Source organism: Cryobacterium sp. Y62, assembly GCF_002929785.1.
Taxonomy (GTDB): Bacteria; Actinomycetota; Actinomycetes; order Actinomycetales; family Microbacteriaceae; genus Cryobacterium.
In genome coordinates this window covers 112,350-152,972 of sequence record NZ_PJJK01000115.1, presented here as the reverse complement: position 1 = coordinate 152,972, position 40,623 = coordinate 112,350, and the positions used below count along the sequence as shown (strand labels likewise).

The following is a 40,623-nucleotide window of genomic DNA, read 5'->3' as shown; positions in this document are numbered from 1 at the left end:
TATTCGCCATGCTGCGAGACGGCACCCTCTACGAAACTGAACACCAACTCGCTGCTTGACAAAAACATAGGGGCACCCCCCGTCGAAGTTTGTTGCCCTTTAGCTCAGCCGTACTCTCGGTCGATCGCCGGGTATGCGCACAGGCCATCACCATTCCGGCGATGGTGGCGCGGTCGATCGTTGCGACCGGGTGACTGCGACGACTGACCCACCCGTTGAGCATCAGCAGCGGGAGCAACTGCGCTTCGTTCTTGACCGGCATTGGTAATGGTTTGGCCAAACCCGTGGTCCTGAAGACTCAACCGACGCTCAAGGCATCGCCGCAAACGAACGCATGACGCGCAGCGACCCCCGCCATGCGCTTCGCTCGGGTTGGCGGAGTCTTGGCTTGCCGGCAATGGCAACCCGAGTAGTTAGTCTGACTAACCAGCATGACAATATAATCATGCAACCCAATCCCTGGCTACCCGATTGGATGCGCGCCGCCCTCGGCGTGCTCTGCACGCTCGCGCCCGGCTCGATCTACGGTACGCGATCGCCACCGCCCGGGAGTTTCTCGCCGATGCCGGCACCAGTGCCGCGGAATGCTTCGGCAGTCCCAAACTGCTACGCCGCCGAGCTCAACCTGCCGACCATTCCGCAACGCACCGTGAATGGTGGGGACTGCGGGAGGGTCTCGGACTGCTCGGACTCCTCGGGTTCATGGTTTCAGCTCTGCCTCTCGTGCAGGGTGAGCCGGTCAGCGTCGACCTGCCCACACTTTCGATGTTCGCGGTCGTGATCATCGGCGCGATGCTGATTCCGACTTTTTTGTCCTCCCTTGTGAGGGTGCGCCCTCGGCGCCTGGATGGTCGTGGTTGCCGTCTTGCGGGGCTTCGCCCAGCCATCGTCCTGCGCCTGTAGACGGACTCTGCGCAGTCGCTCTTCACCGTGCCCGCGCTCTTTGGCGAGCCGCTCGAGTGCTAGGCGTCCGTGGCCGGGGAAGCCTCCACCGAGCCCGGAGTTTCACTCCGATGCAGCCGCCAAGCCGTGTGCTTGACCCCGATTTGAACGGCAAAGTCACGGGTCGGTGCTAACCCAGGACCTGATATCCGCGGAGAACGCCCAGCAGCGCACTCAGCCCGACAACCACGCCGAGCACGGTCAGCACCGCGGCGGCCATGGCCCAGTCGGTGCGGGTGAGGGGGATACGCCGCCAGGTGCTGCGCGGGGTCAGGCCGAGGCCGCGCGACTCGAGGGATTGCGCCATCCGCTCGCCCTTACGAATCGACAGCACCAGCAGGGCGAAGGCCGCCCGGCCGTATTGACGGAGGCTGCGAGGCGGCTTGCCATTGGCGCGGAGGGGAACGCGCACCGCGTGCGCGTGGCGGATAGTCTGCCACTCCCTCGGTAGGTCCTCGAGCATGCGGTAGCCCGCGAGCACGGCGTAGGTGAGGCGCGAGCCGAGCCGGGCGTGCTGGTGCAGGCTGGTCATGAGGGCGACGCCGTCGGTCGAGAGGACAAAGCCGATCGAGAGCACGCCGATGACGAGGGTGCGCAGGGCGAGAGCGGCACCCACGAGCAGCCCCTCGGTGGTCACGCGCAACGCGCCGGCCTGCCAGAGCACGTCTCCGGGACGGCTGAGGGCATTGACGATCAAAAGGCCGAGGGCGAATGCTAAAAATGGAATATGCGCCAAAACGAATGCCTTTACGGGAATGCGAGCGGTTGCAGCGATCGCACCCAGCGCGAGCAGGTACAGCACCAGTGGTGTGATCGGATCGAAAATGAACATGAGCACCAGGGACACAATGAACAGTAGCGCGAGTTTGATGGTCGGGTTGCGCCGTGAGAGCAGGTTGCCGGGCGGCCTCGTCGGGGCAGCGCCGGTTCGCGTGGTGATGAGTTCGGAGGTCATTTAGTGCCTTCGCCCGTGGTAACGGCAGCATCGAGCTGCCCGAGCACGCGCCGAATCTGCGCATCGGAGCTAAATTCTTCGAGCAAATGCCGAATCAGCGGCGGCAGCACGAGCCCGGCCCGGTTCAGTACCTCATTCAAGCGCAGCACCTCGAACACCGGCCCGTCGGCGATCACCGTGCGGTCGGCCAGCACGATCACCCGGTCGGCCAGGGTCGCAACGGTGCGCAGATCATGACTTGAAAAGAGGATGCTGCACCCCGCGTCGGCCGCCCGGCCGAGCGCTGCCAGGGTTGCGATGGTGTCACGTCGGTCGAGTCCAAAGGTGGGTTCGTCGGCGAGCAGCACCGGCCGATCATGGGCGAGCATGGCGGCAACGCTGAGTCGCCGCTTCTCGCCGCCGCTCAGCCGAAACGGGCTCTGCTCGGCGAGGTGCGTCAATCGGTGCCGCTGCAAAATGGCACGCAGTTCGTCATCGTCCAGAGTGAGCCCATGCCGGATCTCGGCGCGCACGGTGTGTTCCACGAATTGGTGCTCGGCATTCTGAAAAATCATGCCGGGTCGGGCGCCGGTGACGGTACCGGCCGATGGCCGGGACAGCCCCGCTAGCGTGAGTAACAGAGAGGTCTTGCCCGCGCCATTGCCGCCGAGCACCGCCACGATTTCGCCGCCCCGCAGGGTGAGGCTCACCCCGGCGAGAACCGGTGTAGCCGTCCCGCTCGGCGCGCGGACGCGAGCTCCACCTCCGCGATCAATGGTCAAATCCGTAGCGGTCAGAACGTTCCGGCCGAAGTTCTGGCGTCTCCCCAAAGCTCTGACCGGCTCGCCGAGTGACCGAATGCCGGCGCGCACGGCGGGCTCCCCCAACCCGCCGGAGCAACCGGTGACGGCGAGCAATTCAGTTTCGAGAGGCAGCCAGCATCCGTTTCGATTAAGCGACGGCCCGTGCTGGGCGAGCACGTCGACCGTGGGGCCATCGGCAATGACGGTTCCGGCCTCGCCGAGCACGAGGGCGCGCGGCGGCAGCCCAGCGATACCCCCCGTGCCTGCGAACTCGTCGATGCGGTGTTCGACCAGCACGACGGCCGGCCGGTAGGTGTCGACGGCCGAACGGATGGCGCGGCGCACGGCGCCAAGGCCCGCCGCGTCGAGCATCGAGGTGGGTTCGTCCAGCAAGAGCACGGCCGGTTCGGCGATGAGGGTGGCGGCGAGGGCAATGCGCTGGCCTTCCCCACCGGACAGCTGCGCGGTGGACCGGTGTCGCAGCATTCGTGCCTGCACAGCGTCAAGCGCGCGATCGATGCGAGCTGAAATGAGCGCCGGGTCGATACAGCGGTTTTCGAGCGGCAGCGCGAGTTCCTGTTCGACATCGGGCAGGCAGACCGACGACGAGGGGTCTTGCGCGACCACGCCGACGAGCCGGGACAGCTCGACGACGGAGGTATCGGCGGTGAACGTCCGGCCCAAGTGCACACTGCCGCCGAGGGAGGCCACGACCGAGTGCGGAATGACACCGGTGATGGTCTGCAACAGGGTTGATTTACCCGAGCCGGAGGCGCCGACCACGATGAGCTGCTCGCCCGGTGCGAGGCGCACCGACACGTCGGTCAGTACCGCATCCTGCCGACGCGGGAATCGCACCGATACGTCCTGCAGCGTCAGGATATCGGTCTCAGGCATGGGCGAGACGGTCGCGGCCGATCGCGAAGTTGTCGACGACGCCGGTCTTGTCGAGGGCATCGACGATGATTTTGGCGAACAGCCCGCCGATAATCACGCCGGAGATCAGCTGGATGGCGAGGCGCAGCAAAAAGATCTCCTGGCCGTACCAGCCAGAGCGAAATGCCGAGTAGAAGAACACCAGCCCGGCGCCGAGCAGCCCCGAGAGCGCGTAGGTTCGCCAGCTGTAGTTGCGGTATCGGGTGAGAGCGAACGGAATCTCGCTGCCGGCGCCCTGAATGGCGGCGCCGACGAAGAGCAGCGGCCCAACCATGGAACCGAGAAAGACGACCTCGATCACCGAAGCGATCACCTCCGCAAAGATGCCGGCGAACGGGCGTCGTACGATGGCGATCGCGATCGGGGCGACGAGCAGCCAGGAGCCGAGCAGAAAGTGCTGCGCGAGGTCGCCGGCCGGACCCATCGCGATCGACAGGGCGGTCCAGGCCTGCACGAAAATCCAGTACAGAAAGCCGAACACGACACCGAGCACGACGACAAGAACGAGATCTTTCAGGCTCCAACGCTTATTGTGAGCGGATGCCGGCCGGCTTAGGTCAGGACGCATTGGAATTCACGCTCGGGCTGTTGATGGAAATCGTCGCGTGGGTCGCCACGTGCTGCACGGTTCGGCCGGCCACGATCCAGCCGGCGGCGATGACCTGCAGCACCAGGGCGAGGTCGCCCTCGAGCCGGGTGACGAAGTGTTCGCTGTGCACAGCGAGCCCGGAGCTCTTGGCGCTGTCGATCGCAGCGTAGATGTCGCGCATGTGATCTGCGGAACCGGCGTCGTCTTCCAGTGGATAGAGTGCCCATTCCGCGACGGCGTGCACGCCGGTGGGGGCGAGGTCCACGACCTCGGCGAACAGTCCGCCGGTGGGCGGCAGGGCGCAGGTGACCTCGCCGGGGCATCCTCGGGAGAATTGCACCGTTGCCGTCACGTGGGCGCCGCTGCGGCTTGCGCCCGCCACGACCTGGCTGACGTAACGCAGCAGATCGGGTTCGGCGCCCGATAGGTAGGTGCTGACGACGCCGGTCTGGGTGGTGAGCCCGGTGGAGTCGGCCGCCTTCAAAGCGCCGAGAATGACGGCGGCATAGTCGTCGCGCATGACGGCGAGGGTGAGGCGCGCGCCAATGCCGAATTCTGCCGGGGTGGCGGTGAAAATTGGAGTTGGAATGATCGTGCCCATTTCTTTCGTGGGGGCACGGGAATGACGAGTCAGCCTCCCTGCGCTGGCATGATCCAGATCAGGTTCGACGGTCGAAGCCTCTGCAGCTTCCTCTCAGCCCGATTAATCGGACTCCCGTGTTGATACAACGCAAGTATGGCATGCCCTAGCCGGGTCGAGGTCGCAAAGGTTGGTGGCCCGGGCTCGGCGCGCGAAAGCCGAGCCGGGCAGGGGTGCCGAGGCCATGGTTCGAGTAGACAGTCTGGCTAACTAGTGAGACTATGTAGTCATGCAACCGAAATCCTGGCCAGCCGAGTGGATGCGCGCCGCCCTCGGCCTCTGCGTGCTTCGCACGCTCGCGCCCGGCCCGACCTACGGTTACGCGATCGCCTCGGCGCTCGAATCCGCCGGCTTCGGCGTTATCAAGGGCGGCACTCTCTATCCGCTGCTGACCCGCTTTGAAGCCGCGGGCTGGATCGCCGCCGAGTGGCGACCGGGCGCCGGGGGACCGGGCCGCAAATACTTCGCGCTCACCGACTCCGGGCAGTACGAGCTCTCTGACCAATCCGGTCAGTGGAAGCTCTTCGCTACCACCGTGCATGACCATTTGCAGAAAGGGCCGGCTGCATGATGACCAGCAACCACCACGATCACGACAGCAGCGATTCGGGCAGAACTGCGGGAGGCCCCGCTGGTTCAGGCGGCGCCGCTGCGAGTGACGTCGTTTACAGCACAGCTAACGAGGAGCGCGCCGTTGCTGGCAGTGCGGGCTCGATCAGCGGCCCGGCGGGCATCCGCTCGGCTGAAACCGAGCGCGAGAGCGCAAACGCGGCCTGGCTCGATGATTTCACGATCGAACTGCGCCTGCTCGAGGTTTCCGGCAGCCTCATCGGCGATGCCGTGGCCAGTGCGGGGGAGTTTCTCGAAGATTCCGGCACGACGGCCGAGGAGTCTTTTGGCAGCGCCCAGCGCTACGCGGCCGAGCTCGACCTGCCGGCCGTTGCGAAAGCCAAGACCAATGAAGTCTTGCTGATGAGCGGCATCGGGGTGATCGGGCTGGTCGTTCTCGGCCAAACTGCGTTCCCCCTCGCGGGCGGCGACGACGGCCTAGTTGTCAGAGTGTGGTTGCTCGTGTCCCTCGTGGCGATGGCTTTGATATTGTCCTTGATACCGAGAGCCATTCCGGTGCTGCTGCGCGCGCGTTCACGCCCCTTAGTGCTGGGGATGATCTTCGCCGGAATTGTGTTTGGCGGTGCCGGTCCCGTTCTGCTCAGCGTGTGGCAGGGCCAAACGGTGTTGTTCACCGTTCCCGCGCTGCCGGTTGCCATCGCCGCCGGAATTCTGCTGGTGGTGCCTGCCATTTGGAATCAGGTGCGTCACAATCTCAGTGACGACCCCATTCTGGAACCGGGCGCGGAGCCTGATCAGCGCCCATCGCTGGGGTCGCGCCTTTTCATCGTGGTCACGAACTGGATCCTCGTATTTTATGGCGCCGTCAGCATCGTCCTCGTCTTCGTCCTCTACCCGGACAACCAGTAATGCCCGATCTCGCAATCGAAAGGCTCGGCCCAAGCATGATGACCAGCACTCCACGCGATCATGAAAGTGGCCGAAGGGGCATCCGCTCTGAACAGACGGCCACCAACGATGCCACCTGGTTCGATGAATTCACGATCGAACTGCGGCTGCTCGCCGTGCGCGGCAACGACATTGGCGACGCCGTGGCCAGCGCCCGGGAGTTTCTCGCCGATGCAGGGTCGAGCGCCGAGGAATGCTTCGGCAGCCCTAAGCGCTATGCCGCCGAGCTCAACCTGTCGACCGTTCCGCTAAAAGCGGTGAACGGTCTAGGCCTTCGGGCCGGTCTGGGGGTGTTGGGGCTTTTCGGCTTCACGCTCTCGGCGCTGCCGCTCGTGCAGGGTAAGGCGGTAAAGATCGACCCGGCAACACTTGTGGTCGTTGCTGCCGTGGGCATCGTCGCGGTACTCCTCCCGACATTTCTCAAGGTGTTCGTGCGGATGCGCCTGCGCATCTGGATGATCGTGGTCGCGGCCGTCCTGGGTTTCGGTCCCTCCATTGCGCTCAGCCTGTGGGGCGGCGCAAGGGTGCTCTTCACCGTTCCCGCACTGCCAATCGTGATCGTTTCCACGCTGCTCGTGCTTGTTCCAGCGATCTGGAGCCAGATGCGCCACTCTCCGCACGATGACCCAATCATCGAACCGGGTGGGGCACCGGAACTTCGCCCCACGGTATCGACCCGGCTGTTCCTCGGGATGATGACCTGGTCGATGGTGAACCTGTCGATTGTTGTCTGGCTGTTCGCGCTGTTGGGTGAGCCGCTCGAGCGCTAACGAGCTCAGGGGTACCCCACAAACCAGAGCAGCACAATCGCGACCGGCTGTAGCGCGACAGAAACAGCGAGCAGCCCACGCCGCAGCGGCTTCGACCTGGCGATCGCCGGGTCGCCGAGCAGCGGCGCGAGTGGCAGCAGCAGCCGAAACAGGCTTTGCTGCGGCAGAAATACGGCCACCAAATAGAGTCCGTAGCTCGCCGAATACGCGACGATTTCCGGTCGAAGCGGATGCAGCGCTCGCCGCGACAACCACCACCCAAACCCGGCCACGAGCACGAGCACCAGCACAGTGCCGGCCACGCCGAGGTACTGTCCGGCCATGAGAAACCACGGCGTGAGCGGCACGAACTCGACCCGGCCGACGAAACCGGTCCACCAGGACAGCTCCGTATCGAGGTACGCGTCGGACGCCCCGGTGACTGCGCCGGCCACGAGCGGCCAGGCCAGCCCGGCCGCGGCGATAGCCAGCCCCGCGACCACGATCGACCAGCGCTCGCGCCAGGCAAAGCGATCTCGCTCGCGCCAGCGCAGCACCAGCAGGATCGCGAGGGCGAGCGACAAGGCGAGCACGCCTGGCCGAGTAAACGCGGCCACCACCGCAAGCGGAATCATCAGCAGATAGCGCTTCGACAGCATCAGGCCCAGGCTCGCAAAGACCAGGAACAGAAACAGACTCTCGGCGTAGGCTACCTGCAAAATGAACGACAGCGGCCCGAAACAGAACAGGGCGACTGCCCACAGCGCGCAATGCTCCCCCACCCGCGGGGCGAGCAGCCGGTACAGCATGAGCGCCGCTCCGACCCCGAACGCAATCGCCACGAGCGTGCCAGCGACGTAGAAATCGAGGGCGGTCACCGCCGAGACGCCGCGCACGAGCCACGGAAACATCGGCAGAAAGGCCCAGGCATTCGGCTCGACCTGGCCGGCAGCATCCGTTGGCAGCTCGCTGGGATACCCGTGCAGCGCAATCTGCCGGTAAAAAGAGCTGTCCCAGGAACCCGAGAAGGTGAAGAAATTCGGGTCGCTCCGATAGCTCGCGAAGGGCCAGTCCAAACGAGTCGCGACGGCGAACAGGGTGGCTAGCAGTGTCGTTGTGAGCAGCCGCGAGCCGGCCCAGATCAGCAGCACGAGCCCCCACGGCGGTAGCCGGCCGAGCCAGGGGTGCAGCGCGCGCAGGCGCTGCACCCTGCCCCCGTTCGTCATCGCCCCAGACTAGCGGCGCGGCGGGCGAGCGCGGGCCACCCGACCGACGTGCGGCTGGGTGGGCCGCATCCGATCAAGCAGCAAAGCTAGCAGCAGCGCCTCTGCGGGTTCTGGTCCTGCCGGTCGGTCTGATCCCGCCAGAATTCGCGCGCCGTCATCAGCGGATGCTGCGCGCCGTCAAAGTCGGCAGCATCCGTTTCGCAGCAGGCCGCGTGATGCGCCACATATTTCTCGTAGGCGTCCTCACCGAGGACGCCCTTGAGATACCAGATCACGCCGCGGGCGCCCTTGCGGACGCCCGCCAGAACGGTCATCAGCGGCCCTTGACCTTGATCTTCTTTTCGACCGGAAGGGCATCCCACTCTGCCTGCAGCACCTTCTCTGGCGCAGTCATGATGAATCCGGCCGGGGCGTAGATGCCGTGGTCAATCGACAGCGCCGCGACGAGGGCCATGATGGCCACGAGCGACTCCATGAGTATGCCACCGTAGCCGATGAAGCGAGTCTGGCGTTCCTTCTGAATGAGCTTGGGCGTGGTGCCAGAGGCGATGAGTGCGTGGAAACCGGAGAGGGCGCCGCAGGCGATCGTCACGAACAGAAACGGAAACAGCGTTCCTGCCACGACGGGTCCGGTGCCGGTGGTGGCGAAGCCGCTGACCGCCGGCACGCTGATTTCCGGACGAATGATGACGATCGCCACGGCGAGCATGCCGATCGTACCGATCTTCATGAAGGTTGACAGGTAGTCGCGCGGTGCGAGTAGCAGCCACACGGGCAGAATCGCGGCGATGAAGCCGTAAATGATGATGCCCCAGGCGATAGTAACCTTGTCGAGCAGCAGGTAGGTCTGGCCCCATTCGGTGCCGTTGACCATGCCGCCGCCAACGATGGCGGCGATCAGCAGCACGAAGCCGATGATGGAGATCTCAGTGATCTTGCCCGGGCGGAAGAAGCGCAGGTAGCAACCCATGAACAGCGCAATGGGGATGGTCATTCCGACCGAGAAGACGCCCCACGGGCTCTCGGCGAGGGCATTGGTGACAACGAGCGCGAGAATGGCAACGATGATGACCATAATCACGAGGGTCGCGATGAGGGCAGCGGTGCCGCCGATCACGCCGAGTTCGTCGCGGGCCATCTGTCCGAGGGAACGGCCGCCGCGCCGCATGGAAAAGTGCAGTACGAGGTAGTCCTGTACGGCGCCGGCAAGCACGACGCCGACAATGGTCCAGATCGTACCCGGCAGATAACCCAGCTGGGCGGCCAACACGGGGCCGACCAGGGGGCCAGAGCCGGCGATGGCGGCGAAGTGGTGACCGAACAGAACGTGGCGGTCGTCGGGGCGAACGATGTGCTTCTCGATGAACTTCGAATAGAAGCGGTAGCCGATGAGATAGGTGCAGATCGCGGCGAACACGAACCAGATCGCGTTCACGGTCTCACCGCGCACGACGGCGAGCATGACCCAGCTGAGGCCGCCGAGCAGAGAAATGACCGATCAGATCGCGTTCTTCAGCGGCGTCCACTGGCGATTGTGGGCTTCAAGTTCTTCCGGATTCAGGGCGACCGCGAGGTCGTGCGGAATCCGTTTCAGAGCGGTCGGTGATTCAGTCGTGCTGGACGTGGCGCCCATTTCTCCTCGTTGAGCCAAGACAGATACTGTCAATCTGCACTCTTACGTCACTGCGGCCGGAGCCCCGCCCAGAGGCGGTGCGGGAACGACGGGCGACGTGAGCGCGTAAAATGGACATCCGGGCACTCGCCCGCATTCTGCGCCTTCGACCATTGGAGCCACCGTGGCCGCACCCACTCATCTTGATTCCGTCATCGCCCTCGCCCGCCACCGTGGCTTCGTTTTTCAGGCCGGCGAGATCTACGGCGGTTCCCGCTCCGCCTGGGACTACGGACCCCTCGGTGTCGAGCTCAAAGAGAACATCAAGAAGCAGTGGTGGCGTTCGATGGTCACGAGCCGCGACGATGTCGTCGGCCTCGACTCGAGCGTTATTTTGCCTCGCCAGGTCTGGGAAGCATCCGGTCACGTTGAGGTTTTCAGCGACCCGCTGATCGAGTGCACGAGCTGCCACAAGCGTTTTCGCGCTGACCACCTCGAAGAGCAGTATGAAGAGAAGAAGGGCCGCCCGCCCGAGAACGGTCTCGATGACATTGCCTGCCCCAACTGCGGCAACCGTCACATCTGGACCGAGCCACGTGCCTTCTCCGGTCTGCTCAAGACCTACCTCGGCCCGGTCGATGACGAGGCCGGCATGCACTACCTGCGCCCCGAAACCGCGCAGGGCATCTTCGTGAACTTCGCCAACGTGCTGCAGGCGTCGCGTTCCAAGCCGCCGTTCGGCATCGGCCAGATCGGTAAGAGCTTTCGCAACGAGATCACTCCGGGAAACTTCATCTTTCGCACCCGCGAGTTCGAGCAGATGGAGATGGAATTCTTCGTCGAGCCCGGCACAGACGAGACCTGGCACCAGTACTGGATCGACACCCGGATGAAGTGGTACACCGACCTCGGTATCAACCCCGAGAACCTGCGCCTGTTCGAGCACCCGGCCGAGAAGCTCTCGCACTACTCCAAGCGCACAGTCGACATTGAATATCGCTTCGGATTCACCGGCACCGAGTTCGGCGAGCTCGAGGGCGTGGCAAACCGTGGCGACTTCGACCTGTCGACACACGCTAAGGCATCCGGTAAAGATCTGTCCTACTTCGACCAAACGAAGAACGAGCGCTGGACGCCGTGGGTGATCGAGCCCGCCGCTGGCCTCACTCGCTCGCTCATGGCTTTTCTGGTCGACGCCTATGTTGAGGAAGAGGTTCCGAACGCCAAGGGCGGTGTCGACAAGCGCACCGTGCTCAAGCTTGATCCGCGCCTGGCACCGGTCAAAGCCGCGATCCTGCCGCTGTCGCGCAACGAGCGCCTGTCGCCGATGGCGCGTGAGCTCGCGTCGAGCCTGCGCCAGCTCTGGAACGTCGACTTCGACGACGCCGGAGCGATCGGCCGCCGTTACCGCCGCCAAGACGAGATCGGCACACCGTTCTGCATCACGGTCGACTTCGATTCCCTCGACGATCAGGCCGTCACCGTACGTGATCGCGACACGATGGCACAGGAGCGCGTGCCCCTCGCTGAGCTTGAGGCCTACCTGACCGTGCGGCTGCGCGGCGCCTAGTCCGCTTTGAGAACGGATGCTGGCGGCCGAGTCTGGCCGCCAGCATCCGTCGGGCAGACTGTAAACCATGAAAGCGGTCTATTTCGAAGAATTCGGTGTGCTTCCGGTGCTGCGAGAGGTACCAGAGCCGCTGCTCAGTGCAGCCGGCGTGATCGTGCGGGTCGAGGCGACCGGACTCTGCCGCAGTGACTGGCACGGCTGGCTCGGCCACGAACTGGTCGGCGTGATCGATGCGGTCGGGCCGCTCGTGCGCCGATTTCGCATTGGTCAGCGCGTAACCGTGCCATTCGTCTGCGCCTGCGGCGAGTGCCCGGAGTGCGACGCCGGCAACGGGCAGGTCTGTCGCAACCAGACCCAGCCCGGATTCACCCACTGGGGTTCCTACGCCGAGCGGGTCGCGCTGCACAACGCCGACGTGAATCTCATCGCCATCCCCGATGCCCTCGACGCCGGCGCTGCCGCGCTTCTCGGCTGCCGGTTCGCCACCTACCTCATACCGCGGACTTGTGCACCAGGCGGGGCTGCAGGCGGGTGAAACTCTCGTGGTCGTCGGCTGCGGCGGAGTCGGCCTGAGTGCGGTCATGATCGGGCAGGCGCTCGGCGCGATCGTCATCGCCGTCGACATCAATTCCGACGCGCTCGGAGCGGCGAGCCGGGTGGGAGCCGCTTACGTGGTCAACTCGGCCGGGCTGCCCAACGACGAGGTGGTCGCGCGCATTCGGGCGCTCGTATCAGGGGGTGCAGACGTGAGCCTCGAGGCGCTCGGCCGGGAGAATACGGTCGCCATCGGCATCCGTTCTTTGGCTACGCGCGGACGGCACGTGCAGATCGGCCTGCTTGCCGACGATCCGCGCCTGCCGCTCGGCACGGTGATCGCGCGCGAACTGACTGTGCTGGGCAGCCACGGCATGCCCGCCCGGGACTATCCGGCGCTGCTTGAACTCGTATTGAACGGACGATTGCGCCCGGGGGACTTGATCAACCGCCGAATCAGCCTCGCTGAAGCGCCGGAGGCCCTCGCTGCAATGTCATCGCCCGGGGCGCCCGCCGGAGTCACCCTGATCGAGGTCGCCAGCCCGATATGACCCAGTCCGGCCCGCGCTGTGTGGCTAATTCAGGCAATGCGGGTCACCGTGTGCGGTCGAGTGCCCTGACTCCGGGGTTGATCAGCCTGTACCGGGCCGATTTCCTGAATTAGCCACAGGAAGCGCCGGTGACCGGTCGTCAGGGTGAGCTAGGAGGCGAGCTCCTCGGTGCCGCCGGCGTCCGCTGCGCCGGCGGCGGGCAGCGTAACGTCGATGCTGAACAGGGCATCGAGCCCGGTGAGGTAGGCCTTTTGTTCGCCGGCCCGGGCGAGCTCGCGGGCGCGCACCATGGGGGTGTGCAGTAGTACGCCGGCCAGGTGGCGCAGGGCCGACTCGGTCGCCTCGCTCGAGTCGCCGCGGTTGCGGGCCCGGGCGATTTCGGCGTCGCGCAGCTCGAACACATAGCTGCGCAGGGCGACGACAGCCGGGGTAAGGCTCTGTTCCTCGGCCACATCCGAGAACTTGCGGGCGGCCTTGCCAACGATTTCGCGGGCCTCGGTCGTGGCGTTCAGCTCTTCGAGCGGCGCATGGATGCTGATGGTCTCGAGGTCGAGCAGCTCGACGCCGGGCACCAGGGTCACGTCCGGCGCCACGTTGCGGGGCAGGCCGAGATCGATGATGAGCTGTGGCGGCGCTTCGGGGCCGGTATCGGCCGGGCAGAGACGGGCCGGGGCATCGGCGGTGGCGCCGGCAATCGCGAACGGATCCACGCCGATCTCGGCGCGGCCGCGGGTGATCAGGGCCGCATCGATGACGTGATCGTCGCGCAGTGTGCAGGTGACGACGACGTCGGCACGGGCGACTTCCGCGGCGAAATCGGCCGTGGCAACGGCGTCGATGTCATGGGAGGTGGCGAACCCGACGGCGCGACCGGACGGCGAGTAGACGCGCACGTTCTCGGCGCCGCGGTCACGCAGCGCGGCGAGGGAGGCGCCGGCGTAGCGGCCGGTTCCGACTAGCAATACTCGAGCGCTGGACCAGTCGCTGACCCGGCTTTCGGCTAGTTCGAGGGCGAGACGCACGATCGAACGCCCGGCCGAGCCGATGCCGGTGCGGTTCTTGACTCCGCGCGATGTTTGGGAAGCCCGCTGAAACAGACGCTCCAGTTCCGGACTCGTGGTGCCGTCGGCGCGAGCCTGCTCCAGCGCGCGGCGCACCTGGCCGGCGATCTCGACCTCGCCGACAACGACGGATTCGAGGCCGCTCGTTACGGCGAACAGGTGCTCGGCAACGCCATTGCCGTGCACGAGGGTGAGATTGTCGCGCAGGGTGTCTTCGGTGACGCCAGTGCTGGCGCTGACGGCCTCGATCGCGGCGTACACGGCGGGCAGCGGTGACACGCCATAGGGCTCATCGAGATCGAGGTAGGCCTCGAAACGGTTGCAGGTGGCGACGACGACCGCACCGCTGAGCGGACTGTACTGCTCGACCATGCGCATGGCCGAAGCGCCGCCGCCGACAGACAATTTCTCCAGCACATCGAAGGTGGAGTTTTTGTGACTGGCCGACAGAAGAATGAGCACTAGCCGATTCTACGACTTATTGCTGTACGCTCCCGGCACACATCGTCAGGGATGTTTGAGAGAATGGGCGGGATGATCCTCGACGCGCAGCATCCACTCTCCTCCGGCCTCACCGCCGACTCCCGCCTAATTCAGGCCTATCAAGGCGTTCGGCCCGACGTGACGCCGGTGTGGTTCATGCGTCAGGCCGGGCGATCATTGCCCGAATACCGTGAACTGCGTGTCGGCACGCGCATGCTCGACGTGTGCCTCGACCCCGAACTCGCGAGCGAAATCTCGCTGCAGCCGGTGCGGCGCCACAACGTCGATGCCGGAATCTTCTTCAGCGACATTGTCGTTCCGCTCAAACTCGTCGGTGTTGACGTGGCGATCGTGGCCGGCAAGGGTCCGGTGCTCGGCAAGGCGGTGCGCACGTCAGCGGATGTCGACGAACTCACCGCTCTGGACCCCGCCATTCTCGACGAGGCCCTCGCGCCGATTCGCGACGCAGTGTCCCGCGCGGTGTCCCAACTCGGATCGACCCCGCTGATCGGCTTCGCCGGCGCGCCGTTCACCCTGGCCGCATACCTGGTCGAGGGTGGTCCGTCGAAGGACCACATCCACGCCCGCACGCTCATGCACGCCGAGCCCAAAGCATGGGCGCGGCTTATGGCGTGGACCGCCGACGTTACCGGTCGGTTCCTGCGCGCCCAGGTGCTCGCCGGCGCCAGCGCTGCGCAACTGTTTGACTCGTGGGCCGGCGCGCTTTCGCTGGCCGACTATGCGGCATCCGTTGCGCCAGCTTCGGCGGCGGCGATCGCGCACGTGCGCGACCTGACTTACAGCGTGAACAACGTCCAAGGCAATGTACCGATCGTGCATTTCGGTGTGGGCACCGGCGAACTGCTGAAGGAAATGCACAACATCGGCGCCGACGTCGTAGGCGTCGACTACCGGGTGCCGCTCGATGAGGCCAACCGCCGACTCGGCGGAGCCGTTCCGGTGCAGGGAAACGTCGACCCGGCCCTGCTGGCGGCGCCATGGCCCGTGCTCGAAGCCCACGTGCGCGACGTACTCGAACGTGGACGCAGCGCGCCCTCGCACGTGCTCAACCTCGGTCACGGCGTTCCGCCCGACACCGACCCCGACGTGCTCACCCGCCTGGTCAGCCTCGTGCACGACGTGAGCGCGGCCGAGTAACCCGGTCCCACCATTTGCGGGCAACGTAGTATTCGTCCTGTAATTTTGGAGGGAGTCGCCGGGCGCTGAACAAGAAGGAACTCTGAAATGACCAGACCAATCGACGTTCTCGTCATCGGCGGGGGAGTGGCCGGCCTGGTCGCCGCCCGCGAATGCGCCCAAGTAGGCCTGGCCGTGACCATTATCGAAACAACGGATGCAGTCGGCGGCCCGGTCGTCGGCCATGTTCTCGACGGGCTCACCCTCGACAGCGGTGCCGAGAGCTTCGCTGTGCGCGGAGGCACGGTCGCGTCGTTCATCGAGGATCTCGGGCTCACCGACCAGGTCGTGGCGCCCAACGTCGCGGGGGCATGGCTGCACTTGCCGGCCCTCAAGCAAGCGGATGCCGCGGTGAGCGTTCCNTGCACTTGCCGGCCCTCAAGCAAGCGGATGCCGCGGTGAGCGTTCCGCTGCCCAAAGCCGGCGTTCTCGGAATCCCCGGTTCACCGCTCGCCGACGATGTACGCCGGGTCATCGGCTGGAAGGGGTCGCTGCGCGCTTACGCCGACCGGCTCATGCCCGTGCTCACGATCGGCCGCGAGCACAGCCTCGGCGACCTCGTGAAGAAACGCATGGGCCAGCGCGTGCTCGACCGGCTGGTGGAACCCGTCGCGTCCGGCGTCTACACGACGAGCGCTGTCGACCTCGAAATCGATGTGGTCGTCCCAGGACTCAACCGTGCCCTCACCACGGCCGGCTCGCTCTCTGGCGCGGTTTCGGCCCTGCGCACTGGCGCCCCGGCCGGGTCCAACGTCGGCGGACTGCTCGGCGGAATGGCCAGCCTGCCCGCCGCGATCGTGGCCGCCCTGCAACGCCACGACGTGGCAATTCTGACCGGAACCACGGCCACAGCACTGGTCCGCTCGGGCACCGACGACACGCCGACCTGGTCTGTCACAGTCACCCGGCAAGCGGATGCCGTCCCCACCGACCCGCAGGTGGTCCCGACCGACGGCGCCGCGCCCACTGACGCAGGTGCGCCGACCGGCTCCGCCGCGTCGCTTGCTCGACCGATCGCACGCACACACACCGACGGCACCGAGCCCGCCGCCGAGCTAACCACCGGCATCCTCACCGCCCGTTACCTCATCGTTGCGACCCAGGGCGCGCAGGCACTGCGCCTGGTCAACCCGCTCGGTGACCAGTTCGACGCCCTCGCCGAGCTCGACTGGCCAGCACCGACCGCCGTCACCCTGACCACGCTCGTGCTCGACGCGCCAGCCCTCGACGCTCACCCACGCGGCACCGGTGTGCTCGTCTCGGCCGATGCCCCCGACGTCACCGCGAAAGCGCTCACCCACGTCACGGCGAAGTGGGCCTGGGTCGCCGAAGCGGCCGGCCCCGGCCGCCACGTCGTGCGGCTGTCCTACGGCCGCGCCGGCCAGCCCAACCCGACCGACGATCTGAGCGATGAGGAGTTGCAGGCCCTCGCCCTGCACGACGCGAGCGCCCTGCTCGGTGTGCCGCTGGCAACGGCCTCGGTGCGCGCATTCGCCCGCACCGAGTGGCGTGACGCCCTGTCACCGGCCATGCTCGGCGCGCCAGAGCGTGCGCAGCAGGTGCGCGAGGCCGTCATGGCGACCCCGGCGCTCGAGATCACCGGCGCTTGGTTGGCCGGTACCGGCCTCGCCTCGGTCATTCCGCACGCTCTCGCCGCCGGCGACCGTATTCGGCACGCTGCGCTCGGCTTGACCATCGCTGCGCCGGACGCGTAGTCCCGGTACCGAACTGCCAAGATTCTTCCGTTGAGCAGCGCGGATACCGGTGTCTCCGCAGATACGCACAGTGCCCCCGAATGGTCGGCGCGCAGGTACCCCAAACTGTGCACTTCCTGTATTGACACGACCGGTGCAGACTTGCCGAACACCACCGAGACCGAAACGGCGAACCGGGTTACTCTGGGAAGACCTTACGAAAGTGGAGACTCAATGCGCGGAAAGCTTCTGTTCATCACGGGCGGACTCGTTGGTTATGTGCTCGGTGCACGCGCCGGCCGCAAACGTTACGACCAGATCGCCGCCGCCGCCAATGACCTCTGGAACGCCAAACCCGTGCAACGCCGGGTGACCGAGGTGCGCGACGCCGCCCTCGAACTCGTCGGCGACGTTCCCGTTGCGGTGTATAACGCCGGAAAGAAGGCCGTCACGCAGGCTGTCGCCAAGAAGAAGGCGGCTGCCCAGACCTCGACAACGTCAGCAAAAGCAGATGCTCTCACCCCCGCCGGCAAGGCCAGCACCACGACGAGCCGCGCGGCCGCCGCTAAGCCAACGCTGAGCGAGAAGCCGACGCTGACCGAGAAGCCGACGCCCAAGGCCAAGCCTGCGGCTGACGACGCCCAGTAGCTCGTAGCATTCCGACACTCGTTACACCGCCAGGCGCGACAACCCGGCGACACCCGAAGACAGGGAAGGCAATTCGTGACTAGCAGTGGATTCAACCCGAAGAGCAAACGTCCGTTGCTCGCGCTGATCGGGGAACTGCCCGGCCAGATCAGCGCCCTCGTGAAAGCCGAACTCGATGCCTTCAAGGCCGAGTTCACGGCCAAAGCCAAGAACTTCGGCATCGGTGCCGGCCTCTTCATCGTGGCCGGGGCTTTTCTGTTCTTCGCGCTCGGGGTGCTCGTCGCCCTCTTCGTGATCTTGCTGGCCCTCGTGCTGCCGCTCTGGCTTGCCACGCTCATCGTGCTGGTCGTGCTCCTGCTCATTGCCGCAGTCCTCGTGCTCATCGGCGTCAACCGGGTGAAGGCGGCAACGAAACCCGACCCGGAGGGCGTGCACGCGAGCATCCGTCACGACGTCGATGCATTCAAGGGAGTTGGCGAATATGACCACAAATGACCTGCGCGCCGAAGCCCGGCACGCTCGCGCCGAGCTCGCCTCGACGCTCGATGCGATCGAGTACAAGCTCAATATTCCCAAGCAACTGCGCATCAAGCGCCGCCGCCTGACCCACGCCTTGCGCCAGCTCGGCGAAGACAGCCCGGGCGCCCTCGTGGGCATTGCGTTCGGCGCGGCGACCGTCGTCGGTGTCATCGTCTGGTTCGGTGCCTCCGCGGTGGCCAAAAACCGGTAACCACCAGGATCGGTTCACAGCAACCGCACGGCTCATTTTGGTAGCGGGGGCAATACAGAGCAAACTAGACCCATGACTCACCCGGCTGCCGGAGAGGCAGTAACCAGCGTTCAGCCCACCACCCCCACCGATTCCGAGTTACCCGCGGCTTCGCCGCAAGGATTCACCCTCTTCACCGTGCTGCGAAGGGACCCGCACAATCCCGACGACCTCGACGGCCGCGATGTTCCGCACGCCGTGAACGAGCTCGACGACGTGGTGGCCTTGATCGAAGCCGAGGGCGTCACCGTGCGCGGCTTCTATGATGTCTCCGGCCTCAAGGCCGATGCCGACGTCATGATCTGGACCCACGCGCCCGAGGCAGAGACCCTGCAGTGGGCAAACCGTGAGCTGCGCCGCAGTCGCCTGCTCAAGAGCCTCTTACCGACCTGGAACGCCATGGGCGTGCACCGCGACGCCGAGTTCAACAAGAGCCACGTGCCCGGATTCCTGCGCGGACTCGAGCCCAAGGCCTGGATGACCGTCTACCCCTTCGTGCGCAGCTTCGAGTGGTACCTACTACCCGACGAAGACCGCAGCCGCATGCTCGCCGATCACGGACGCAAGGGCGCCGCCTATCGCGGTGCGATCGCGAACACCGTTTCCGCCTTCGCCCTGGGCGACTATGAGTGGCTGCTGCCGATCGAGAGCGACGAGCTCACCGAGCTCGTCGACCTCATGCGTGGCCTGCGCGACACTGAGGCGCGTCGCCATGTGCGCGAAGAGATCCCGTTCTACACCGGACGCCGCATCTCGACCGCCGAGCTCGTAGAGGTTCTGCAGTAATGGCCCAGTACGACGCCGTTTTGCTGGCCGGTTTCGGCGGCCCAGAGGGCCAGGACGACGTGATTCCGTTCCTGCGTAACGTCACCGGTGGTCGCGGCATCCCGGAGGCTCGCCTCGAAGAGGTCGCCACCCACTACCGCCACTTCGGTGGCGTGAGCCCGATCAACGACCAGAACCGGGTGCTCAAGGCGGCCCTGCAGGTCGAACTCGACCGTCGCGGCATCAACCTGCCCGTCATTTGGGGCAACCGCAACTGGGCACCATATCTGCGCGACACAATCTCCGACGCCCACGAAGTCGGCCAAAATCGCCTGCTCGCGATCGCGACGAGTGCCTACAGTTCCTACAGCGGATGCCGCCAGTACCGTGAAGACTTCGCTGCAGCGCTGACTGACAAGGGCCTGAACGACACGGTCCACATCGACAAGATCCGCCAGTTTTTCGACCACCCCGGCTTCGTCACCCCGTTCATCACCGGTGTCACCCAGGGACTCAAGGATGTCGTCGCAGCCATGCCCGGTATCGACGTCGACACCGAGGTCGAGATTCTGTTTTCGACCCACTCGATCCCGATGACGGACGCGAACAAGAGCGGCCCTGCCGAGCGCGGCTTCGGCGAGGGTGGCGCCTACGAGGCGCAGCACCGCGCCGTCGCCCAGGTCGTTATGGATGCCCTCGTGGAACCTGGAGACGCGGCCACCCCGCTCAAGACGCAATGGCAGCTCGTCTATCAGTCCCGCAGCGGCCCGCCCAGCATGCCGTGGCTTGAGCCCGACATCAACGATGCGATCGCCCTGTTGCCGCGACAAGGTATCCGTGCTGTCATTATTGTGCCGCTCGGATTTGTGAGCGACCACATGGAGGTCATGTGGGATCTCGACAACGAGGCCATGGAGACGAGTGCGAAGTTCGGCATCCACGCCGTGCGGGTGCCGACCCCCGGAGTCTCGCCCGACTTTGTCAGCGGCCTCGTCGATCTGATCGAGGAACGCCTGAACGACACCCCGAGCGAAGACCGTCCGGCCGAAACCGACCTCGGCCCCTGGTACGACGTGTGCCGCCCCGGCTGCTGCGAAAACGTGCGGCTCGGCTTCAAGCCGGCCGTCGCGGGAATGGCGCCGTGACCGTGATCCGCGTGGGAACGCGTGCGAGTGCCCTCGCCTTGGCGCAGACCCAGACCATCGTGAACCGCATCGCGGCATCGGCCGGTGTAGAGGTTGAAATCGTGCGTGTCACCACACACGGTGACACCTCGACCGCGCCGCTCTCGAGCCTCGGTGGTACCGGTGTCTTCGCGAGCGCCCTGCGCGAAGCCCTCTTGAATGACGAGTGCGATGTCATCGTGCACTCCTTCAAGGACCTGCCTACCGAGCCTCACCCTGGCTTGCGTATCGGCGCAACCCCCAAGAGAGCGGATGCCCGCGACGTGCTGGTCGCACGCGCCGGCTTCACTCTGGACACCCTGCCCGAGGGTGCCCGGGTCGGCACCGGCTCGCCCCGCCGCGTCGCCCAGTTGCTGGAACGTCGCCCCGACCTGACCGTCGTCGACATTCGCGGCAACATCGACACCCGCATTGGGCGCGTCGGCGAGGGCGACCTCGATGCCGTCGTGCTGGCTGCGGCCGGACTCGGCCGACTCGGCCGTCTGGAATTCCTCGCGCCGGAGTTTCTCGAGCTGTCGGCCTGGCCGACCGCTCCCGGCCAGGGTGCGCTCGCGATCGAGGTTCGTGACGGCAAGCCGGAGCGCCTGCTCGGCGTGGCACTCGCGACGATGAACCACGGCTCTACTCAGGCGACAACCACCGCCGAACGTACCGTGCTGGCCCGCCTGGAGGCCGGTTGCGCCGCGCCGATCGGCGCCACGGCCGTGGTTGACGATGGACTGCTCTTTCTCACCGCAACCGTGTATAGCCCGGATGGTTCCCGCAAGATCACCAGCTCGCACGCGGCGACGCCGGATTCCCACTCTGCCCTCCATCTCACTGACGCCGCGCTCGACGTGGCCGAACGTGTGTCCATAGATCTTCTGGCCGGTGGCGCGGCCGAGTTCGCTCCCCTGAAAGTGACTGAGTGACCACGTGACTAATCGACTGACCAAGCCCCTCGCGGGCTGGCGAGTTCTCGTTCCGCGAGGCGGCCCCTGGGGCGACCAGGTCGCAGCAAACCTGCGCGCCAAGGGTGCGCATCCCATCGTCGCTCCCATGATCAACTTCGCCGCGACCGACGACGCCCCAGCCCTCGACGCGGCGCTGACCCGCCTCGCCGCCGGCGACTTCGACTGGATGACGATCACCAGCGCGACCACCGTGGACGTTCTGTCGTCGCACCGCGCCGTTGTCGCGCCCGGAACCCGTATCGCTGCCGTCGGTGAGACCACCGCGGCCGCACTCATCGCGGCCGGCTACCACGTGGACATCGTTCCGTCGGAGGACAACTCGGCGCGCGGCCTGCTCGAGGAGTGGGAGACGGCCACCGCGGGCGTCATTCCCCTGCGCGTGCTGACCCTGCGCAGCGAGATCGCCAAGCCACTGCTCAGTGAGGGACTGCGTCGTGTCGGGCACGATGTGGAATCGGTCGTGGCTTACCGCACCATCGGTGTTCCGGTCAGCGATCAGGTCGTCGCCGACGTTAAGGCCGGCCTCGTGCACGCCGTGCTCGTGACGAGCGGCAGCGTGGCACGCCAGGTGCGCGACCAGTTCGGGGACATTCCCGAGCGCACTCTCGTGGCCTGCATCGGTCCGCAGACCGCCAAGGATTCCCGGGCTCTGGGCTTGCGCGTTGACGTTGTCGCCTCGGAACGTAGCGCCGAGTCGCTTATCGAGGCGCTCGTCTATGCGGCGCTCGCTGGGAGCACGCCGGCCGCGTGACCAGGGTGGCGGCATCCGCGCAGGCCGTGCCGCAGGCGTGTGCCGCCTTCTGGGGCGTAGAGGTAACGAGCGGATAACGAAACGCACAGCCTGGCAGCGTAGGCTGAACGGGTGACCAAACCCGTTATACGCCCACGACGTCTGCGCACCAGCCCCGCGCTTCGTCGTCTGGCCAGTGAGATTCGTGTCCATCCGGCGGAGCTCGTGCTCCCCATGTTCGTGCACGAAGGCGATGAGGCGCGACCAATCAGCTCAATGCCGGGCGTGGTGCAGCACAGCATCGACAGTGCCCGTCGCGCTGTGGTACAGGCAGCCGCAGCAGGCATCGGTGGCGTGATGCTGTTTGGGGTACCCGAAGTGCGCGACGCGACCGGAACCGGCGCGACCGATCCGGGCGGCATCCTTAACCTGGCCACCCGCGCCCTGGTCGACGAGATCGGCGACGCGCTCGTGGTGCAAACCGACCTGTGCCTGGATGAATTCACCGACCACGGCCACTGCGGCGTACTCGCCGTCGATGGCCACGTCGACAACGACGCGACCCTTGAGCGCTACCGCGATATGGCGCTGGCCCAGGCGACGGCTGGCTCAGCGCTGCTCGGCCTCTCCGGCATGATGGACGGCCAGGTCGCCGCCGTGCGCGAAACCCTCGACGCCAACGGTTTCGAAGACACCGCGGTGCTGGCCTACTCGGCCAAGTACGCCTCCGCCTACTACGGCCCGTTCCGCGAGGCCGTCGCCTCCACCCTGGTCGGCGATCGCCGTACCTACCAGCTCGACCCCGCGAACCGCCGCGAGGGCGTGCGCGAAGCGCAGATCGACATTGACGAGGGCGCCGACATCGTCATGGTCAAACCGGCCGGCAGCTACCTCGACGTCCTAGCCGAGGTCGCCGCTATGAGTGATATTCCGGTTTGGGCATATCAAGTTTCCGGCGAGTACGCCATGATCGAAGCTGCAGCTGCACAGGGCTGGATTGACCGGCGCCGAGCCGTTGAGGAGTCGGTGCTGAGCATCCGTCGGGCCGGCGCCGACGCTGTACTTACCTATTGGGCCGTTGAATTGGCCACTTGGCTCAAGGAGGAGCGAGCATGACCGACACGATGTCGAACCCCATGCAACACCAAGCCAGCCATAACGATGAGCTGTTCGATCGCGCTCGGCAAGTCATCCCCGGTGGGGTTAACTCACCGGTGCGAGCCTTCGGCTCTGTCGGCGGCACCCCGCTGTTTCTGGTGAAGGCCGCTGGTGCTTACGTCACCGACTCCGACGGCCGCGAATATGTCGACCTCGTCAACTCCTGGGGACCGGCGATTCTGGGCCACGCCCACCCCGAAGTCATCAAGGCCGTTCAGGATGCCGCAGCTCTCGGTTTATCCTTTGGCGCGTCGACGCCCGCCGAGACAGAACTGGCTGAGCTCGTCGCCGAGCGGGTCGGCGCGGTCGAAAAGCTGCGCTTGGTGTCGACCGGCACCGAGGCGACTATGACCGCCATTCGACTGGCCCGCGGCTTCACAGGTCGGGACCTGCTGATCAAGTTCGCCGGGCACTACCACGGTCACTCCGATGGGCTGCTCGCGCAGGCCGGTTCCGGTCTCGCAACCCTCGCCCTGCCCGGTTCGGCCGGCGTCACGGCCGCGACCGCCGCGCAGACCCTCGTGCTGCCCTACAACGACCTCGATGCCGTGCGCGCCGCCTTCGAGGCGCACCCCGGCCGCATCGCCGCCGTCATCACCGAGGCTGCCGCCGCCAACATGGGCGTCGTAGCACCGGATGCCGGCTTCAACGCGGCCCTGTCGGCGATCGCGCACTCGAACGGCGCCCTGCTCATCCTCGACGAGGTGCTCACCGGTTTTCGGGTGAGCCGCTCGGGCTTCTGGGGCCTCGAGACCAGCAGTCTCGAGTCGGCCGGTGAAGAGTTTTACACGCCTGACCTGCTCACCTTCGGCAAGATCATCGGCGGTGGCCTTCCCGTTGCCGCCCTCGGTGGTCGGGCTGACGTGATGGACTTTCTAGCGCCGACCGGCCCGGTCTACCAGGCCGGAACATTGTCGGGCAACCCAGTAGCCGTTGCGGCCGGCATCGCGACTCTCAACCTGCTCGAGGAGAGCGTCTACGACCGGCTCAACGCAACCGCCATTATCCTCTCTGAGGCTGTTTCTGCCTCGCTGGCCGCCGAGGGCGTCGCTCACCGGGTGCAGCGGGCCGGCAACCTGTTCAGCTTCGTGTTCGGCGAGGAGGCGCAGGGTTCAGCTCCGCGCACCTATGCCGACGTGCAGCGTCAGGAGGCTTTTCGCTACGCCCCGTTCTTTCACGCAATGCTCGATGGCGGCGTCTCGCTGCCGCCGAGCGTATTCGAGGCCTGGTTCGTTTCCGATGCACACGATGAGAGCGCGATCGGGCGCATCTTCGAGGCACTGCCCGCCGCAGCCAAAGCTGCAGCGGCTGCCCAGCCACAGTCCTAATTGAGCGTCACGATCGCGGCCCGGCCGGGAGTATGACGATTCAGTTGTGGAGTTCCTGCGCTGGGACGTTATTGCTTTGTGAGTTAAAGACAACGGGTTTTCGGGCCGGAACGGGCAGACTAGAACAATGGCTTCCCTGAGCGTGCATTCCGACCGGCTCGAGATCCACCTGACGCGCGCGGAAAGAACGCTCGCGCTGCGGCGCGACTCGATCGTGGTGCAACGAGAGAACATCCGCTCGGTGATCATCACCGCGGATCCGTGGATCTGGCTGCGCGGCATCCGCTCGCCCGGATCGATGATTCCGCTGGTTCTGGCGGCCGGAACCTGGAAGTTTCACGGTGGCAAGGACTTCGTCTCGATCAAGCGCCACCGCCCGGCCGTGGTGATCGACTTGGTCGACGAAGAATTCGCCCGCGTCATTCTGACCAGCCAGCACGCAGCCGACTTCGTCGACTCGCTCAAACTTCCAGCCTGACCCCCTCGGGCAGCACCCGGAGGGTCGACGGGGATTTAGGTGTCAAAAACGCTGCTTCATGTCTAACATCGCCAGCTATCAGTATCGGTCGAGCGCCGGCATGGCTCGACCAGTGTTTTCGTTGGTCCTAGTACGCGGTCTCGGCGACCAGTGCGGGGTGGAACAAGCGGGCTCCGCCAGATGCTTTGGCCTGATCGTCGTAGGCGGTGCCGTCGGGCGACGAAACGATCTCCAGCTGCATTCCCCACGGAGCCATGAAATAGCACCACGTGAGCCCTAGGTTGGGACCGGAATCATAGACGGTCGGCTCACCCAAGACCGTGACGTCGTTCTCTTTGAGGTAATTAATAGCCGCGGAGATGTCGTCAACGTAGAAGGCCAAGTGGTGTCCACCAATGTCGCTATTCTTCGGCTGGATCGGGTTCTCGTCGGGGGACTCGTACTCGAAGACCTCAAGGTTGCTGCCATTCCCTAGACGCAGATACCGAAACTCTTTGATGACGGCGCGCGGGTTGACCCGAAGGTGCTCGGCCATCCAGTCAGTGTCGTCGTTCCGGAAATCCGTTGCTGCAACAAAGAGCGTCTGAGCTCCAAGAATCTTCTCGAAGAAATCACACGCCTCGTTGATGTCGGGGACCGTAAAACCGATGTGTTCCATGCCGCGAATACCTGGGATTGCCATCATTAGCTCCTAGTCATGTTTCGTATTTGTATCAGAAGTAGCGGGTTATTTCCGGGCCACAGATGCTGCGTGCAATTCAGCAATTTCCGAGACGATCATCGAGAATGAGATTGCACCCGGGTCAGCAGAGCCGACCGATCGCTCTGCCAGTACCCTTGCTCGTCCAATGAGTGGCACGAGCGCTGCTGTGGCGTCCGCTGCGTCCTTAGACGTTTTGGCTGCTACCTTCCACGCATCGGATGCGGACGCGCCGTTCGCAACTGCCAACTCGAAGGCATCGGCAAACGGAACTTGGGCATCAACCATCGTTTTGTCACCGATGGATGCGCCTCCAAGCTGAATGATCGAGGCGACGAATGCCCGGATCGCGCGGGATTGGGCTGCAGCGTCCGGCAGCGCATCATCGCCCAGTGCGTTACCGGCGGCGGTAAGTGCGGCGCCCCACAAAGCACCTGATGCACCACCGGCTTGTTCAGACCAACGATCACCAGCGCCTACAAGAGCAGTCTGAGCGCCGGCACCCTCTGATACCAGCCACTGAACAGCCTCGGCGGCGGCGTGGGATCCCCGAGTCATACCTATGCCGTGATCGCCATCGCCCGCGATTGCATCCAAGTCACCGAGCATCTCGGCATTTTCGGCGATGAGATCTCTCACCCGACTAAGGCCTACGGAGATGAAAGCGGCGGCCGTGCAGGATTGGTTTCCTCCCCGCGTGTGTACTTTCAGCGGCTCCGCTGCTGTGTTGAAAATGCGGTCAGCGGGCAGCTGATTCGCCGTCATGGGGGAACGCTGCACTGCTGGCGTGTCGCACGGCGCAAACCAATACTTTTCGATCTCATCGTCGAGCCAGATCAGCGAAAGTGATACCCCACCCATGTCGAGCGACGTCATGAACTCTCCGACTTCACCGTCGACAACGTCGAGCCCAGCAGCTTTTAGTCGAACATTCACTGAGTGGTAGGTGACGAACAGCTCTTCATACTTGGCCGACCCAAGACCATTGAGAACGGCGATAACGCGCTTTCCTGGGTTCGCGGGGACGTCTTCGAGAAGCTTATCCACGAGGAGTTTAGCCACGTCGTCGGCAGTGCCGAGATCAGTTTCGTAGATGCCAGCTTCGCCGTGTACACCGAGGCCGACACCGATTTTACCCTCGGGCACTTCGAACAGAGGGTGGTCAGCGCCGGGGAGGGTGCAGCCGGAAAAGGCAGCGCCGAAAGTACGTGTGCGGTCGTTAACGTTATTGAAAACCCGCACGACCTCGTCGATATCGAGCCCAGCTTCAGCGGCAGCAGCAGTGACTTTCAGTACGGCCAGTCCGCCCGCGATGCCGCGGCGTTTGGCATGGTTCTCTGTAGTGGCGGATGCGACGTCGTCGGTAATGACGCAGGTTCGCACCTCGAGACCATCGGCTCGCAGCCGCTCTGCTGCCTGACCGAAGTGCAAAACATCGCCCGCGTAGTTAAGGAAGGCGATTATTACGCCGCCACCTTGATCGGCGGCCCTGGCCACGCTGCAAGCCTGAGAGGCGGAGGGGGAGGAGAAGATGTTGCCAGTGACGGCACCATCGAGCAGACCGGTGCCAACCCACCCCAGGAACCCCGGGTAGTGTCCAGTGCCACCGCCGGAGATGACGGCCACCTTTCCCGGTCGTGATTCCGTGCCGCGAACGACGCCCCCAAAGACTTTGCGCACGTAGCGCGAATTCGACTCAATGAATCCCTCGACAAGTTCAGCCGGAAAGTCCGCGGGATTGTTAACTAGGCGCGTCATGACGCGACCTTCCTGTTGTAGTGAACGTGCGTTTCATGCTTGAAACGAGGTGCAGCGAGGATTCGGCTGAGATCAATGAGCGAGACAAGGGCTCCGGGCCCTATCCGCAATGGATCATTGAGTACTCGAGTCGTTTCGCCAGGTGACGGATCACCGAGCGAGGATACGACGAGCGATGCATCGGAGAAGTCTTCATCTACGGTAAAAGTGCTCACCGTGACGACGGTGCGTAGACCCGCGCCAACGGCGGCCCTCAGACCGTTGTTACTGTCTTCTATGACGATCACATCGTCGGCATCAACTCCAAGCTCATTAATGGCAAGCAGGTAGATATCAGGGGCAGGCTTCTTGGCTGGCACGACATCCCCGGCGAAGACCGAAAACTGTGCAGCGAGATCAGCCCCAACAGCATGCGAGAGCACGGCGCGAACGGAAGCTTCTGCAGAGGTTGAGGCGCAGGCTAGATTCCAGCCGGCCGTGCTCGCCGCATGCACAATCCGCGCGATGCCGGGGCGGGGCGGCATCACTCCGTCCGCGACGAGGCTCGTGTAGATCTCGGTCTTCTTGCGGTGCCAGGCCGCGACAATTTCCGTCTGACCGGCGATGTCGCGGGGCAAGCCGGCATCCACAACGAACTCGGGGGTGAGAAGACTCTTCAGTCGTTCCTTGCCTCCGCCGATGCGGACCTTTTCGGCGTAATCGACGACGCTCCAACGCGCTGGTAGATCATAGAACGCGAATGTCTCGTTGAAGGCTCTGAGGTGGCCATCTTGCTCGGTGTCGGCGAGAACGCCATCGCAGTCGAAAATAAGCGTGGGCACCGCTGTCACCAGGCCTTTCCTGCACTGCCGAACTGCTGGGCGAGGCCTTCTACGAGGTCGGTGAGGTCGCGGCTTACCGACGTAAACAGCGACGGCGGGTCCCACTTATTGGCTTTTTCTGTCTCTCGAAGGAATGAAAGGTTGGCCTTCATGTATGCCTCTTTCATGGCGGTAGAGATGTTGACCTTGGCGGCACCCCGGGAGATTAAGTCCTGGAACTGCTCCGTGGTCAGCCCACTGCCGCCGTGCAGCGCGATGGGGATCGGGCGACGCTCCACGATGTCGGTTACGCGCTGGACGTCTAGGACCGGGGCGCTTTTGTAACTGCCATGGGCATTACCGATGGATGGGGCAAACACGTCGACTCCGGTAGCTTCGATGAAGCGCAACGAAGTTTCGAGTGATTCGCGGGCAGCCTCGGTATCGGAGCCGTGTCCGTCTTCGACTCCCGTAATCGCCTCGATTTCGCCTTCAACGTCTGCGCCGAATGACCGAGCCTCCTTAACGACCTCGATCGTCTGGCGTTGGTTCTCAGCAACGGGCAGTTCCGATGCATCGAACAGCACGGAATTCCAGCCCTCACGGAGACAGGTCGAGAGAACTTCACGGTCGGGGCAATGATCCAGGTGCAGTGTGACCGGAATAGTGATGCCATCCGTCATAGAGCGCCACATGCTGGCCAAAGCCTTGGGACCGATGCTACGAACGGTCTTGACCGACGTCTGGACGATGACGGGCGAGTTCGCCCTGACCGCACCAGCCAGCACAGCTTCCAACGTCAGATCGTTGAAAATGTTGATGGCCGGTACGCCATACCGCTCTCTGAATGCTCGATCCAGAATTTCCCTCAGTGGTACGACTCCCACAGCAACCTCCTTGTTTGACTGCCCTCACACTAAGAGAGGTAGCCAGTCGGGGGCTATTAGGAGTTCCCCCTCCGTGCGGAGTAGGGGAATCCTCTATAGGGCGGGGTAGCCGGAGTTCTGCATCGCCGAGCCGTTCATGCTCACCAACATCGTTCGATTGCGAGCTCCAGTCTTTCGCAGCAGAGATCCGACGTGCTTCTCGACGGTCTTGACGGATATCTCGAGTAGGGTCGCGATTTGCTTGTCGGGCAGCCCCTGGGTAACCATTTCGCGCACTTCTCGTTCACGAGCAGTGGGAGTGTCTGTCCCGCCGAGTCCGGCGCGCGAAGTTTCCCTGAGGTGCTCAAGCATGGTGCCGTCAATCAATGCATCGCCCTGAGCTGCGGCCACGATGATGCGCACGATAGCGTCGACATTTGACCCGCGCTTAATATACCCCCGCACACCTGCTTGGGTCGCGAAGCGCATTTGGTCTGCTGTTGGATTGTCTGTCAGCACGACGATGGCGACCTCGGGGTCAAGTGCGCGGACCTTGCCTATCGTGCCGGAAAGGTCGCTCTGGAGCATTTGAAGATCGACCAAGAGTACGTCGGGACGTAAAAGCTCGTAGGCGTCGAGTAGTTGGGCGAGTGTGTTGACCTCGGCGGTTACATTGATGGCGGGCTCATTGAGGTGTAATAGCCGCACGAGGCCGGCACTGACAATTGGCTGGTCATTGGCGATCAGTACTTTCCAACGCGGCTGGACCGCGCCGCCGGGCCCTGGCCCGACATCCGGAATTGTTGCCCGAACCTTTGTACCCCAACCGGGAGTGGTCTCGATGTTCAGCTCTCCACCCAAGTGGCTAACCCGTGAAGCCATCCCATGCAATCCGAGGCAGCCTGAGGGAAGAGAAGAATGGTCACCGTGGGCAGCTTGCAAATCGAAGCCACGGCCGTTATCTTCGATCAGGACAGAGACCTCGTGTGTTCTGTAGATAAGACCGACTCGAACGGTACTTGCCCTAGCGTGCGTGACGACATTACTCAGTGCTTCTTGGACGATTTTGAACGCCTGGTGCGCGATCTCGGGCGGGAGTTCGCGCGGGGTGCCCACAACGACGAGGGCTGTCGCTGCAGCGCTCATTGACTCGACCCAAGTCAGCTCCGTCCCGACTGCCTCTGCCAAAGTGCGCCCGGCGAGGGAAGTTGGACCCAGACCGAGCGCTGTACGCCGTGTCTCGGCCAGCGCATCCAGTGCGATGGCGCGTGCGGTGCCAATGTGCTGCTTGGCCGGTTTGTCGTCTCTAATGTCCTCTTCGGCCTCATCAAGGCTGAGAAGGAGTGATGCCAGGGAACGGCCAACCGTCTCATGCACATCACGCACGGATCTCTCGCGTTCTTCCGCGATTGCAGCCTCACGTTCGCGCTCGGAAGCTCGGCTATGGAGGCGGGAATTAGCCAGCGCGATCGCGGCATGATTGGCGAACAGCTCGGCCAGGCGTGCATCTGCCCCGGTGAACACGCGACCAGGGCTCGCGCTGAAGATTATGCAGCTGCCAATCACCTCGTCGTCCCAGAGAATAGGCACGCCGATAACCGAGCAGTGCCATCGCGGGTCATCGGCGGAGATGTGTCCGGCGCGTACTTGCGAGTATTCGTCCAATATTATGGTGCCTCGTTTACGCACGACTTCACCCGTGAAACCTTCAGAGAGCGGGAATGTCTGGCCCTCCTGGCAGCCGACGCCAACGTCAGCCTTTTTCGTGTAAGTTCCGAGTTTTTCATCTACGAGCGAGATTGACCCCGAATCGCATCCTAGGAGTATCGTGGCGTGGCGCAGGATGCGCTCGAGAAGCGGGGAGAGTTCGAAACGTCCAGCGAGGTCGCGTGCTAGCTCGGTCACGGTGTCGAGCTGCTGCTGGAGGCTATCGAAGGTAGCCGAGTCCACGTCTAGTTTGCTCTGCATCTTTGCTGTTCCATCCGACCGACGTACGCGTTGAGGACGATGAACATCCCTCACGGCCTCGGTGCCGGGAGAACGAGCGTTACGTTATTTTCACATTAGACCATTGATTGTTGTGCTGGTTTACCCTCATCGCTGGGTCGGGGAACTCCTCATGGTTACAACCTCAGCTACGTGGTTACCTGACGTGGTCGCCGCCGCAGAAGGTCGCGACCACGACGGTATCAAGAGAGTAGTGGGTAACGACTGATGGCGCGCATAGGAATTCTGACCAGTGGCGGGGATTGTCCCGGACTCAACGCGGTGATCCGCGCCTGTGTCTTGCGCGGTATTCGGGGGCACAAAGATGAATTCCTCGGGCTCCTCGATGGATGGAGGGGAGTGGTCGAGCAGAACGCCATCGAACTCGACTGGAAAAGCGTGCGTGGCATCGCGAAGCTTGGCGGCACCATTCTTGGTACCTCTCGTACCTCGCCGTTCGACGATGGAGGCACCGTCCAAAAGGTTGTGGCTAGCTTGCGTTCAATGCGACTCGACGCACTTATCGTGATCGGTGGTGAAGGCACCTTGGCGGTGGCCAAAATGCTGAGCGATGAGGGCGTGCGCATTATCGGAGTGCCCAAGACCGTGGACAATGATATTTCAGCAACGGACTACACTTTTGGCTTCGATACGGCCGTTGAGATCGCTACCGAAGCGATCGACCGATTGAAGACTACGGGAGAGTCGCATCATCGTTGCATGATCGCCGAAGTCATGGGCAGGCACGTCGGCTGGATCGCCCTTCACGCGGGGATGGCGACCAGCGCACACGCCATCCTAATTCCCGAACAAAACGCGACGATCGACGAGATCTGCGATTGGGTTGGCAAGCCATTCCAGCGTGGCCGTCCTCCCCTGATCGTGGTGGCGGAGGGATTCGTGCCCGAAGGCATGACGCGCGCGCATTCCGCACGCGGACTCGACGCCTTCTCTCGGCCCCGTCTCGGTGGAATCGGCGAATTTCTCGCCCCCACCATCGAAGAGCGCACCGGAATCGAGACCCGCTCCACCACTCTCGGTCACATCCAGCGCGGTGGTGTACCGAGCGCTTCCGATCGAGTATTAGCTACCAGACTGGGCATGGCTGCAGTCGACGCAGCGCACGACGAAGACTGGGGCCAGATGGTGGCCGTCCGCTCTACCGAGATCGTTCGGGTTGACCTCAGCGAGGCGATCGGCCAGCTCAAGACCGTTCCGCAGAGCCGTTACGACGAGGCCTTAACTCTGTTCGGATAGCGGTGAAGTCGATGACGTAGGGGCTTCCCTACCGTCAGAGATAGGGGGAAGTCCTAATTTCTGTCGCTCACGCCCGCCTATAGCGTTGGTGCAACGGCACCGATCAGGTCGCCGAGTTTCGCAGAGTCCCCATCCTGCGCGTGAACTGCGAATCACCACCTTTCTTCACTATGCAGCGCCGAGAGTAAACGAGGAATCGATGCCCAGTACTAAGAACCTTCAGCCAGCGTCCCCCTGGGTCGAACTCCGGGCCACGCAGAAAGATTGGGATGCGGCCGACCCTGCACTGCTGAAGAGCATGCTCACTCAGATGCACTTGGTTAGGGCGTTCGAGGAGACCGTGCTCGTTCTCGCCGGGCAGAAGCTGATAAATGGTCCAGCGCACTCCAGCATCGGTCAGGAGGGCGGCGCGGTCGGTTCGATCATAGGGTTGACGGCCGCCGACCAGATCAATGGTTCGCACCGCGGCCATCACCAGTTCCTCGCTAAGGCGTTGGGCTTTGTCTCGCCCACTGGCTTCGATCCCACCGCAGAATTCTCTGACGACGTACGCACTGTGTTGCGACGTGGCCTTGCCGAGATCTGCGGATTGGCAGATGGGTACTGCGGTGGTCGAGGCGGTTCCATGCACCTGCAGTGGATCGAGGCGGGAGCGATGGGCACCAATGCGATCGTCGGTGGCGCGGTTCCCTTCGCCGCTGGATTTGCTTGGTCGAGCAAGCACGCGAAGACCGATGCCGTCTCGGTGAGCTATTTCGGCGACGGCGCCATGAACATCGGCTCAGTGTTGGAGTCGCTCAACCTGGCCTCTGCCTGGAAACTGCCGGTCTGCTTCTTTGTGGAAAACAACCGTTACGCCGTGTCGACGACTGTCGAAGAGGCCACCGGCGAGCCCCGGCTGTCGGCCCGCGCGCTTGGGTTCAACATAGCGAGTTGGCGCGTTGACGGAATGGATCCCTTGGCCGTGCATCTCGCTATGGGTGAGGCGCTTCAGCACATGCGCGCCGGTAAAGGCCCGACCATGATCGAAGCCAATGTCTACAGGTACTTTCACCAAAACGGTCCGTTCCCCGGCAGCGCTTTCGGCTACCGGGAGAAAGCCGAAGAGACCGAGTGGCGTGAACGTGACCCCTTGCGGATGGTCGAGTCTCATCTTTTGCGGAGAAATTTGCTGTCTGAGGACGAAATCACCGAGCTTCGTGCAAAAGCCAAGAAAATCATGGCGGACGTCTCGAATAACTTGCTTGAGGCAGATCCTGCCGGTCAGGGAACGCAACGTTTTCGTCCAGAGCTCTGGCCCGATGCAAGCCTGATTGACACCGGAATCCGCGGCGACCTGAGCGAGTTTACCGGGGTCGATTTTAAGGAAGCGAAGGACTTCGCTGGCAAAACAGTCACGAAGAAGTTCGTCGACGTTGTGGCTGCGGTTATGGGTCGTCGGATGGAGAAGGACGACTCGATCGTCGTTATGGGCGAGGACGTGCACAAAATGTCCGGAGGGCCGCGAGGTGCGACCAAGGGGCTGAAAGATGCGTTCCCTGACCGGGTGCTCGGCACGCCGATCAGCGAGGCCGGGTTTACCGGTCTTGCCGGTGGCATGGCCCTCGACGGGCGCTACCGCCCCGTGGTCGAGCTGATGTACGCCGACTTTATCTGGGTTGCAGCGGACCAGATCTTCAACCAAATCGGCAAGGCCAGACATATGTTTGGCGGTAAGCACGACATGCCACTCGTGATGCGGATCAAAATTGGAACGCGTACCGGCTACGGCTCGCAGCATTCGATGGATCCGGCGGGAATAATGAACACGTCAGTGGGCTGGCGAATTGCCGCGCCTTCGACGGCCTTGGACTACATCGGTATGATGAACAGCTCACTTCGTTGCAATGACCCGGTCGCTGTGCTTGAGCACGACTCCGACCTCTACAAGACGTCATTCGACGTGCCGGAGACGGACCTAGACTTCTATATCCCGATTGGCTCGGCCGCGGTTCGGCGCGAAGGCAAGGCCGTCACGATCATCACGTACCTAGCTATGGTGCAGCAGTCGCTCGATGCGGTTGAGGCTACCGGTATCGATGCGGAGGTCATTGACCTGCGGTGGCTTGACGCGGCCAGCATCGACTGGGACACGATCGGCGAGAGCATACGCAAGACAAATAATGTGCTTCTGGTCGAGCAGGGGTCGCACGGGACGTCCTACGGTGCGTGGCTGAGTGATGAGATCCAGCGCCGATTCTTCGACTGGCTGGACTCCCCCATTGCCCGAGTGACCGGCGCTGAATCGTCACCGAGTATCAGTAAGGTGCTCGAAAAAGCTGCGATCGCTGACACTGACACGGTTATCGCCTTGTTGACCGAGCTTTTTGGTGCACGTAAGGGCGTGAAGTAGATGGCTTCGCTCTTGCGCATGCCCGGCATTTCGGCGGATGCCGAAGAGGCCGTCCTCCTCGAATGGTTGATCCAGGAGAGTGGAGAGTTCCACCCTGGCGACGCGTTGGCCACAGTGGAGACCGAGAAAGCGAACGTTGAAATCGAGGCGGACCAGAACGCCGTCCTGTGGCGGACCCTCGCCGAGCCCGGTACTTCTGTTGCCGTCGGCGCGCCGATCGCCGTGCTCATCGCAGTCGGTGAAATCGTCGCTGACGACGCGTCAGTTTTCGTTGCACTCGGATTGTCCGTGCCAGGAGGCCCAGGAGCCACGGTGTCGGCAGCACTGGACCCGCTTCCGGACGCTCCGATTGATCGGGCTGTGTCGGTTGCGACCGTGCCGAAGTCGGTCACCCACGACCGCATCTTCGCCTCGCCCCTCGCGCGCAGGATCGCTCGGGAGAACAACGTCGATGTTGCCGATATCGAGGGCACAGGGCCTGGCCAGCGCATTGTACGAGATGACGTTCACCGTGCTATCAGTGCCCTGGCTGAGCGAGTCATAGCGCCTGACGCAGCAGTTATCACGACACCGCTGACACCCGCGGCGCCGTCCCAGAAGGCTCCGGCCCGAGTCGAAGCGCTCGGCGCGGGATATACCGATATTCCGCATAGCGGGATGCGCCGGGCGGTTGCCCGCTTCTTGACGCAGAGCAAGCGTGATGCCCCGCATTTCTACCTCAATGCGACCTGCCGGGTAGACGCGCTGCTTACGCTGCGGCATCAGCTCAACGCGGATGCCATGGTTCGCGTATCCATCAACGATTTCGTCGTGAAAGCGGTCGCCAAGGCGCTGGCTGAGGTCCCCGAGATGAACGTGATCTGGATGGACGATGCCGTCCGGCGGTACGACTCGGTCGATATCTCCGTGGCAATCGGAAGTGAAAAGGGGCTAGTGACCCCTGTTATTCGATCGGCGGAAAAACTTAGTCTGACCGAGATTTCCAATCAAGTACGTGACTTCGCAGTGCGTGCCAATGAGGGCAGATTGAAGCAGAATGAACTTGAAGGTGGCTCCTTCACCGTTACAAACCTGGGAATGTTTGGCGTAGAGAGTTTCTCGGCCATCATCAATCCGCCACAAGCCGGAATTTTAGCGGTCGGTGCGGTGATTCAACAGCCCGTGGTCGTTGACGGGGAACTCACAGTAGGCAGCACCCTCACGGTGACGATCTCAGTCGACCATCGCCCGGTCGATGGCGTGCTCGCTGCGCGGTGGCTGCAACGGTTTAAAGCGCTCATTGAGAATCCGCTTCTGATCCTCACTTAACCAGGGGAACTCGCCGCGCATCAGATATCCATATTCCAGCACGCCCCGAATGGCATATCGGGGCGTGCTGTATTTAATTAAGGCAGGAAGCGGGCGTGAGTCAGTACGTAGGGAGTTCCCTACCGCTCCATAGGGAAAGTCCCAATTTTGGCTGATCGCGTGCATGCATAACGTTATTTCAGGCACTCAAGAGGCCTCAACGGTCGACTACGGCCACACTCACAGTTCAAAGGAGAACTCGAATGATCACTACGCGTAGGCTAATCACGGGAATGGTGGTCGCGTTCGCTACCGTCGCTATGGCAGCCGGCTGCAGCAGCGTCGGCGACGTGGGAGGGGACTCAGCCAAGCCCGCCGCTGGCAACTCGGAGGGCGCGTTCCGCATCGCGACCGTCTCTAAAGTCGAGGGCATCACCTGGTTCCAGCGAATGAGCGAGGGTGTCACCATGTTCAATGACGACAACTCTGCCACCGTTGAGGCGTGGCAAACGGGACCAGACACGGGGGATTCTGCCAAGCAGGTTGCCATCGTCGAAGACCTCATCGCACAAGGGGTCGACGCCATCATCGTTGTGCCCAACGACCCGCTGGGAATCGCGCCCACCCTGAAGAAGGCCCGTGACCAGGGAATCATTGTCGGCACGACGGAGGCGGCCGCACTCGTCGGCACCGACTCCATTGACTTCGACATCGAAGCATTCGACAATGTGGCCTTCGGTGAGGGATACGCGAAGGGACTGGCAGAAGCGATGGGGGGCGAGGGGGACTATGTCGGCAGCGTTGGCTCATTGACAAGCGAATCCCACATGACTTGGTTCAACTCGGCGGTCGCTTACCTCAAGACGAACTTCCCCGACATGCACCTTGTGGCGGAACAGCCCTACGAGAACGACAACGATGACGCCAAGTCGCGTGCGTCTGCCCAGGAGATAGTAAACGCGTATCCCAATTTGAGGGGGTTCCTCGCAACGACGCCGTCTGGCGGCTCCGGCATGGCGTCCGTGCTCAAGGAGAAGAACATTACAGACATCGCCAACGTAAGCCTGAGCTTGCCGTCTGTTGCCGGGCCGGATCTCGAAGCCGGCTGGATGAGCTACGCCCAGACCTGGGACCCGGCTGGCTGGGGTTACGCCCTCAACGCGGTCGCGCTCGCCATGCTCAACGGCGAGACGGTGGCAACCGGTGACGACCTTGGCTACGACGGCTACAACAGCGTCACCGTCGACGGCCAGCTCATTCTGGGCAACGCCACGATGGAGCTTCGCAAAGGCGACCCGGCAGCTCCATACGCCTTCTAGCCAGACGGCACACGCGTGCGGGGAGGGCTGTCTTCTGGCTCTCCCCGCAACCTATTTCTCTTCCCAATCTCGCATTTCGCGACAGTATTAGGACGGTCGATTATGATCGGTAAGCCCCTACTCACAGCCTCAAACATCTCTATTTCGTTCGGCGGCGTCAAGGCGTTGCGCGGCGTGGATTTCACAATCGGCGAGGGAGAGATTCTCTGCCTCGCCGGCGAGAACGGCTGCGGAAAGTCAACCTTCACGAAGATCATCTCCGGCGTCTACACGCCCGATGCCGGTGAAATTACGATCGGGGACGAGACTGTAGGTAGTTTGACCCCGCGAAGTGCCATCGCTGCAGGCGTGCAGGTGATTTACCAGGACCTTTCACTCTTTGGTCATTTGAGTGTGGCCGAGAACATTGCTGTCAATCGAATGATGCACGACGGCTCTAAGTTCGTGCGGAGCAGGGCGATGCGTGACATCGCTCGCCAACAATTAGAACGTGTCGGCGTCGAACTCGACTTAGACGTTCCCGTATCAACGCTCTCAGTCGCAAACAAGCAAATTGTCGCCATCTGTCGGGCGCTCAGCATGGAGGCGCGTCTCCTCTTTATGGATGAGCCAACCACCGCGCTCACCGGGCGAGAGGTCACTCGGTTGCTGTCAATAATCCTCGAGCTCAAGGCGCGGGGCCTGTCGATCGTTTTCATCAGTCACAAGCTCGACGAAGTATTCAAGATCGCTGACAGCATCACCATTTTCCGCGACGGTCGAAAGGTCGGTGATTTTCAAGCGAACGAGCTCGACGAGCTCAGCCTGAGTCGTCATATGACAGGTCGCGACGTGACGTACACGAGATACCATCGCACTCGCCCCGAGTCGGAACCACTGCTGGAAATCAGTAACCTCAGCCGCAAAGGCAATTATTCGGGCATCGACCTTGCTGTGCGCCCGGGCGATATCGTAGGCCTCACGGGACTGCTCGGCTCAGGCCGCACAGAAATTGCACTGACACTCTTCGGGTTGAACAAGCCGGACGGTGGCGAGATCAAGGTCAACGGCAAGCCGGTTATCCTCAAAGCCCCGTGGGACGCTATGAAACACGGCATAGCCCTTCTGCCCGAGGAGCGGGGAAGCCAAGGCCTCTTCGCGACACAGTCTGTCGAAGCAAACATCTCGGTCACGATGCTTGACCGCATCCTGACTCCAATGAAGATCCTCAATCACAAGACGGAGAAGGCTCTAGCGACACGAGTGGTCAACGAGATGGGCGTCAACAACAAGGACACTTCGCTCGCCGTGGCCAATTTATCGGGTGGCAATCAGCAGAAAGTTGTACTTGGAAAGTGGATCGCCCGCGAACCTCAAATCTTCATCCTTGACAGCCCTACCGTCGGCATCGACATTGGCTCGAAATCGGAAATTTACGACAAGATTCATCGCCTCGCCGAGAGCGGCGTGGGTGTAATTTTTATCTCCGACGAGCCAGAAGAAATTGTGGCGAACTGCAATCGAATCGTCGTCATGCACGACGGCGAGATCCTCGAGAGATTCGACGAGTCACAGGTGCGAGCCGACAACTTCAAGGACGAACTCGTCCAAATCATCAACGATCCCGAATATCGGGTTCACCAGGCCGCGGGTGAGAGGTAACAGCCCATGCAACGACGATCCCTCTTCCGGCGCGCATTCGATCGGCCGATGACTTCCATGGAGAAGTATCTCCTCGCGATCATCTTGGTCTACATCGTGATCGTAGCCGTGAAAAACCCACAGTTTTTCAGCCTCGAGACACTTTTTGACATGATCAGAAACGGGTCGGGAATCATGATCCTCGCTCTAGGGGTGCTAGTGGTTCTCATCTCTGGTGGCATCGATGTGTCGTTCACAGCGATTGCAATCGTGTCGGGATACACCTCAGTACGGCTCATGAAAGTACTTGGATTCGACAACCTATTGTTCGTCATCCTCGTTGCCGTAGTCATCGGGGCGGCGCTCGGCTCGATCAACGCGCTTCTCATCCATTTCTTCCGGCTGCCAACGCTGATTGTTACCCTCGGCACGGCCAGCGCTTTTCATGGGCTCATGGCAATAGTCCTCGGCACGAAGACCTATACGGCGATCGATGTTCCGCAGTCGATGCTCGACTTCGGCTCGACGAGCCTCCTGACGATCAGTGCGGAACGCTCGCAATACTCACTTTCGGTCTTTTTTCTGATCGTGCTCGCTTGCATCGTGCTTACCTGGTTTTTGCTCTACCGAACCATGTTGGGTCGTACGGTATTCGCCATTGGAAGCAATCAAGAGTCGGCATCGCGTATCGGTATCAGCCTCCTCCGAACCAAACTCTTCGTCTATTGCTACTCCGGGTTTCTGTCGGGGCTGATGGGCATCATCTATTTCAGTGGTCTCTCCTACATCAATCCTGTTTCACTCATCGGAACCGAATTGATGATCATCGCTGCAGTCGTGATCGGTGGTGCGAAACTCACTGGCGGGGAGGGCACGATCTTGGGCGCCGTTCTTGGCATCATCATCGTGCAGCTCTTCCAGTCCACCCTGGTCTTCCTCGGATTGGGCGCGTCGTGGAACAACCTCTTCTTTGGAAGCGTGCTCATGGTTAGCCTCGGCGTCATGTACTACCGCCAGCGACAGCTGAACAAGCGGTCCCTTGTCTTCTCGTCGAATTAGTATTGGATAGGAACCCGATGCGCTCACTACGAAACCTGGTCCTCCGCGACAAGGAACTCGCCGTGCTCGTCTTTATGACAGCCTGCGTCATCCTCGTGCTCTACATCACGCTCGGCCAACGGCTCTTCTCACCCACGGGTCTGCAATCGATGTCGGTGCAAGTCAGCGAGTTTGGCTTCTTAGCGCTCGCCATGGCGATCGCTATGCTTACCGGGGGAATCGACCTGTCTGTGGCCGCCGCTGCGAGCCTTGCCGGCATAATGGCAGCTCTCGTTATGTCTGGCCAGATAATCCCCGTGACAGATGAAAACTCAGGAATTTTATTTGCTCTCGGGATCGTTGCCGCTCTCGTTACAGGACTGCTATGCGGCCTTCTTAACGGCTTCCTCATCGCGAAGATCTCTGTGCCGCCGATCCTTGCAACGCTCAGCACGATGATTCTCTTCGCGGGGATTGGAATGGCCATCACGACCGGCCAGAGCGTTCCTGTCCTGGTGCCCTCCTTCGCGCAACTCAGTACCTCGGCA

39 protein-coding genes, 1 pseudogene and 1 riboswitch (1 of these 41 cut by a window edge) are annotated in these 40,623 nt (G+C 63.1%); of the genes and pseudogenes, 27 read left to right on the top strand and 13 right to left on the bottom strand.

Annotated features, from left to right (window positions below; translation table 11 throughout):
* The first annotated feature begins 471 nt into the window (after positions 1 to 471).
* Positions 472 to 903 (top strand): hypothetical protein, encoded by a 432-nt coding sequence (locus tag CXY71_RS14905; protein ID WP_104136926.1) that lies wholly within the window; start codon positions 472 to 474, stop codon positions 901 to 903.
* Between the two features lie 169 nt (positions 904 to 1,072).
* On the opposite strand, the gene CXY71_RS14900 is transcribed toward CXY71_RS14905, so the two are convergent.
* The 4 genes from CXY71_RS14900 to CXY71_RS14885 are packed head-to-tail and all read right to left on the bottom strand — an operon-like array spanning position 1,073 to position 4,805.
* Positions 1,073 to 1,897: an energy-coupling factor transporter transmembrane protein EcfT gene (locus tag CXY71_RS14900; RefSeq protein WP_104136923.1), complete on the bottom strand. Its 825-nt coding sequence runs from the start codon at positions 1,895 to 1,897 to the stop codon at positions 1,073 to 1,075.
* Positions 1,894 to 3,576, bottom strand: a complete 1,683-nt coding sequence (locus CXY71_RS14895) for an ABC transporter ATP-binding protein (RefSeq protein ID WP_158253113.1) — start codon at positions 3,574 to 3,576, stop codon at positions 1,894 to 1,896. Before CXY71_RS14895 ends, CXY71_RS14900 begins: the two co-directional genes overlap by 4 nt.
* Positions 3,569 to 4,183: an ECF transporter S component gene (locus CXY71_RS14890; protein ID WP_104136919.1), complete on the bottom strand. Its 615-nt coding sequence runs from the start codon at positions 4,181 to 4,183 to the stop codon at positions 3,569 to 3,571. The genes CXY71_RS14895 and CXY71_RS14890 overlap by 8 nt, the downstream gene beginning before the upstream one ends.
* Positions 4,173 to 4,805 (bottom strand): YkoF family thiamine/hydroxymethylpyrimidine-binding protein, encoded by a 633-nt coding sequence (locus CXY71_RS14885; RefSeq protein WP_104136918.1) that lies wholly within the window; start codon positions 4,803 to 4,805, stop codon positions 4,173 to 4,175. Before CXY71_RS14885 ends, CXY71_RS14890 begins: the two co-directional genes overlap by 11 nt.
* Before the next feature lie 17 nt (positions 4,806 to 4,822).
* A riboswitch (TPP riboswitch) is annotated at positions 4,823 to 4,933 on the bottom strand.
* 140 nt (positions 4,934 to 5,073) lie between these two features.
* On the opposite strand from CXY71_RS14885, the gene CXY71_RS14880 reads away from it, so the two are divergent.
* The 3 genes from CXY71_RS14880 to CXY71_RS14870 are packed head-to-tail and all read left to right on the top strand — an operon-like array spanning position 5,074 to position 7,132.
* Positions 5,074 to 5,415 carry a PadR family transcriptional regulator gene (locus CXY71_RS14880; RefSeq protein ID WP_104136915.1) on the top strand — a complete coding sequence of 114 codons (342 nt, stop codon included), beginning with the start codon at positions 5,074 to 5,076 and terminating at the stop codon, positions 5,413 to 5,415.
* Positions 5,412 to 6,323 (top strand): hypothetical protein, encoded by a 912-nt coding sequence (locus CXY71_RS14875; RefSeq protein WP_104136912.1) that lies wholly within the window; start codon positions 5,412 to 5,414, stop codon positions 6,321 to 6,323. The genes CXY71_RS14880 and CXY71_RS14875 overlap by 4 nt, the downstream gene beginning before the upstream one ends.
* Before the next feature lie 35 nt (positions 6,324 to 6,358).
* Positions 6,359 to 7,132 carry a hypothetical protein gene (locus CXY71_RS14870; protein ID WP_146072844.1) on the top strand — a complete coding sequence of 258 codons (774 nt, stop codon included), beginning with the start codon at positions 6,359 to 6,361 and terminating at the stop codon, positions 7,130 to 7,132.
* A 5-nt stretch (positions 7,133 to 7,137) separates the two neighbouring features.
* Here CXY71_RS14870 and CXY71_RS14865 read toward each other — a convergent pair whose 3' ends face one another.
* From CXY71_RS14865 to CXY71_RS14855, 3 genes and pseudogenes are all read right to left on the bottom strand, one after another.
* A complete protein-coding gene (locus CXY71_RS14865) occupies positions 7,138 to 8,337 on the bottom strand; it encodes a hypothetical protein (RefSeq protein WP_104136907.1) in 1,200 nt (399 codons plus the stop codon).
* Between the two features lie 86 nt (positions 8,338 to 8,423).
* Positions 8,424 to 8,651 carry a YbdD/YjiX family protein gene (locus CXY71_RS14860; protein WP_104136905.1) on the bottom strand — a complete coding sequence of 76 codons (228 nt, stop codon included), beginning with the start codon at positions 8,649 to 8,651 and terminating at the stop codon, positions 8,424 to 8,426.
* A pseudogene (locus CXY71_RS14855) lies at positions 8,651 to 9,931 on the bottom strand (carbon starvation CstA family protein). Before CXY71_RS14855 ends, CXY71_RS14860 begins: the two are co-directional and overlap by 1 nt.
* A 202-nt stretch (positions 9,932 to 10,133) precedes the next feature.
* Between CXY71_RS14855 and CXY71_RS14850 the strand changes: the two are divergent.
* The 3 genes from CXY71_RS14850 to CXY71_RS22700 all read left to right on the top strand — a co-directional run bounded on the left by CXY71_RS14850 (position 10,134) and on the right by CXY71_RS22700 (position 12,604).
* Positions 10,134 to 11,519 (top strand): glycine--tRNA ligase, encoded by a 1,386-nt coding sequence (locus CXY71_RS14850; RefSeq protein ID WP_104136902.1) that lies wholly within the window; start codon positions 10,134 to 10,136, stop codon positions 11,517 to 11,519.
* Positions 11,520 to 11,586: 67 nt separating this feature from the next.
* Entirely contained in the window at positions 11,587 to 12,054 is a 468-nt protein-coding gene (locus CXY71_RS22705; protein WP_368665890.1) for an alcohol dehydrogenase catalytic domain-containing protein, read from the top strand.
* Positions 12,026 to 12,604 carry a zinc-binding dehydrogenase gene (locus CXY71_RS22700; RefSeq protein ID WP_368665889.1) on the top strand — a complete coding sequence of 193 codons (579 nt, stop codon included), beginning with the start codon at positions 12,026 to 12,028 and terminating at the stop codon, positions 12,602 to 12,604. The genes CXY71_RS22705 and CXY71_RS22700 overlap by 29 nt, the downstream gene beginning before the upstream one ends.
* Positions 12,605 to 12,753: 149 nt before the next feature.
* Here the strand turns inward: CXY71_RS22700 and CXY71_RS14840 are convergent, their stop codons facing one another.
* Positions 12,754 to 14,127: a glutamyl-tRNA reductase gene (locus CXY71_RS14840; protein ID WP_104136900.1), complete on the bottom strand. Its 1,374-nt coding sequence runs from the start codon at positions 14,125 to 14,127 to the stop codon at positions 12,754 to 12,756.
* 72 nt (positions 14,128 to 14,199) lie between these two features.
* On the opposite strand from CXY71_RS14840, the gene hemE reads away from it, so the two are divergent.
* From hemE to CXY71_RS14775, 13 genes are all read left to right on the top strand, one after another.
* Complete coding sequence (hemE, locus tag CXY71_RS14835) at positions 14,200 to 15,306, top strand: uroporphyrinogen decarboxylase (protein ID WP_104136897.1); 1,107 nt, start codon at positions 14,200 to 14,202, stop codon at positions 15,304 to 15,306.
* Between the two features lie 87 nt (positions 15,307 to 15,393).
* Entirely contained in the window at positions 15,394 to 15,747 is a 354-nt protein-coding gene (locus tag CXY71_RS14830) for an NAD(P)-binding protein (protein ID WP_104136894.1), read from the top strand.
* Positions 15,714 to 17,060, top strand: a complete 1,347-nt coding sequence (locus tag CXY71_RS14825; protein WP_104136891.1) for an NAD(P)/FAD-dependent oxidoreductase — start codon at positions 15,714 to 15,716, stop codon at positions 17,058 to 17,060. Before CXY71_RS14830 ends, CXY71_RS14825 begins: the two co-directional genes overlap by 34 nt.
* Before the next feature lie 213 nt (positions 17,061 to 17,273).
* The gene (locus tag CXY71_RS14820; RefSeq protein WP_104136888.1) at positions 17,274 to 17,687 is read left to right on the top strand and encodes a hypothetical protein; all 414 of its coding nucleotides are present in this window, start codon (positions 17,274 to 17,276) and stop codon (positions 17,685 to 17,687) included.
* A 75-nt stretch (positions 17,688 to 17,762) separates the two neighbouring features.
* Positions 17,763 to 18,182, top strand: coding sequence for a phage holin family protein (locus tag CXY71_RS14815; protein WP_104136886.1), 420 nt, complete (start codon positions 17,763 to 17,765; stop codon positions 18,180 to 18,182).
* A complete protein-coding gene (locus CXY71_RS14810) occupies positions 18,169 to 18,417 on the top strand; it encodes a DUF3618 domain-containing protein (RefSeq protein WP_104136883.1) in 249 nt (82 codons plus the stop codon). The genes CXY71_RS14815 and CXY71_RS14810 overlap by 14 nt, the downstream gene beginning before the upstream one ends.
* A gap of 72 nt (positions 18,418 to 18,489) precedes the next feature.
* On the top strand, positions 18,490 to 19,242 hold the full coding sequence (hemQ, locus tag CXY71_RS14805) for a hydrogen peroxide-dependent heme synthase (protein WP_104136880.1): 753 nt from the start codon (positions 18,490 to 18,492) through the stop codon (positions 19,240 to 19,242).
* Positions 19,242 to 20,366 (top strand): ferrochelatase, encoded by a 1,125-nt coding sequence (locus CXY71_RS14800; protein ID WP_104136877.1) that lies wholly within the window; start codon positions 19,242 to 19,244, stop codon positions 20,364 to 20,366. Before hemQ ends, CXY71_RS14800 begins: the two co-directional genes overlap by 1 nt.
* Positions 20,363 to 21,316, top strand: coding sequence for a hydroxymethylbilane synthase (hemC, locus tag CXY71_RS14795; RefSeq protein ID WP_104136874.1), 954 nt, complete (start codon positions 20,363 to 20,365; stop codon positions 21,314 to 21,316). The genes CXY71_RS14800 and hemC overlap by 4 nt, the downstream gene beginning before the upstream one ends.
* Before the next feature lie 4 nt (positions 21,317 to 21,320).
* Positions 21,321 to 22,109, top strand: a complete 789-nt coding sequence (locus CXY71_RS14790) for a uroporphyrinogen-III synthase (protein ID WP_104136870.1) — start codon at positions 21,321 to 21,323, stop codon at positions 22,107 to 22,109.
* A gap of 111 nt (positions 22,110 to 22,220) precedes the next feature.
* Positions 22,221 to 23,204, top strand: a complete 984-nt coding sequence (gene hemB, locus CXY71_RS14785; RefSeq protein WP_104136867.1) for a porphobilinogen synthase — start codon at positions 22,221 to 22,223, stop codon at positions 23,202 to 23,204.
* Positions 23,201 to 24,574 carry a glutamate-1-semialdehyde 2,1-aminomutase gene (gene hemL / locus CXY71_RS14780; RefSeq protein WP_233204657.1) on the top strand — a complete coding sequence of 458 codons (1,374 nt, stop codon included), beginning with the start codon at positions 23,201 to 23,203 and terminating at the stop codon, positions 24,572 to 24,574. Before hemB ends, hemL begins: the two co-directional genes overlap by 4 nt.
* 127 nt (positions 24,575 to 24,701) lie before the next feature.
* Positions 24,702 to 25,052: a hypothetical protein gene (locus CXY71_RS14775; RefSeq protein WP_104136865.1), complete on the top strand. Its 351-nt coding sequence runs from the start codon at positions 24,702 to 24,704 to the stop codon at positions 25,050 to 25,052.
* A 127-nt stretch (positions 25,053 to 25,179) separates the two neighbouring features.
* Here the strand turns inward: CXY71_RS14775 and CXY71_RS14770 are convergent, their stop codons facing one another.
* The 5 genes from CXY71_RS14770 to CXY71_RS14750 form a co-directional block, all read right to left on the bottom strand.
* Positions 25,180 to 25,737: a VOC family protein gene (locus tag CXY71_RS14770; RefSeq protein ID WP_104136862.1), complete on the bottom strand. Its 558-nt coding sequence runs from the start codon at positions 25,735 to 25,737 to the stop codon at positions 25,180 to 25,182.
* Between the two features lie 42 nt (positions 25,738 to 25,779).
* Entirely contained in the window at positions 25,780 to 27,510 is a 1,731-nt protein-coding gene (locus CXY71_RS14765; protein ID WP_104136860.1) for a dihydroxyacetone kinase family protein, read from the bottom strand.
* Entirely contained in the window at positions 27,507 to 28,331 is an 825-nt protein-coding gene (locus CXY71_RS14760) for an HAD-IA family hydrolase (RefSeq protein WP_104136963.1), read from the bottom strand. Before CXY71_RS14760 ends, CXY71_RS14765 begins: the two co-directional genes overlap by 4 nt.
* A 5-nt stretch (positions 28,332 to 28,336) precedes the next feature.
* On the bottom strand, positions 28,337 to 29,197 hold the full coding sequence (locus CXY71_RS14755; protein ID WP_104136857.1) for a class II fructose-bisphosphate aldolase: 861 nt from the start codon (positions 29,195 to 29,197) through the stop codon (positions 28,337 to 28,339).
* Between the two features lie 93 nt (positions 29,198 to 29,290).
* Positions 29,291 to 31,144 carry a GAF domain-containing protein gene (locus tag CXY71_RS14750; RefSeq protein WP_104136854.1) on the bottom strand — a complete coding sequence of 618 codons (1,854 nt, stop codon included), beginning with the start codon at positions 31,142 to 31,144 and terminating at the stop codon, positions 29,291 to 29,293.
* 246 nt (positions 31,145 to 31,390) lie between these two features.
* Between CXY71_RS14750 and CXY71_RS14745 the strand changes: the two genes are divergently transcribed.
* The 7 genes from CXY71_RS14745 to CXY71_RS14715 all read left to right on the top strand — a co-directional run.
* A complete protein-coding gene (locus tag CXY71_RS14745) occupies positions 31,391 to 32,419 on the top strand; it encodes a 6-phosphofructokinase (protein ID WP_104136851.1) in 1,029 nt (342 codons plus the stop codon).
* A gap of 199 nt (positions 32,420 to 32,618) precedes the next feature.
* A complete protein-coding gene (locus CXY71_RS14740) occupies positions 32,619 to 34,811 on the top strand; it encodes a thiamine pyrophosphate-dependent enzyme (RefSeq protein WP_104136848.1) in 2,193 nt (730 codons plus the stop codon).
* On the top strand, positions 34,812 to 36,119 hold the full coding sequence (locus CXY71_RS14735; protein WP_104136845.1) for a dihydrolipoamide acetyltransferase family protein: 1,308 nt from the start codon (positions 34,812 to 34,814) through the stop codon (positions 36,117 to 36,119). It begins immediately after the preceding gene.
* A gap of 242 nt (positions 36,120 to 36,361) precedes the next feature.
* The gene (locus tag CXY71_RS14730; protein ID WP_104136843.1) at positions 36,362 to 37,417 is read left to right on the top strand and encodes a substrate-binding domain-containing protein; all 1,056 of its coding nucleotides are present in this window, start codon (positions 36,362 to 36,364) and stop codon (positions 37,415 to 37,417) included.
* A 102-nt stretch (positions 37,418 to 37,519) separates the two neighbouring features.
* Positions 37,520 to 39,058, top strand: a complete 1,539-nt coding sequence (locus CXY71_RS14725) for a sugar ABC transporter ATP-binding protein (RefSeq protein WP_199184322.1) — start codon at positions 37,520 to 37,522, stop codon at positions 39,056 to 39,058.
* A gap of 48 nt (positions 39,059 to 39,106) precedes the next feature.
* Positions 39,107 to 40,096, top strand: a complete 990-nt coding sequence (locus CXY71_RS14720; RefSeq protein ID WP_199184321.1) for an ABC transporter permease — start codon at positions 39,107 to 39,109, stop codon at positions 40,094 to 40,096.
* Positions 40,097 to 40,113: 17 nt separating this feature from the next.
* A protein-coding gene (locus CXY71_RS14715) for an ABC transporter permease (protein WP_104136838.1) crosses the window boundary here: on the top strand, positions 40,114 to 40,623 show its start. 558 nt of this gene lie beyond the right edge of the window; the window shows 510 of its 1,068 coding nt (coding positions 1-510); it begins with the start codon at positions 40,114 to 40,116; its stop codon lies off the right edge, out of view.

Excerpts from the sequence above, each read along its gene's own strand:
- CXY71_RS14900 (WP_104136923.1), bottom strand. The coding sequence starts at position 1,897 with ATGACCTCCGAACTCATCACCACGCGAACCGGCGCTGCCCCGACGAGG.
- CXY71_RS14895 (WP_158253113.1), bottom strand. The coding sequence starts at position 3,576 with ATGCCTGAGACCGATATCCTGACGCTGCAGGACGTATCGGTGCGATTC.
- CXY71_RS14890 (WP_104136919.1), bottom strand. The coding sequence starts at position 4,183 with ATGCGTCCTGACCTAAGCCGGCCGGCATCCGCTCACAATAAGCGTTGG.
- CXY71_RS14885 (WP_104136918.1), bottom strand. The coding sequence starts at position 4,805 with ATGGGCACGATCATTCCAACTCCAATTTTCACCGCCACCCCGGCAGAA.
- CXY71_RS14880 (WP_104136915.1), top strand. The coding sequence starts at position 5,074 with ATGCAACCGAAATCCTGGCCAGCCGAGTGGATGCGCGCCGCCCTCGGC.
- CXY71_RS14875 (WP_104136912.1), top strand. The coding sequence starts at position 5,412 with ATGATGACCAGCAACCACCACGATCACGACAGCAGCGATTCGGGCAGA.
- CXY71_RS14870 (WP_146072844.1), top strand. The coding sequence starts at position 6,359 with ATGATGACCAGCACTCCACGCGATCATGAAAGTGGCCGAAGGGGCATC.
- CXY71_RS14865 (WP_104136907.1), bottom strand. The coding sequence starts at position 8,337 with ATGACGAACGGGGGCAGGGTGCAGCGCCTGCGCGCGCTGCACCCCTGG.
- CXY71_RS14860 (WP_104136905.1), bottom strand. The coding sequence starts at position 8,651 with ATGACCGTTCTGGCGGGCGTCCGCAAGGGCGCCCGCGGCGTGATCTGG.
- CXY71_RS22705 (WP_368665890.1), top strand. The coding sequence starts at position 11,587 with ATGAAAGCGGTCTATTTCGAAGAATTCGGTGTGCTTCCGGTGCTGCGA.
- hemE (WP_104136897.1), top strand. The coding sequence starts at position 14,200 with ATGATCCTCGACGCGCAGCATCCACTCTCCTCCGGCCTCACCGCCGAC.
- CXY71_RS14820 (WP_104136888.1), top strand. The coding sequence starts at position 17,274 with ATGCGCGGAAAGCTTCTGTTCATCACGGGCGGACTCGTTGGTTATGTG.
- CXY71_RS14810 (WP_104136883.1), top strand. The coding sequence starts at position 18,169 with ATGACCACAAATGACCTGCGCGCCGAAGCCCGGCACGCTCGCGCCGAG.
- hemQ (WP_104136880.1), top strand. The coding sequence starts at position 18,490 with ATGACTCACCCGGCTGCCGGAGAGGCAGTAACCAGCGTTCAGCCCACC.
- CXY71_RS14800 (WP_104136877.1), top strand. The coding sequence starts at position 19,242 with ATGGCCCAGTACGACGCCGTTTTGCTGGCCGGTTTCGGCGGCCCAGAG.
- hemL (WP_233204657.1), top strand. The coding sequence starts at position 23,201 with ATGACCGACACGATGTCGAACCCCATGCAACACCAAGCCAGCCATAAC.
- CXY71_RS14775 (WP_104136865.1), top strand. The coding sequence starts at position 24,702 with ATGGCTTCCCTGAGCGTGCATTCCGACCGGCTCGAGATCCACCTGACG.
- CXY71_RS14770 (WP_104136862.1), bottom strand. The coding sequence starts at position 25,737 with ATGATGGCAATCCCAGGTATTCGCGGCATGGAACACATCGGTTTTACG.
- CXY71_RS14765 (WP_104136860.1), bottom strand. The coding sequence starts at position 27,510 with ATGACGCGCCTAGTTAACAATCCCGCGGACTTTCCGGCTGAACTTGTC.
- CXY71_RS14750 (WP_104136854.1), bottom strand. The coding sequence starts at position 31,144 with ATGCAGAGCAAACTAGACGTGGACTCGGCTACCTTCGATAGCCTCCAG.
- CXY71_RS14745 (WP_104136851.1), top strand. The coding sequence starts at position 31,391 with ATGGCGCGCATAGGAATTCTGACCAGTGGCGGGGATTGTCCCGGACTC.
- CXY71_RS14740 (WP_104136848.1), top strand. The coding sequence starts at position 32,619 with ATGCCCAGTACTAAGAACCTTCAGCCAGCGTCCCCCTGGGTCGAACTC.
- CXY71_RS14735 (WP_104136845.1), top strand. The coding sequence starts at position 34,812 with ATGGCTTCGCTCTTGCGCATGCCCGGCATTTCGGCGGATGCCGAAGAG.
- CXY71_RS14730 (WP_104136843.1), top strand. The coding sequence starts at position 36,362 with ATGATCACTACGCGTAGGCTAATCACGGGAATGGTGGTCGCGTTCGCT.
- CXY71_RS14725 (WP_199184322.1), top strand. The coding sequence starts at position 37,520 with ATGATCGGTAAGCCCCTACTCACAGCCTCAAACATCTCTATTTCGTTC.
- CXY71_RS14720 (WP_199184321.1), top strand. The coding sequence starts at position 39,107 with ATGACTTCCATGGAGAAGTATCTCCTCGCGATCATCTTGGTCTACATC.